Source organism: Mesorhizobium escarrei (assembly GCF_935825525.1).
Lineage (GTDB): Bacteria > Pseudomonadota > Alphaproteobacteria > Rhizobiales > Rhizobiaceae > Mesorhizobium > Mesorhizobium escarrei.
This window is the reverse complement of record NZ_CAKXZT010000121.1, coordinates 1-57,671: the sequence shown is the minus strand read 5'-3', so window position 1 is coordinate 57,671 and position 57,671 is coordinate 1. Positions and strand designations below refer to the sequence as shown.

Genomic DNA, 57,671 nt, shown 5'->3' with positions numbered 1-57,671 from the left:
GCCTGCGGAACTTTCGAGGGTTCGACTACCGTCTGATAGGCGATGGTGATCTTGAGGTCTTCGGCGGATGCCGGGCTGAGAAAGGCTACGCCGGCCAGTGCCGCGGACGACAGGAGAAGGATGCGTCGCGAAATGGTGGACATGAAGGGCTCCATAAAATGAGAAATCCGATGCCCTTCCATAGTCAGCTAATTCTATTGACCTTGTAGAGTTAAATCCTTCCAACCCTGCCGCAATCGTTAGAAAAAAGACTCCGGTGAAATGCGGCCAAAGCAGATATGGCGGTTGCACCTGACGTTTTGGCCGACTGGGGTGGCGAGCATCCTTCAGTATGCGAACCGCCGCGATAGACGTCACTATTCATCTGAGTCGTGTGGCGCCTGCGGCGGCACCGCGGGCCGGCAAGGGGCAGAACCGCAAAGGAGCCTGACCGCATTTGTGCAACAGTTGGCCCCGACAGCCGAAAGGTATCCCTCTATCAGTCACCATTTTCATTTCGACGAGAGAATTCGCTCGACGAACGAACTTGTATTAATAAGGTTTGAGGTGACACTTGGCCTATCGAAGGGGAGCGGCGATGGTTGGCTGATTGCTGGGTAAGGTGGCAGTCCTAAATCGACCGGTTTCGCGTCGAATAAGTGGATCTTGTCATAGCGCGCGGCAATCGCGCCTTGGCTATCGATCAGAAAGCACCGGTTGCTCAACTAAGCGATTCGCGTCGAAAAGTACCGTCACGCAACGAATATGAAGCATCTCATCTAGGGTCTGCGCCAGGGCCGTCACGTTCGCACGAGTTCTGTTTTCTTGCTCCATCAAGACCGCGAATTCATGCGTGCGGGGGCAGTGTCGCGCCGTCACGCCGGGTCCGCCCCCAGTCCAGCGCACGGTGGTAACGCAGGCTGAGCTGCGGGGCGAAGCTCATATAGAACGGCGCGTGATGCAGGGGCTCGACCTTAAGGGACAGATCCCTTTCCGGCACGCCAAGCGCCCATTCGGAGAGGATGCCGCCGAGCATCGACCCAGTAGGCACGCCGCGGCCCGACAGGCCGGTCAGCGCCACCACGCCCGGCGCCAGCCCGTAAAGTCGCGGAATTGTGCGTTGCTGCATGTCGAGCTCGCCAAACCAGAGGTACTTCCAGCGCAGTTCGGTACGGATCTGCGGGTGCAGCCATTTCAGGCGATCGGTCATCACCTGGCGCGTATAGTCGAGATCGCGGCCGCGCCGCCCCATCGGGAACATGGATGCCACGATGCGGCCTTCCGCATTGTACTTGTAGACGAAGATGTCGCCGCGCCCGTCATGGATCGAGGTATTGCGCGGCAGCACCGTGCGGCGCTCCTCCTGCGACAGCGGCTGCGTCGCTGCCACGAAAACGCGCATGATGCGGAAACTCTGGTCGAGCTTCGGCCAGCCGCCCACCGTATATGCGCCGGTCGCGAAGATCACCTTATCGGCCAGCACGCCGCCCTTGGCCGTGACGACGCGCCATTTGCCGGCCTCCGGCTTGACCTCGGTGACCGCTGAGCCGGTATGCAGGCGTCCGCCCTCCTGGATGACCGCGCGGGCCAGTCCACGCGCATAACCGAGGGGATTAAGATGGCCAGCCTCTTCATGCACCCAGCCGCCGTGAAAGCGTGCGCTGCCCGTGATCGCCTCCATTTCGGCGCGATCGACGAAGCGGGTCCGGGCCCCGACGGCGTTGTAGTCGTCCGCCTTGCGCCTGAGTGTCTCGACGGCCGATGGATAGGCGGCAGCCTGGACGAACCCGTTGCGCACCCATTCGCACTGTATCTGGTAGCGCTCGATCATGTCGGCGACACGATCGGCGGCCCGGGTCTGGCGCTGGATCAGCCGTTCGGCCCAGGGTTCGCCGATAAGCTTGCGCAATTGCGGCAGGCTGAAATGGATGAAGGTCGGCGTGCAGTGGCCGGCGTTGCGTCCGGAGCCGCCGAAACCGGCCTGCTCGGCTTCGAGGATCACAACCTTGACGCCGGCGCGGGCGAGTTCGAGCGCCGTGGTCATGCCGGTGTAGCCCGCGCCAACGACGCAGACATCGGCCTGAACCGTCTCGTCCAGCGGACGCGTCGATGGCGCTTCACCTGCCGTGGCGTACCAAAGCGTCGCATCGAAAGGCGAGAAATTCGCCACCTGCGTCCCCCTCAACTGAGATCGCTGCGGGCATCGAGCGCGTCGCGCAGGCCGTCACCGATGAAATTGAAGCTGGTGACCGCGAGCGTGATGGCGATGCCGGGAACGATCGCCAGCCACGGCGCACTGCCCAGATATTGTTGGGCGCCATTCAGCATGTTGCCCCAGCTCGGCAGCGGCGGCTGGATGCCGTAGCCAAGGAAGCTAACATAGGCTTCGAGCAGGATTGCCCGGGCCACCGTCAGCGTCGCGGCGACGATGATCGGGCCGATGGCGTTGGGCAATAATTCGCGGAACATGATCCAGCGGTTGGAGAGGCCGAGCATGCGGGCGGCAAGAATGAAGTCGCGTTCGCGCAACGAGCGCACTTCCGTCGAAACGATCCGCGCCACCTCCATCCAGGTCGTCACCGCGATGATGACGGTGATCATCAGCGGGTCGGGTCGGATGAAGGCCGCGAGTGCCAGCAGCAGGAAGATGCTCGGAAATGAGAGGAACGCGTCGGTGAAGCGCATCAGCGCGGCGTCGACGCGGCCGCCATAGTAGCCGGACAAGACGCCGATGACCGTGCCTATGACGATGCTGATGAGCATCGCGCAGAACCCCACCAGCAAGGAGATGCGCCCCGCATGGAACAGGCGGGCAGCCACATCGCGGCCAAGCGGGTCGGTCCCGAAGATGTGCCCGCCGGTCATTGGCGGCGCGAAGCGGGCACGCAGGTCGATGAAGAGCTGGTCATAGGGCAGCACGTAAGGCCCCAGCACGCAGGCGATGGTCAGCACCGCGATCATGACGACGCCGAACATCGCCAGCCGATGGCGGCGGAAGCGACGGGCGGTGCGGCTGCGCCACCAATTCTCGGGAGGCAGGTCGAGGTTGGCTGGGGCGACGGTGGACATTCTCGGGGTCCTCACGCCAGCCGGATGCGCGGGTCGACGAAGGCGCTGATGAGATCGGCCAGCAGATTGCCGATCAGCACCAGCACGGCCGAGAACATCAGCAGCCCCATTACGACCGGGTAGTCGTTGTAGCCGAGGCTGTCCAGAAACAGCCGGCCCATGCCGGGCCAGGTGAACACGGTCTCGGTGACAAGAGCCCCACCAAGCAGCGCCGGCACCTGCAGCCCCGCTAGCGTGATCATCGGCAGCAGGGCATTGCCCACAACATGCTTAAACAGCACGCGCCGCGCCGACAGGCCTTTGGCGCGCGCGGTCTTGATGAAATCCTGATTGACCACGTCCAGCGTCGCGGTGCGCATGTAGCGGCTCCAGATCGCGACATCGACCAGCGCGAGCACCGATGCCGGCAACACGAGGTGCCAGAGCACGTCGCCAACGGAACCGCTGCCGATCGTGTACATGTTGCCGGCCGGAAACCATCCGAGATTGAGCGAGAAGACATAGATGGCGATGAGGCCGAACCAGAAGGTCGGCACCGACAGCGCGATCATGGCGCCGACGGTCGCGGCGTAGTCGAAGATGGAATAGCGCCGGATCGCGCCCATGATGCCGATCCATACGCCGAGCGTCATGGCGATCGCCGTTGCACTGCCCATCAGCAGCAGCGTCGCCGGCAGATGATCGAGGATCACCGTCAGGACGGGTCGATTGTCTCGGAAGGACGCGCCCCAGTCGCCTTGCAGCAGATGCCACAGCCAGTCGACATATTGCACGATGATTGGACGGTTGAGCCCCATCTGCTCGGCGATGCGGTCGAGATCCTGCTTGCTGATGCCGGGCGTCAGGGCGAATTGCGACATCGGCCCGCCCGGGGCGAGCAGCAGTACGAAGTAGCCGATGATCGACACGAGGAACAGCAGCACCAGGCTTTGCCCGATCCGTCCGACGATATATCGCAGCATGGTGATCGCCCGATGTTGTTGCCAGGTCGGGCGCAGCCACCCAACCTGGCTTGGTTGGGGTCAGCCTTCCCAGTACCAGGTGCCGACATTCCAGGTGTCGATGCGGTTGTTGACGTTGGGGGTGAAGCCCATCAGTCCCTTCTTGCGGCCGCGCACCGTGGTGTACTGGAACAGAGGCAGCAGCGGCAGATCATTGCGCACCACTTCCTGCAGCTTCATGTAGGAGGCCTTGCGCTCGTCGGGCACCAGAGAGTTACCGCCTTCCTGCAGCAGCTTGTCGACCTCGGAGCTGTGGTATTGCCAAGTGTTCTGCCCAGCGCCCCCCGTCGCCACGCTCGATGTCGATGCGAAGTAATCTGAGGTGTCGGGATCGGGGCCGGTCAGGAAGTCGATGCCGACGATGACGCTGTCGAACTGCGACGTCATCCAGTAGTCGCCCCACATGACGGCCGGCGGCAGGTTCGATATGGTCATCTCGACGCCGATGTCCTTGAACGACTGCTGTATGAACTGCTGCGCCTGCTCACGGATGTGGTTGCCCGCCGTGGTCGAGCAGGTGAAGGCGAGCTTGACCCCATCCTTCGCCCGGACGCCGTCGCCTCCGGCGACCCAGCCGGCGCCATCCAGCACCGCTTTGGCCTTCTCCAGGCTGAACTCGTGCTTGGGCAGATCAGGATTGTAGTAGAACGACTGCTGCGGCATGTAGGTCTCGGTCGGCGTGGGCAGACCGTAATAGAGCGCGTCGATGATCGCCTGCTTGTCGATCGCGTGGTAGAGCGCCGCGCGCACCGCGGGATCCTTGAATTGCGGCCTGCCCATATTGAGGGTGAAGCTTTCAACGGTGCTGCCCGCGACGAGCTGGACCTCGCGATCGGCGAGGCCCTTGGCTTCTTCATAGTGGTCCGGAGTGATCCACTGCAGGCCGGTGATGTCGATGTCGCCGGACTTGAACTGCGTGTAGAGCACATTGAGGTCCGGGATGTACTTGATGATGACGCGCTCCAGATAGGGTCCCTCACCAAAGTAGTCTGCGTTGGCGAGGAGCTCGATGTGATCGCCGGCTACCCGCTTGCCCCATTTGAACGCGCCGGTACCGATCGGCGCATTGTTGAAGGGCGCGGTGTTCTTGTCAGCCGCCTCGCCAAGCGCATGCTTTGGAACGATGAAGGTCGATGCGAGGATCGAAGGATAGGGCGCGTAGGTCTTTTCCATCCGCCAGGTGATCTCGGACGGCGAGACGACCTTGATGTCACGCACGAGGTCGTGGCCGGCGCGGCGCCAGCTGCGGAAATCGGGCTCGACCATCAGGTCCAGCGTGAACTTGACGTCCTCGGCGGTGAACGGTTGCCCGTCGTGCCATTTGACGCCGTCGCGTAGCTTGATCTTCCAATTGAGGCCGTCGGCGGAAATACCGCCATTTTCGACAGTCGGCACCTCGGCCGCCAGGGCAGGCGTGAACTTGCCATCCGGGTCGACGTTGAACAGCGGATCGAAAACGGCGAAATGCACGCCCTCGTCGACTTCGATGTGCAGCAGGTGCGGATTGAACACCGTCGGCTCCTGCGAGAACCCGACGATGAGCTGGCCCGTCGGCTTGTCGGGTGCGGCCGCCAGCGCGGAGCCGCGACCGATGAGCGCCGGCACAGCGAGGCTGGCGCCGGTGGCGGCCATCAGGCCGAGTGCTTTGCGCCGGCTAATTTCCGGAAACAATGTGGTCTTGTCGGTGGCCATGTCATTCTCCTCTGTGGTTACGCGGTTGCGTTGCTCATTATCAATCCGCCCTTCTGCCGGAGCGGCCTGGTTCAACTAGAATCCGGTGATCAGCTCGATCTTCGATCCGTCGCTGAAGCGCGAAAAGCGGAAAGCGCCGGGGTCGACGATGGGCGTGCGGTTGGTAACGATGTCGGCCATGAGCCGGCCGGCAGCCGGGCCGATGCCGAAACCGTGACCGGAAAAGCCGGTTGCGATGTGGAAGCCTGGAGTGCTGTCGATTGCCGAGATCACCGGGACGGCGTCCGGGGTGACGTCGATGTAGCCCGCCCAGCGCTGCGCGATCTCAGCCTTTGCGAACGCCGGGAAAGCCTGGGTGAGTTCGACCAGCGCAGCATCGGAAAGTTTCTTGGACGGCTGGGGGTCGAGCACGCGGTTGTATTCGAAGGGGCTTGCCTCATCGAGCGACCAGCGGCTGGGGATCCGCGCTTCATCGAAGAAGCGGCCGCCGAGCCGAAACCGCAGCGAATGCCATTCGGCGCGCAGGGCGGGTATGAAGTCGGCGGCGAAGCGGAAACTCTTCGGCACGATGTCGACGACGTTCTCGTGCCCGGAAGCGATGGTATAGCCGCCATCCCTGCGCTTGCGAACCGCGAAGCTTTTCGCCCAGATCGCCTGATCCGGCCCGCCTTCGAGAGGCTTGGTGCGGATCACCGAATTCATCACCTTGAGCTGCGGCAAGCGCAGACCGTGATTGCCGGAGAACAGGCTCGACCAGGCCCCGCCGGCCAGCACCACCGCGGCGCAGGCGATCGGCCCGCGTTCCGTGACCACGCCTGAAACCTTGCCGGCGCTGGTCTCGATGCCACGCACCGCGCATTCGGTCAGCACCGTCGCTCCCTTGCGCCGTGCGGCCTCGGCTATCGCCGGAGCTGCCTTCTGCGGCTCGGCGCGCCCGTCGACCGGTGTATAGAGCGCGCCCTTGATGTCTAACCGCGAGTCGGGAAACATCGCCTTGAATTCGGCGCCGCTCAGCATGCGCGATTCCAGCTGGTACGGTTCGAGGTTGCGGTTCCAGCGCTCGTGTTCGGCAAAATCGCGATCCGTTTCGCAGGTGAAGATGATGCCGGCGCGCGTGTACCCGGTATCCGCTTCGACGCGCTTGTCGAGGTTGCTCCAAAGACGCAACGCTTCCGCCATCAGCGGCACCTCACGCGGATCGCGCCGCGAAATGCGCACCCATCCCCAATTGCGGCTCGACTGCTCGTGGCCGATGCCGCCCTTCTCGCACAGCGCTACGCTCAGGCCGCGCTCGGCGAGTTCCAGCGCGGTCGTAGTACCGATGATGCCACCGCCGATAACGACGACGTCGACCTTTTCGGGCAATTCGGCATCGCCATGAACGGGAACGACGTAAGGACCTGGCATGTCAGTAGAATTCTTCCAGTTGGCAATTCAGGGTGAACTCGGCGACGCTCGCTTCGTTGGGCAGATCGACGAGCATGGCGATGATGCGCGCGAGATCGGCCGGGTCGGTCATGTCGGCCGAGGCGCGCGCCTCGAGCGCGCGGGCCATATCGGTATCGACCAGGCCAGGACAGACCGCGGTGGCGCGGATGCCGACATCGAATCCCGCATGGCGGATGCCATGGGCAAGCGCAACGGCCGCGAATTTCGTCATCGAATAGAGGCCGGCGCCCGCGTGCTTGACCCGTTTGCCCGACAGCGAGCCGAGGATGATCACCCTGCCGCGCCCGCTCGCCGTGAGCGCGTTCCACGCCGCCTTGGCTAGCCGGCGCGGCGCTTTGCAATTGATCTCGAGAAGCCGGTCCAGTTCGTCGTCATCGGCCTCGATCACCGTACTGGTGCTGCAAATGCCTGCACTGGCGACAATGGCGTCGATCCGGCCGAAGCGTGCCGTCGCCGCCGTCACCCATCCGGTCTCGAGATCGCCGCCGGCAGCGTCATAGGCATGGATGTGGACCGAGGCGGGATCGGCCCATTCGGGCAGCCGGGGGTCGCGCATGCCGAGCGACAGGCGCCAGCCCTGCCGTGCCAACTCCCGAGCGGTCGCCGCGCCGATGCCGCGGCTCGCTCCGGAGACCAGCGCGACCCGGGTCCCTGTCACGGCAGGCCCACGATACGCCGATAGGCGCGCTTGAGGATGTCCATCAGCTGCTGCTGTTCCTCGGGGGAGATGAATTTGAAGAAGTCCCTGGACTGTTCCGTCACCAGCGGGCGGATTCGCGCGGCGAGCGCGGCGCCCTTCTCGGTGATGTAGAGTTCCTGCACGCGGCTGTCGGTCGAGGACTGCCGTCGCGTGATCAGGCCATGATCTTCCATCTGCTCCATCAGCCGGCCGGTGGCGGAGCGGTCGCGCAGGATCAGTTCGGCAATGATTGAGGGACGGATGCCGGGATGGCTGTCGACCAGCAGCAATGTGGTGATCTTGCCGGTGCCCTTGGCCACGTCGAGGCCTTCGAGCTTGTCATCGAGGTCGCGCGACACCGCGATGTTCATCGTGCGGATATAAAAGCTCAGCGTGTCCTCGAGCACGTCCAACGTGACTTCGGTGATCGACGTCGGCGGCGTTTTCGACCGTGCGTCCACGCGTACTCTCGCTCCGCTTCCACGGCTTCACCGATCGCGAAGCGCAACAGACGCTCCCCAACCCGGCGGAACCGGTCGTCAGGACATTTCCAAGTTAGAACCTAATCAAATGCCAGATAGTGGACATTTGCAACTATATTTCGCGGCGGGGCGGAAGATCCCATAGTCGGCTCCTTTTGCGATGCCGCTGGCCTCAGGCTGCTCTCTCCCAGTCCGCGCCAGGAATGGCCGCCACGAGCCGTTTGGTGTAGTCGTTCTGCGGATCGCGGAACACCTGTACCGGTGTACCGGTCTCGACCACGCGGCCCTTATACATGACCGCGATTTCGTCGCAGATCTGGCTAGCGACGCGCAGATCGTGGGTGATGAACATCATCGCCACATTGGTGTCGCGCTGGATCTCGGTGAGCAGCTGCACGATCTGCGCCTGGATGGAGACGTCGAGCGCCGAGACCGCCTCGTCGGCCACCAGCAGCAGCGGGTCGAACATCAGTGCGCGCGCGATGCCGATGCGCTGCCGCTGTCCGCCGGAAAATTCGTGCGGAAAGCGATCATAGGCGCCGCGGTCGAGCCGCACCGTCCCGAGGAGGCGCAGCGCCTTGCTGCGCGCCTCCGCCGCCGCCATGCCATGCGCGACTGGACCGACCGTCAAGATCCGACCCACGGTATGGCGCGGGTTGAGCGAGGCGAACGGATCTTGGAATATCATCTGGATCAACGGACGCAGCGGGCGGAACGCCGCAGCCGACATTGCCGCGATGTCGCGCCCGTCGAACATGATGCGTCCGCTGTCGGGTTCCGCGAGCTTGAGCAGGACCCTTCCCAGCGACGACTTTCCGGAGCCGGATTCGCCGACGATCCCCAGCGTCTGGCCTTTGCGGATCGAGAAGCTGACATCGTTGACCGCATGCACGATACGCGCCTTGGTGAAGAAGCTGCCCTGCCCGCCATAGATTTTGTTGAGCTTGTCGACCTCGATCACCATCGGCTGCGCCGCGTGTTTCTCGCGCTCTAGCGAGCGCACGCGCGGCACGGCCGCGATCAACCGTTGCGTATAGGGATGGCTGGGACGGTTGAGCACGTCGGCGGTCAGGCCCTGTTCGACCAGCTTGCCCTTCTCCATGACGACAACACGGTCGGCGATCTCGGAGACGACGCCGAAATCATGGGTGATGAACATCACGCTCATGCCCTTGCGGCGCTGGATCTTGCGGATCAACTCGAGGATCTGCGCCTGCGTCGTGACGTCCAACGCCGTTGTCGGCTCGTCGGCAATCAGCACATCGGGATCGAGCGCCAGCGCCATCGCGATCATCACGCGCTGTCGCTGTCCGCCGGAAAGACGGAATGGATACTGGTGTTGCATCAGCGGCGGTTCGGGCAGGCCGACCTCTTCCAGCAATTCCAGCACCCGGAGCGCGCGGCTGTCGCGGTCGCCGACATTGTGCGCGCGCATGACCTCGACAATCTGGGCGCCGACCGTCATCAAAGGATTGAGCGCGGAGAGCGGGTCCTGGAAGATGATCGATACCGCGCGGCCGCGAAGCCCGCGCAGCGTCGTTTCGGTGGCGCCGGTGATCTCCTGGCCCTTGAACAGGATTTTGCCCGACGTGACGCGGATGGTCGAGGGCAATAGTCCCATCACCGCGTTCGCCGTCACCGACTTGCCGGAACCGGATTCGCCGATAATGCAAAGAATCTCGCCAGCGTGCAGTTTAAACGATACGTCTTCGACCGCGAACGCTCGCTCCATGTTGCTCGGCAGGCTCACCGTCAATCGTTCGACCGCCAGCAGAGGCTCGCCGCCGCGTTCGGCACCCTTCGTGCTGTTCGCCATGTCGGCACTCCCTTCGCACCAGGTTTGCGGCTGCAAGTAAACGACGTCAGCACGAGCGTAGCGGAGATAGTGGATAACGACAACTATCTCGGTTGTGCTCGGACGCAAAGAGGAGTTGGCCGCCATTCGACGGCTTGGACGACTCTCCGACTTGGCCAAACCTGCTCGGCGCCACGCTGTCGACGCTTGGCGCTTCTACGTCGGCTGCGCGAGCCTGCGTGGACTGCACCGAAGACCGAGGTACGGCCTGGCAATCATAACCACCGCAACACTTGATTTCATCTGTGGATCAATCTTGTCTTGGTACCAATCATGGGCGTTAGCGTATGTGGCGGCGGCGATGCACATTGCTGTGAAAATGAACCTTCGCATGGCATTCCTCAAGTATTCAGCATGCGCTGCTCACGACGGCTATGCTCATTGAGTCAAGCGCGACGATCTGATTACTCATCTGGAATCAAGGGTCCGACCATTTCGTTTGTCCTGGCCGGTTAGGGCGGCGCGAACGCAGGACGCCTGGAGCCTTGTCTAGACTTTGCCGACCTGCTTATGGCCTCGCGAGTGGCCTTAGTGTCGGGCTTGGAATGGCGATCGCGGGTTAGGTCCTGATGCGGCAACATGCTTAAGATGAAAATTCCCAAGGCCGCGACTGCAACGGCGAGCAAGATCGCGGCTAGGCGCATTCGCTTCGCCAAGTCCGTCGACGACGCCGGGACGCTGTTGCAGCGTCATAGGCGCTGTAAAGGTGCCGGCCTTCCTCCCATAGCGCTCGCTGTTCGGATAAGCCTTCTTGGGCTTTGCTCTTGGGCGGAGAAAACTCATTCGGCTCGCACTCGCGTCATCGTGTATTAGGATCAGCTTGTATTTCACCTGAAGCGGGATCATCATGCAAGCCGTTACGTGGCGTTAAGGAGCAGAGCATCATGGAATTCGCAAGCTGCTATGACCAGAGCGGGACCATTCGTGCGTGGTCGATCTTCCTTACAGTCACGGCGGTTTTCATAGTTTTGGCCGCAGGCGCCGCTGTACGGTCGATTGCGATGTCAGTCGCCAGTTCTGTCGAACAGCTTCAGACCGCGTAGAGCCCCGCGCGAGCCGGACTCTCGCCCGCAATAGAAGCATTCTCTCCTCGGGAGAGAGGGGCGTGGGCAAAGGCCACTGTTCTCAAGGCGCCGATCAGGCTAACCGGTGGCGAAAGGGCCGGCAGAAGAGTGCCGTCACGGCTTCTGCCGCGCCCGCACTTGGGACTACTCTTCCTCGGCGTGGGCACGCTTGCCGCATAATCACTCAATTCGTGATGGAACGCACAGCCCAGGCAAACTGGACGCCACGGCGGACAATGAGGTTCACGGATATGCCGGCGAACATCCGCAAAGGAGCGGCCAACATCGTCGGCCGAAGAGCGTCCGAAAGGGTCCGTGATAAACTAGCGTAGCGCCCTCCCCTCGCCTAGGCCTGCAAAGCCCTCATCGTAGATTCGGCGGCATCAAGCTGGAGCTAGCGGTTGCGCCTTTTAGGGACAATCACACCGATTCTCTAGAGCGGACGCCCAAAACTGACCTCCCGAAGCTCAAGCCGCAACTTGTCGGCCGGTTTCTGAGACGTTTGGAAATGTGCTCTCTACGACTGGATTGTCAACACTTGACAGTTTACACTAGCGGATGCAGTGTTAACTTCGATGCTTCCGGACGGGTGTGGAGACCGTCGATCGGCATGCGTCAGCTCAACGAACGATTGGGAACGGGAGGAGTGCATGAGAGGATTTTTTGTCATTGCGGGCGCCTTGGCGGTCGGCATTGCCGCGTTCGCGCCGCCGGCAACGGCGCAGGATTATCCGAAGGACACGGTGACGCTGGTTACGCACTCCAGCGTCGGCGGCGGTAGCGACGTTTTCCTGCGCGAACTGTCGAAATATCTTGGTCCGGCTTTGGGCGCCAATGTCATCGTCGAGAACGTCACCGGCGGTTCGGGCGCCAACGCCATGGCGCGGCTTGCCTCGGCGCCTCCGGACGGGTCGATCTTCTACGCCACGACGCCGACCTTCATCTATACCTCGCTGCTGAGCAATCCCGAAGCGACCTACAAGGATCTCGAGCCGCTGGTGAACGTCTTCACCGATCCCGAGGTGATCTATACCGCCGAGGGAAGCCCGTACAAGACGTTGCAGGACGTCATCGACCACGCCAAGACGGCGCAAGGGACATGGGGCGCGGCCAATCCCGCATCGCTGGAGCGCCAGCTTCTGGAGCGCCTGAAGAAGGCGGCCGGCGTAAACGCCGCGGTCGTCACGCATGAAGGCGGCGGCGACATGATGATCAACGTGCTCAACGGCACACTCGATATTGGCGTCGGCGAGGTCCAGGAAGTGAAATCGCAGCTCGAGGCCAAGCAGATCCGCATCCTGGCGACGTTCAGCGCCGAGAAGCTCGACACCCTGCCCGACGTTCCCACCGTCAAATCGCTCGGCTACGACATAGTCGCGCGAAAATTCCGCGGGCTCGCGGGTCCCAAGGGCCTGCCGGCCGATGTCATCGCCGCCTGGGAGAAGGCGATCCCCGCAGTTCTCGCCAACCCCGAATACAAAGCAGTCTATACGGCAGCCGATCTTCGGCCTGACTTTATTCCCCATGCCGAATATGGCCCGTTCATCGAATCCTTCGTGGCGGAGACCGAGGCCTTCCTGAAGGAAACAGGCGTGATCCAGTAGGGTCGGCATGCAAAACTGGTTCCCGCGGGCCAAGGTCCGCGGGCCTGCTTTTTTTCCGGATTTGCGGAGTTCTTAGATGACGCGTGAACTGATGGGCGGGCTTCTCGCCATCCTGCTCGGCGGCGGCTATTTCGCCATGGCCTTGCAGATCCGGGCGAGCGCACTCGCCGATACCGTCGGACCGGCCGGACTGCCGAAAGTCCTCGCGCTGTTGATGATTTTCCTTGGGCTCGTCCTCTCGGCGCAGGCCCTTCTGTCGGGGCGTAGGAAATCCCGACCGGCGGCAGAACCAGCGTCGGCGGCGGATGCGGATGCAGACGCAGACCCGGGCGACGAAATCCAAGGCGGGCTTGCCGGACTGGCCCGTGCGGGTGGACTGCTCGCGATCGGCATCGGCTATCTGCTGATTGTTCGGACGGTCGGATACGTTCCCGCCATCGCGGCCCTCATCGTCGCCGCGACGCTCTACGGCGGTGCGGCGCTGTCGTGGCGAGTGTTTGCCATCGGGATTGCGGGAGCGGTCTTGTACTATACGCTCTTCGTCCTCATGCTCGGCATTCCGCTGCCGGCCGGCCACCTCATTTCGCTGTTCTAGGGGCCTGCCGCCATGGACGTCCTTATGCAATCAGCCGAAATACTGGTCACGACGCCGGCGATCCTGATGGCCTGCATCGGCGTCGCCTGGGGCATTCTCGGCGGCGCCCTTCCGGGAATCTCGCCCTCGATCACCATGGCGCTATTGCTGCCCTTCACCTACACGCTGGAACCGACATCGGCACTCATCCTTCTCGCGTCGAGCTATGTCGGCGCCGAATATGGCGGCTCTATCCCGGCCATCCTCATCCGCACGCCCGGCACCAACGCCGCGGCCGCGACCGTGATCGACGGCTACGAGATGAACCGCCAGGGCAAGGCCGGGCTGGCGCTCGGCATCTCGCTCTATTCCGGCGTGATCGGCAGCCTGTTCGGGCTTTTGATGCTGGTCGTGCTCAGCGAACCCTTGTCGCGCGTCGCGCTGTCGTTTCGTCCGCCATCCTATTTCGCGCTCGGCATACTCGGCCTCAGCGTCATCGTCACGCTGTCGGGCGGCTCGCTGGTCAAGGCGATGATCGCCGGCATCTTCGGCCTCATGGTCGCAACGGTCGGCACGGATCCGGTCACCGGAGGAAACCGCTTCACTTTCGGCACGGCCGACCTCCTCGGCGGGATTGAACCAGTCCTGATCATGGTCGGCCTCTTTGCGGTCAGCGAACTCCTCGTCCAGGCAACGCAGAAGGACACGACGATCCGCGTCGAGAGCACAGCCAGGATCGAGTTCCCCGGCTGGAAACTCGCGCGGCGGCTTCTGCCGGCGCAGATGATCGGCAATGTGGTCGGCACCTTCGAGGGCGTCATGCCAGGCGCCGGCGGCACGGTCGCCTCGTTCATCGCCTACAACGAGGCGAAACGCTGGTCGCGTCACAAGGACGAATTCGGCAAGGGTTCGCCGGAAGGCATCGCCGCGCCGGAAACCGCCAACAACACCGTGTCGGCGACGGCGATCATTCCGCTGCTTGCTTTCGGTATTCCGGGCTCGAACTCGACCGCGGTCCTTCTCGGCGGCTTCCTGATACACGGCATCACCGTCGGCCCGATGATCTTCGTGAAATCCGCGGATGTCGTCCACGGGCTCTATGGCGGCCTCTTCGTCGCCTCGATCGCGCAGCTCATCATCGGCATCATGATGATGGCGCCGTGCATCTGGCTGGTGAACCGCCCGCGCGCCTATCTCAACGCCTTCATCTTCGCGCTGATCTTCTCGGGCGTCTTCTCGATCCACCAGAGCCTGTTCGATCTCAGCCTGGTGCTTGGCGCCGGCGTTGTCGGCTTCTTCATGCGCATGCTGAAGATTCCCTTCCTGCCAACGGTGCTCGGCCTAGTGCTCGGCTATCTCGTCGAAAGCAACTACCGCCGCGCGCTGGTGATTTCGGGGGGCGACCATTCGATCTTCCTGACCGATCCGATCTCGCTCGGCCTTCTCGTCGTCGCGGCGCTGTTCATCGCCGGCTCGCTCGGAAGAACCCTCCTCGAAACAATGAAATCCCGGCGGACCGCCTTGAATTGAAGGGGCAGCCCGACTTGAATCGACTGGAGAACGGCATGAACGATGCGACGCTTTCGGAGCGGCTGGCAGAATGGGGGGCGGCGCTGCGCCCGCGCGACATCCCGGACAGCATGGCCGCTAAGGCCGAGGCCATTCTGGTCGATGTCGTCGGCCTGTGCCTGGCGGCCCGCAACACCGACTATATCGGCAGTATTCTCACTGCCGCCGAACCTGGCCGTCATGTCGCGATCGGCCATGCGGCGCGGCTGACGGCGGCGGACGCCGCCCTCGTCAACGGCACGGCGGCGCATGGCGAGGATTTTGACGATACGTTCGAGGGCGGCCCGGTGCATTCCGGCGCGGTCGTCGTGCCGGCGGTCCTCGCTGTCGCCGAGCGCGAAAGCCTTTCCGGCGAGCGCGTCATGCTCGGTATCTCGGCAGGCACGGAGCTCCTGTGCCGGCTGGGCCTAGTCGCGCCGAAGGCCATCCACAAGGCCGGCTTCCACCCGACGGCCGTTCTGGGATCGCTTGCCGCCGCGTTTGCCGTCGGCGTGGCGATCGGCGCGGACGCCAAGGCGTTGAAGGAGACGCTGGGGATCGCCGGTTCCACCGCTTCGGGCATCATCGAATATCTCGGCGACGGCAGTTCCACTAAGCGCATGCATGCCGGCTGGGCGGCGCAGTCCGGTATGCGCGCAGCATTGATGGGCTTCGCCGGTTTTGTTGGCCCGCGCGCGGTTCTGGAGGGCGAGCACGGTTTCTTCAGGGCATTCGCGCCTTCGGTGACGCCTATGTTCGACAGGCTGTTCGACGATCTCGGGCGGCGCTGGATCGCCGAGACGATCAGCTTCAAGCCCTATCCCTGCGGCACGATGGTCCAGCCCTATATCGACTGCGCCCGCCGGCTGCGCGACGAAGGCGTCCCGGGGGACGAGATCGTCGCGATCCACTGCGCGACCTCCGACGGCTATGTCCATCGCCTGTGGGAGCCGCTCGAAATGAAGCGCAATCCGCCGACGGATTATGCGGCGAAATTCAGCATCCCCTTCGGCGTCGCGCTCGGGCTGGAGCGCGGCCATGCCGGGCTCGCCGATTTTTCCGACGCGTCGATCAGGGACGAGGCGCTGCTGCGGCTAAGCCGGCTGGTCACCTACGAGATCGACCCGGACGATCCATACCCGGCTCGCTTCACCGGCCATGTCAGGGTGGAGACCCGGGACGGTCGGGTTTTTGAAGCGAGCCAGGATCATATGCGCGGCGGCGTGGATGCGCCTTTGACGCGCGACGAGGTCGATCAAAAATTCCTGGCCAATGCCAGATATGGCGGGATCGAAAATCCCGAGAAATTGCTCGCGCTGTGCGGCGAGCTCCTGAAGGGCGATGCCGCCGCCTCGGTGATCGTCGGTCTAGCGGCGGACAAGGAGAGACCGAGATGAACATGCGTGAACTCGACGGCCGCGTCGCCCTCGTCACCGGCGCGTCGCGCAATATCGGGCGGGCGATCGCCGAAGCGCTCGGCACCGGCGGCGCCAGCGTGCTGGTCCATGCGCACCGCGACCGTGACGGCGCCGAGGAGACGGCGCGCCGCGTCGAGGCCGCCGGTGGAAAGGCAGCGGTCGCGCTCGGCGACCTCGTCGATCCGGTCGTGCCCGCGCTGATCGTCGAGAGCGCGATTTCGGCCTTCGGCAAGCTCGACATCCTCGTCGCCAATGCCGCGATACGGCCGGAAGGCACGATCGACAGCCTGACCTACGAGGATTGGCGCGGCGTCATGGCGCTCTGCCTCGACAGCGTCTTCCTGCTCGGCAAGGCGGCGCTGACGCCGCTGCGCGACAGCGACCAGGCGGCGATCGTGATGATCGGCGGGCTGACGGGACATAGCGGAGCGAAAGATCGCGTCCATGTCATCACTGCGAAAGCCGGGCTTGCCGGGCTGACCAAGGCGCTCGCCCACGATCTCGGCGAGGACGGGATCACGGTCAACTGCGTGGCGCCCGGGCTTATCGAAACCAGGCGCACCGGCGAGGAGCCGAAGCATTATGCCAGCCGCACCAACGTGCTTGGGCGGCGCGGCACGCCGGAAGAAGTCGCGGCGATGGTGCGGACGCTGTGCGGGCCGACGACGCGCTATGTCACGGGACAGACGGTTCACGTGAATGGTGGCGCGCTGATGGTCTGATCGGGTGGCGCGTGTTCGGCCCTGGCTGCTGACGGCGGCGACGCTTGGCGCGGCGGTCGCCGGCGCGCTGCTGTTTCGCTGGTTGCATCTGCCACTGGCGGCGATCCTCGGCTCGCTGTGCGGCTCGACGATCATCGCCAATCTCTTCGGCGAAATGGGTGGCGGGCGCAAGCTCAGGCGCGGCGGCCAGCTCTTCGTCGGCGCTTCGGTCGGGGCCGTCCTCACGCCCGATGTTCTCGCCGAGCTTACGCAGCTTTTTCCGCTGATGTTCGGCGTTGCCGTCGCTTCCAATCTCTTCGGCCTCTTGCTCGCGTTTCCGGTGGCGAAGATTGCCGGGGTCGACCGGCTGACGGCGGTGCTCGCCTCGCTTCCGGCGGGCATGGCGGAGATGGCAACGCTGGCGCATGATCTCAAAGCCGACGAACAGGCCGTCGCGATTATCCACACGCTCCGCGTGGTGCTGGTGCTGCTGCTCATTCCGCTTTGGCTCGGCTTGGTGGCGAAAGCCAGCGCTCCGCCGCAGCCGCTCTACGGCATGGATGGATTTGGCGAGATCCTCGTGCTTGTCATCGCCGCGGCGATCGTTGCCGCGGTGGCGACGCGCCTCGGCGTCCTCAACGCCTGGATCATCGCGCCGATGCTCTCAAGCCTCGTGGTCGTGGCGGCGGGGCATCCGCTGCCTCCCGTGCCGCCAATCGTCTTTCTCGCCGCGCAAATCACCATTGGCGCCTCGCTCGGCCTGCGTTTCCGGGTCGACCGGCTTGCCCGGTTCCCGAGAGTGGCGCTGGCGGGCTGCTTTTCGGGATTGCTGCTGATCGGCGCGGCCTTCCTGGTGCTTGCGCCGATCGTCGAGCTGTCAGGGCAGCTCGATCATCTGTCGGCAATCCTTGCCGTCGCCCCCGGCGGGCTCGGCGAGATGATCGCCTCGGCAGGCGCGCTCGGCCTGCTCGCGGCCACCGTCGCCGGCTTTCAATTGTCGCGCTCGGTCCTCACCAATCTCCTGGCGCCGCCGCTCATACGCTGGCTCATCGGCAGGCGCGGAAACAGCAAACAGTAATCTGTTGACAATCTGCAATTTGCCTCATACGGTTTCTCAAGAAGCTAAAACGGCGGGACGGCGCAGACCGAAATCCGCGAAACACCCGGGAGGTGGAATGTCGTTCCTGGAATTGGACGGCCTGACGAAGAGCTACGGCTCCCAGACGGTCGTCAAAGGCGTGAATCTGTCGGTCGACAAGGGCAAGCTCGTCTGCCTGCTTGGGCCTTCGGGCTGCGGCAAGACGACGACGCTGCGGCTGGTCGCGGGCTTCGTGCCGGCCAATGCCGGAGAGATCCGCGTCGGCGGACAGACGATGTCGTCGGCGCAGTCGACAGTGCCGCCGGAAGGCCGGAACATGTCGATGATCTTCCAGAGCTACGCGCTCTGGCCGCACATGACGGTGTTCCAAAACGTCGCATACGGCCTGAAGCTGCGCAACCTGCCACAGGCCGAGATTGCATCGCGCGCCCGCACCATTCTCGCCGCGACCCGGCTTCTGCCGCTCGAAAGCCGCTATCCCGGCGAACTGTCCGGCGGGCAGCAGCAGCGCGTGTCGCTGGCCCGCGCTCTCGTCATAAAACCCGAGATACTGCTGCTCGACGAGCCGCTGTCGAACCTCGACGCCAATCTCCGCGAAGAGATGCGTTTCGAGATCCGCAGGCTTCACGACGAGTTCCGCTACACCACGGTCTATGTGACGCACGACCAGGTCGAGGCCATGACGACCGCCGACATCATCGTTGTCATGAATGACGGGCGCATCGAACAGGCCGGATCGCCGGAGGACATATACGAGCGGCCGGAGACCGAGTTCGTCGCCCGCTTCATCGGCGGCACCAACATACTGACGGGAACGCGGGGCGACGGCGATGTTGTCGTTCATGAGGGCGGTCTCGTCCTTCGCTGCGGCAGCGGCAGCGTCGCCAGTTCGGGGAACACGGCGGTCTCGATCCGCCACCATGATATCCAACTCTCGCCGACCAGGCCGGCTGGCGCCGACACCAACGTGGCGGCCGGAACGGTCACGCGGCAGATCTATCTCGGCTCGCACCGGGACTATCTCGTCTTACTCACTGGCGGAGAAACGGTGCGTACGGTCGCCCCGGTCAACGTCGCGATCCCGGTTGGCCAACAAGTATGGCTGCAATTTCCGCCAGAGAGTTGCCGGGCGCTCGCGCAATAGGAGGAAGCAAAGCATGTGGACGAAAATATTTTCCGCCGGGCTGCTGGCTGCGGGGATGACGGCCTCATCCGCCGCCATGGCCGAAGCGCCGGCTCCATACCAGATAACACCGGAACTCGAGGCGGCTGCCAAGGCGGAAGGCAAGGTCGTTTTCTACACGGCGACCGACGTCACGGTCGCCGAGAAGCTCGCCGAACTTTTCAAGACCAAGTACCCCGAGATCGCCGTCCAGGTCGAGCGCGCCGGATCGGAGCGCGTGTTCCAGCGCATCGGCCAGGAGTATTCGACCGGCATCTACAGCGTCGACGTTATCGAGACCTCCGACGCCGTCCACTTCCAGTATTTCAAGCGTGAGGGCTGGCTGGAACCGATGGTGCCGCAGGAAGTGGCCGACAAATGGCCGGCCGACGAGCGTGACCCGGACGGCAATTTCGCCGCCTACCGGGCGCACCTTTCCGTCATGGCTTACAGGACCGATCTGATAAACGAAGCGGAAGCGCCGAAAACGTGGAAGGATCTTCTCGACCCGCGCTTCAAGGACAAGATGGTCAAGGCGCATCCGGGCTATAGCGGCACCGTGATGACCGCCACCTTCGTGCTCAGCGAACTGCTCGGCTGGGACTATTTCGAAAAGCTCGGCGCCCAGAACGTCATGCAGGTCCAGTCCTCCACCGAGCCGCCGAAGAAGCTCGCCCAAGGCGAGCGCGCTCTCGAGGTCGACGGCAACGAATACAATATTTTCCGCCTGCTGGACGAGGGCGTGCCGGTCAAGATCGTCTATCCGGCCGAAGGCACGCCGCTCGCGGTCGGCAACGCCGCCGTCCTCAAGCAGGCGCCCAATCCGAATGCCGCGAAACTGTTTTACGCCTTCCTGTTCTCGCTCGAGGCGCAGCAGCTCAACAGCGATTTCGGCGGCCTGAGGTCGTTCCATCCGGACGTCAAGGAAAAGGCAGGCCGCACGCCGCTATCGCAGATCAAGCTGCTGCATTCCGATCCCGCGAAGCTCGAGCCGGTGATCCAGACGATCAAGTCGAACTACGAACAGTATTTCGGGACGTAAGACATCATGACCAGCTACGCTTGGGCTCAAGGTCGGCTTCGCGGCATCGACCTTTCATGGCCGACCTTCGCACTCCTGACCCTGGTCCTGAGCGTCCTGGTGCTCCTGCCATTGTTCTGGCTCGTCTATTACAGCTTCCGCAACGATGCCGGCGGCGGGGCGACCCTCGACAATTTCATCGCGCTCGTCGCCGACCCCACGCTGCTCAGGGCCTATGGCCTTGCCATCGGCATGGCGCTCGGCGTCGGCGCCCTCGCGTGCGTGATCGCGACGCCCATGGCCTGGCTCGTCTCCAGAACGGACCTTCCGGGGCGGCGCATCATCCGCGTCCTGGTGACCGCCTCCTTCGTCACGCCGCCCTTCCTCGGGGCGATCGCCTACGAGATCATCGCGGCGCCCAACAGCGGCATCGTCAACATCCTCTACCGCAAGCTGTTCGGCCTCGATTCCTCGCAGTATCTCGTCAACATCTACACCTTCACTGGCCTTATCTTCGCCATTGCCTGCTTCACCTTTCCCTATGTCTTCACGCTCGTCGCCAATGCGCTCGACAAGGTGCCGTCCGATCTCGAGGACGCGTCTGCCATACTCGGCGGCAAGTCGATGACGACCTTGCGCAAGGTGACGATCCCGCTGGTGCTGCCGGCGATGCTCGCCGGCACGCTGATCGCCATTCTCCAGGCGTTGACCATGTTCGGCTCGCCGGCGATCCTCGCTCTGCCGGCCGGATTCCACGTCATCACCACGAAAATCTGGAGCTTGTTCCAGTTTCCCCCGAGGCTTGGCCTCGCTGCGGCCGCTGCCCTGCCGCTCCTGGTCATTACGGTCATTCTGCTGCGCGCGCAAAAATCGATCCTCGGCCGCAAGGGTTATACGGTTCTTGGCGGCAAGAGCGGCACGCCCCGCGTCACCCAGCTCGGTCCATGGAAGTGGCTCGCCGTCGCTTTCGTCGTCACGGTGCTTTGCCTGACCGTGTTCTTTCCCTACGCCGCAATTTTGAAGACCGCCTTCACCGGCACAGTCGGCGACGCGATCAGCTTCGACACGCTGACGCTGCGCCACTGGAAATTCGTGCTGTTCGAATTCTCCGCGACGCAGCTTGCGCTGCGCAACACCTTTCTCCTCGGCTTCATGACCGCGACGGTGGTCACCGCAATCGCGCTCGTCGTCTCCTACCTCGTCATTCGCCGTTCCGTTTCGGGCTCAGGCTTCCTCGGCGTGCTGGCGACGGCGCCAGTCGCCATCCCCGGCATCGTGCTCGGCGTCGGGCTGTTTCTCAGCTACGCCAATCCGACGTTCCAGCTTTACGGCACGATCTGGATCCTGCTCATCGCCTTCATGACCATCGAGCTCCCCGCCGGATACCAGCAGATGTCCTCGGCCTTCTCCGGCGTCCATCCGGAACTGGAAGAGGCCGGCCGCATCATGGGCGCGTCGAGGCTGAGAACGCTGTGGGACATCACCGCACCGCTGCTGCGCACCAGCGTCGTCGCGGCGTGGTGCTTCGTCTTTGTCGGCACGATCCGCGAACTCTCCGCGACGATCCTGCTCACCACGGCCAACACCAAGCTGGTGTCGGTGATTATCTACGACCTCAACGAGAGCGGCGATCTCGGCGCGATCTGCGTGCTTGGCATCATCCTGCTGGCGGCGTCCTTCGCGGTCGTTTTCATCGCCAACCGGGTCCCGGTGCTCGGCGGCTCGCAGATGAACGCCCGTGGTTAGGAGCCTGGCCGAGGCGGCAAGGCGGTACGGGATGCCGGTTGGCGGCCAGCATCGCCAACCGCCACAATTGCTGCTAAACGGGGCCGGGGAGGCAGACCGGTCCGAAGTGGCCATGCCGGCATCCCTTTTCGTTGGAACCTTGTGATGGCTCACTCATGTCCGATCTGTTGAATCAGCCGAACCTCTCCGCGATCGACTTCCTTCGCACGCGATCGCTTGCCAATGTGGTGCAGGCCGAGATCGAGCGGATGATCATCGACGGCGAGCTGAAGCCGAACGAGCGGGTGAACGAGAACGCGCTGTCGCAGCGCCTCGGCGTCAGCCGCGGACCCATTCGCGAAGCATGCAGCGCGCTGTCGGCGATGGGGCTGATCGAGATCATTCCCAATCGCGGCTTTTTCATCCGCGCCCTTTCCAACGACGAAGCCCAGGACCTGTCGGAAGCCCGCGCCGGCGTCTTCGGCTGCATGGCGATGATGCTCGCCGAGCGCGTCACCGACCCCCAGATCGCCATCCTGCGCGCGCTGCTCCAGCGCATGGATGAGATCGTCAAGCTCGGCGACGTCCATGTTTACTATCCGGTCAATCTGGAATTCCACAAGCAGATCGCGCAAATGGCCGGCAACAAGCGGCTGGAACTGATCTATCAGAGTTTTGTGCGCGAGCTTCACATCCAGCGCTACCGCGCACTCGCCAGCCGCGACGTCCTGCATATCTCGAATGCCGAACACCGCGAGATCGTCGACGCGCTGGAGGCGCGCGAGCCCGTCCGGGCTCTGATCGCCGCGCGCACCCACATCCTCAACGGCATCGTGCGCACTCGCAAGGCCGGCCAACCTGGTGAGACGGCAGCCGCCGCGTCCAAAACACAGCGCAAGCCGCGCGTGGCCGGGCAAACCACCGAGAAGTGACGATGTGATCATCGCCTTGTGGGCAGTCGCTTTTTGCCCTGATAAACTGTTGACAATTGACAGTTGACGCTTCAGGGTCGGCCGGAAATTCTTTCGCAAGAAAAAGCCGTGATCGAACGAGGATTGACATGAACCAGAACAAAGCACTCGATGTCCCGCTAACGAAATACGTCGCCGATTTCATCGTCGGGGCGACGGTCGACGACCTCTCCGCCGAAGTCGTCGAACTTGGCAAGAAATCGATCCTCGACGGTTTTGGCCTGGCGCTGTCCGGCTCGGTCGCCAAGAGCGGCGAGCTGGTGCGCAGGCATCTCGACGATCTCGGTCTCGCCGAGGGTACCGCGACGGTCATCGGCGGCGGACGCAAGGTCGCGCCCCGCTTTGCCGCATTCGCCAACGGTGTCGGCATCCATGCCGACGATTACGACGACACGCAGCTCGCCGTCGCCAAGGACCGCGTCTATGGCCTGCTGACGCATCCGACCGCTCCGGCGTTGCCCGCAGCGTTGGCGATTTCCGAACTGGTCAAGGCGTCGGGCCGGGATTTCATGCTGGCCTACCATCTCGGCGTCGAGGTCGAGTGCAAGATCGCCGAGGCGATCGCGCCGCGCCACTACCAGACCGGGTTCCATGCGACGGCGACCTGCGGCACCTTCGCGGCGGCGGCGGCGAGCGCCAAGCTGATGGGCTTCGATGTCGCGACGACCCAGCGCGCCCTTTCGATCGCTGGCAGCCAGTCGGCGGGCCTGCGCGAGAATTTCGGCACCATGACCAAGCCGTTCCATGCCGGCCGCTCGTCGGAGAGCGGCGTCGCGGCGGCGCAGTTCGCTTCCTATGGCTGGACCGCCGCCGGAAGCATTCTCGAAGCGCCGCGCGGCTTCTTCGCCGCCGCCGGCGGCGGCTACGACCAGAGCGCCATCTTCGGCAAGCTCGGCGCGCCGTGGACCTTTGCCAGCCCCGGCGTCTCGATCAAGCCGCATCCGTCGGGCTCGCTGACCCATCCCGGCATGACCGAGATGCTGCGCCTGATCCGGAAGCACGGCATCCGCGCAAATGACGTGAAGCGCGTCCGCGTCGGCACCAACTCCAACATGCCGAACGCGCTGATCCACCACCGGCCGAAGGACGAGCTCCAGGCGAAATTCTCGATGGAATTCTGTATGGCGATCCTGCTTCTCGACGGCCGCGCCGGCCTTAACGAGTTCACCGACACCGCCGTCGAGCGCGAGGACGTTAAGGCGATGATCGAGAAGGTCGATTTCGTGGTCGACGACGAGGCGGAGGCCGCCGGCTATCATTTGATGACGACGCTGATCGACATCGAACTCGCCGACGGCCGCAAGATCTCCGGACGCGCCGATTTCGGCAAGGGCAGCCCGGCCTTCCCGATGAGCTATGACGAGGTCGCCGACAAATTCCGCGAGAACGCGGAATTCGCCGGCATGGCGCAGAGCAAGGCGAACGAGATCGTAGAACTGGTGCGTGGCCTGGAACGCTTGGCCTCGCTCGACAGCTTAACCGCCCGCCTGATCTCCGCCGCCTGAACCGGCGAACGGAGCAGCGATGCCGGGCGAGATACTTCGTCGCTTCGGCCAGCGGTCTGCCGCGACCCTCTTCGAAACCCTTCGCGCCGTTTGAACGGCGCCCGCGACTGAATCCCTGCCCAATCGAAAGACAGTAAGACGATGAACGACACCGGGATCACCAAACGACTGGCCGACTGGGCCGTGGATCTCCGCGCCGACGAGATTCCCGCCGATGTTCGCGCCGAAGGTGTCAGGACCTTCGTCAACTGGCTCGGCTGCGCCGTTGGTGGCGCACGTCACGAGACCGTCGATCGCGCGCTCGACGCGATGCGGATGTTTTCCGGCCCCGAGCGGGCGCAGGTGATCGGCCGCACCGAGCGGCTCGACGAACTCCACGCCGCGCTAGTCAACGGCATTTCCTCGCATGTGCTCGACTACGACGACACCCATCTGAAGACGATAATCCATCCCGCCGGCCCAGTCGCATCGGCAATCCTTGCGGTGGCGGAAAGCCTGGCGATCAGCGGCCGCGACTTCCTGACGGCGCTGATCGTCGGCGTCGAGGTCGAGTGCCGCATCGGCAACTGCGTCTATCCCGACCACTACGATCGCGGCTGGCACATCACCGGCACGGCGGGCGTGTTCGGCGCTGCCGCAGCGACTGGCAAGCTCATCGGCCTGACGCGCCAGCAGATGGTCTGGGCTTTCGGCATCGCGGCGACGCAGTCGTCGGGCTTGCGCGAAATGTTCGGCACGATGTGCAAGAGTTTTCATCCCGGCCGCGCCGCGCAGAACGGCGCCATGGCGGCCTTCCTCGCCAAGGCGAATTTCGACAGTTCGGACCGCGCCATCGAAGCGCCGCGCGGCTTTGCCAACGTGCTTTCCACCAAGCAGGACTATTCCGAGATCATCGGTGGCCTCGGGACGCGCTGGGAGGCCGGCCTCAACACCTACAAGCCCTATGCCTGCGGCATCGTCATCCATCCCACTATCGACGGCTGCCAGCAGTTGCGCGAAAGACTGGGTGACAGGGTTTCCGCGATCGTTGCCGTCGAATTGCGCACGCATCCGCTGGTGCTGGAACTCACCGGCAAGAGGACGCCGAAGACCGGGCTGGAGGGTAAGTTCAGCGTCTTTCATGCCGCCGCGACGGCGCTCCTGCGCAGCGACGGCTCGCCGACGGCGTTCACCGACGGGGCCGTGCGCGATCCCGCCATCATGGCGCTGCGCGACAAGGTGACGGCGACGAGCGACACGAGCGTTGACGAAGACGCGGTGCACATCGCCGTCACGCTCGAGGACGGAGAACGGATCAGCCTCCATGTCCCGCATGCGATCGGCAGCCTGGAACGGCCGCTCTCCAACGTGGCGATCGGCGAAAAATTCATCAGCCAGTCGATCCCGGTGATCGGCGAGAAGGCCGCCCGCGACCTCCTCGCCAGGGGCTGGGCGCTCGAAACGGCGGTGGACGTCGCGCAGATTGCACGCGCCGGCGCGGCCCGCGTCTGAAAGGACACTACCATGCAAAGCCATCTCGTTATCGGGATCCTGAACGGCGACGATATCGGCCACGAGATCGTGCCGGCGGCGGTCGAGGTGACCCGCGCCGCCGCCGCAAAGACGGGCCTGCGCATCGACTGGCGGCCCATGCCGATCGGCCGCACCGCGCTCGACACGCATGGCTCGACCTTGCCGGACGGCACGATGGAGGCGCTGTCGAAGATGGACGGCTTCATCCTCGGCCCGATCGGCCATCAGGCCTACCCAAAAGTTCCCGGCGCGATCAATCCGCATCCGATCATGCGCAAGCGCTTCGACCTCTTCGCCAATATCCGTCCGACGCGCTCCTATCCCGGCCTCGGCGCGATCCATGACGGCGTCGATTTGGTCATCGTGCGCGAGAACAATGAGGGCTTTCAGCCCGACCGCAACGTCGTCGCCGGTTCAGGCGAGTTCCGACCGACGGAGGATGTGACGATCTCGGTCCGCGTCATCACCCGCGCCGGGTCGTCGCGCGTCGCTCGCGCCGCCTTCGAGATCGCGCGGCAGCGCAAGAAGCGCCTGACAGTGGTCCACAAGAACACCGTCTTCAAGCTCGGCTGCGGCATGTTCGTCGAGGAATGCTACCGAATCGCCAAGGAATTCCCGGATGTGACGGTGGACGAAGTGATCGTCGACACGATGGCGATGCGGCTCATTCGCGATCCGCAGAGTTTTGATGTTGTCGTCACCACAAACATGTTCGGCGACATCCTGACCGACGAGGCGGCGGGCCTCGTCGGCGGCCTCGGCATGGCGCCAGGCCTGTGCATCGGAGAAGGCAATCTGGCGATGGCGCAGGCGACGCACGGCTCGGCTCCCGACATCGCTGGCAAGGGCATCGCCAATCCGTTCGCGATGATCGAATCTGCCCGCATGATGATCGAGTGGCTCGGCCACAACCGTAAGATAGCGGAGGCCGTTGAGGCGTCGGCGATCATGGAAGCCGCCATCACCGCCGCACTCGCCGATCCCGCCACCCGCACCCGCGACATCAGGGGAATCGCCGGCACCGCCGAAATGACCCGCGGCATCCTCGCCGCGATCGAATCCGGCGTTTCTGCCGCTTGAAGCCGGGCGATCCGTCAGCCGGCTAACGAGCTGGGTTCGTGCCCGTTGAAAAATTGCCAGAACGCCTCGTAGATGATGTCCGGCCGCTGCTCGGCCGGATAGTGGCCGGTCGGCACGGCCCAGCCGCGAAGGTCCGGGGCCCAGGGCTCCCACGCTTCGAGCGGGGCGAAATGCCGGCCGCAATGGCTGTTCGAACCCCAGAGAACGAGCACCGGACACGCAATCGTCCGCTTGCCGAAATCCGCCGTGTCCATTGCCAGGTCGACGCCGACGGTGGCGCGATAATCCTCGCAGACGGCGTGGATCTGCTCGGGCGTCGTGCAGCGCTTGTATTCGGCCATCGCCTGCGGGCTGAAGATTTCCAGCCCGACGCCCTTCTTGTTCAGCTTGTAGTCGATGTAATAGTCGAGGTCCGCCGTCAGCAGCTTTTCCGGGAACGGCGCTTTCTGGGCCATGAAGAACCAGTGATAGGCTTCGAGCCCCCAGCCGAGCGTGACGCTGGTCAGCGCATGATGGGTCGGCACTATGTCGAGAGCGGCCATGCGCTCGATCCGCCCGGGAAAATCCAGCGCCATGCGGAACGCCACCCGCGCGCCGCGATCATGCCCGGCGACCTGAAACCGGTCGAAACCGAAATGCGCCATGACGGCGACATTGTCCTTGCCCATCGCCCGGAACGAATAGGCGGAATGATCCTCGCCGCCATCGGGCTTGGAACTGTCGCCGTAGCCGCGAAGGTCGGGCGCAACGACGGTGAAGCTTTCGGCGAGCGTCGGGGCGATCTTGTGCCAGCTTACATGGGTCAGCGGATTGCCGTGCAGCAGCAGGAGCGGCGGCCCTTTTCCAGCGATCGCGACGTTGATCTCGGTGCCGCCCGTACGGACGCGCTCGTAACGGAATCCCCGCATAAGGCCGGGATGGCTCTCGGGGAGCGGGGGCATTCCGGATATTTGCTGGTTCGCTTGCAACGAGATTGCATTTCTCCCTGGCTATGACATCGGAACAGGTGCGCCGGCCGAAGCGTCGCACCCATTCGGAAAAATTGTCAACAGTTTATAATTGACAATTCTTGACGTTTTCGGCATCACGAAATCGTTGCTGTGGTTTGGCGTTACCAGCGGAGGACGGGAATCGATGCGAAGCTACAGGATCGCGGCTATTCCAGGCGACGGAATCGGCAAGGAGGTGGTTGCGGCTGGCCTTCGCGTACTGGCCGTCTGCGCCGCGCGCGACGGGGGTTTCGATCTCAAGGTCCAGCATTTCGACTGGGGCTCGGACTACTACAAGGCCAACGGCACTATGATGCCCGAGGACGGGACCGAGCAACTGAAGGCCTTCAACGCGATCTATTTCGGCGCCGTGGGTGCGCCCGACGTGCCCGATCATCTGACGCTGTGGGGGCTGCGCCTTGCGATCTGCCAGCCCTTCGACCAGTACGCCAATGTCCGCCCGACGCGTATCCTGCCCGGCATCGAAAGCCCGCTCCGAGGCGTCACGCCGAGCGATCTCGACTGGGTCATCGTCCGGGAGAATTCCGAAGGCGAATATGCCGGCCAGGGCGGCCGCTCGCATCGCGGCCTGCCCGAGGAGGTCGCAACTGAAGTCTCGATCTTCACCCGCGCCGGCGTGACGCGCATCATGCGTTTCGCCTTCGAGATGGCGCGGTCGCGGCCGCGGAAACTGCTGACCGTGGTCACCAAGTCCAACGCTCAGCGTCACGGCATGGTGCTCTGGGACGATATCGCCCGCGAGGTCGCGGCCGATTTCCCCGATGTCGCCTGGGACAAGATGCTGGTCGACGCGATGACGGTCCGAATGACGCTCAATCCGCGCTCGCTCGACACGATCGTCGCGACCAATCTCCACGCCGATATCCTCTCGGACCTTGCTGCGGCGCTCGCCGGCTCGATCGGCATTGCGCCGACGGCCAATCTCAATCCCGAGAGAAATTTTCCGTCGATGTTCGAGCCGATCCACGGCTCGGCCTTCGACATTACCGGCAAAGGCATCGCCAATCCGGTCGGTACCTTCTGGTCGGCGGTGATGATGCTGGAGCATCTCGGCGAGCCCGCCGCCGCGGCGCGCCTGATGCGCGCCATCGAGCGCGTCACCGCGGATGCGTCACTGCACACGCCCGACCTCGGCGGCACGGCCACGACAGCCAGGGTCACAGAAGCGGTCTGCGCAGCGCTCCTCGGCGACAACGAGTAGAAGGGAAGCCAGAGATGACGAGCAACCGCCTGAACATCGCTGTCATCCCCGGCGACGGCATCGGCAAGGAAGTCGTACCCGAGGGCCTTCGCGTCCTAGAAGCCGCCGCCGAAAAATTCGACATCGGCCTTGCGTTCGATCACTTCGACTTCGCTTCCTGCGATTATTACGCCGAACACGGGCGAATGATGCCCGAGGACTGGAAGGCGAGGATCGGCGGGCACGATGCGATCTTCTTCGGCGCCGTCGGCTGGCCGGAAACGGTACCCGACCATGTTTCGCTGTGGGGTTCGCTTCTGCAGTTCCGGCGCGAGTTCGACCAATATGTCAATCTCCGCCCGGTGCGGCTCATGCCCGGTGTGCGCTCGCCGCTCGCCGGCCGCGAACCCGGCGACATCGATTTCTTCGTCGTGCGCGAAAACACCGAGGGCGAATATTCGTCGATCGGCGGTAAGATGTATCCGGGCACCGATCGCGAGATCGTGCTGCAGGAGACGGTGATGAGCCGCGTCGGCATCGACCGCATCCTGCGCTTCGCCTTCGGCCTCGCCCGGAGCCGCGGCAAAAAGCACCTGACGTCGGCGACGAAGTCGAACGGTATCTCGATCACCATGCCCTATTGGGATGAACGGGTGGAGGCGATGGCGAAATCCTATCCGGATGTCCGCTGGGACAAGTACCACATCGACATTCTCTGCGCGCTTTTCGTGCTGAACCCCGACCGCTTCGACGTCGTCGTCGCCTCCAATCTCTTCGGCGACATCCTGTCCGATCTTGGCCCCGCCTGCACCGGAACCATCGGCATCGCGCCGTCCGGCAACATCAATCCCGAGCGGAACTTTCCGTCTTTGTTTGAGCCGGTCCATGGCTCGGCCCCGGACATCGCCGGCAAGGGCATTGCCAATCCCGTTGGTCAGATATGGGCGGGTGCGATGATGATCGACCATCTCGGCCACGCCGATGCGGCTGCGGCGATCGTCTCGGCAATCGAGGCAGTGCTTGCCGATCCGGCGCTTCGCACCGGCGATCTCGGCGGCAGCGCCGATACCGTCACCTGCGGCAAGGCGATCGCCGAGGCGCTGCTCGCCGCATCCACGACTTCGCGGAGAATATCATGAGCCTCCCCATCATCGCTGTCACAACCGGCGACTGCACCGGCATCGGCCCCGAACAAACTGCCCGTATCCTTCATGACCGCAGGATGGCCGAAACCGCCCGGCTCGTGGTCGTCGGCGACGCCCGGGTTCTCGATCTCGGCATGCGCCAGGCCGGCGTCTCCTTCGAGTATCGGCGCTATTCCAGCCCCGCTTCGGTCGACTGGTCGGACGCAGCGATCCCTCTTATCGACCTCGGAAACACCGATCCGGCGCCTTACGCGCCCGGCGTCGCAAGTGCGGCGTCCGGCCGCCTCACCGGTGAGACGCTGTCGCGCGCGATCGATTTCGCCAAGGTCGGCGAGGTCGACGCAATCACCTTCGCGCCGCTGAACAAGCGCGCAATGTATGATGGCGGCTGGAAATTTCCCGACGAGCACAAGATGTTCGCCCACCTGCTTGGCCATCGCGGCTATTTCAGCGAGATGAACATGCTGGACAAACAGTGGATGTCGCGCGTCACCTCGCATGTCTCGCTGCGCCAAGCGGTCGAACAGATCAACCGCCCGGCGATCGAGGCGGCGATCGAACTGGCGACCACGATGATGAAGAAGGCGGGCATCGCCGCGCCTCGGCTCGCCGTCGCCGCGCTCAACCCGCATGGCGGCGAGGGCGGCCTGTTCGGCATGGAGGAGATTGAGATCATCCGCCCGGCCGTCGCGGCAATGGCGGCCAGGGGCTTCGCCTGCGAAGGTCCCTTTCCATCGGACACGGTCTATCTGAAAGCCTTCGCCGGCGACTATGACGGCGTGCTCGCAATGTATCACGACCAGGGCCAGATCGCGACGAAGATGCGCGGCTTCAACCGGGGAGTCACTGTCACGGCGGGCCTCGACACCGTCTTCACGACGCCTGCGCACGGAACGGCCTTCGACATTGTCGGCAAGGGTGTCGCCAACACCGGCGCCTTCGAAAACGCCATCGCGTTGGCCAGCCGGCTCTCGGCGTCCTGTAAGAGCGCAGACGTGGTGCTGAGTAACGCATGAGCCGATCAGCTACCGGCCTCCAGAGGAAAACAGCGGTCGTGATGGATTTTCGCTGATGGCAGTTCTGCGGGCACGAGGTGGTCAGCCGTTGTGTGTTGCGTGTCGGTTATGGCTGCGGTGACCGCCAGAAACTTTTCAACCCTCGAATCAAGTAGCTGATCTGATGGGTGCCTAACCGCGAAAATGCCTCCAGAGGACGCGACGCTCCGCTACCCTGCGAGCGCCGAGTCGAGGCCAGGAGTGATAGGACAGGTCACGAGTGCTGGTCCCAGCCAAATGTTCGTTTCCCGGCGGCGTATTTGGCTTATAAAAGGCGGCTTAGGGCGAGCCAAAACATCGGGCCTGCTGATTGAATTCCGCAATCGTCATCCTCTGTACCGCAGCCGACCGACCGCTTCAGGCCCCAATCGAGACGTTCGATACGTCGATCCCGGGCGTCAGCTTCCTCTGCCGCTACTTGCCCGTTCCAGAACACAAGCCCCGCCGCTTCTCCGCCAGCGTACCTAATCCTGCTCCGGCTCTCGTCAGCATCTTGTGCCCTGAAGAGCCGTTTGTATCGTGCCATCAAGCTGCTTTGGGAACGGCCGCGCGATAGCGTCCGTAACCTACCTTCACGAGCAACCCTTCCTCGCATATGCGGGCGAGGTAGCAACGAGGAACGCCGATGTCGGTCAGGTCTTTTGCCCGGACTTCACCCTTCTCAAGAGCGAACCGGACGGCGCGTTCCTTCAATGTCGGCTTCGGACCACCGGCAAGCCGGATCCCGCTCGGCGCGATCACGATCCCGCTTCCGAATCCTGATAGTGGGCTGTGGCGTAGTTTCGAAGGGAATCGGCAGCACGTAGTTCGCGGTTTCGTTCAGCCCGGGGAGCCACCGCCTTTTCGACGCCAGGGCGCGATATTGCACGCCAGCGTGCGATTCTTCCATGCGCTTCGATCCGCTTCGCTTCTGCTGGAATGGCTGGCAAACAGCAGAGAAGCCTATCGAAGTCAGAGGCAAGTTAGCGTAGCGCCCTGCCCTCGCCTAGGCCTGCAAGGCGCTCATCGCAGATTCGGCGGCGGCATCGTGAAAAGACATGCACACGACGGGTTGCGCCCCCAGATCGGTCATAGGCTTGCCGTCGAATGCGGAGCTTCAACTGGCCCCGTTGTCGAACGGAACGCCTCCAAAACGTCGATGAACGCGCAATCCTGGCGGAGCCGGTGGCCGGGAGTGGCAGGCTCTCCTGTCGCCCCAACGATCCATGAAATCTTTTGGCGGTGAAGCGCCGGATGGATCGGTGGGTGGCCGACCCTGGCATCGCCCGGTAACGTTGGTTCTGCTCCTTGAGGTGCGCAGCCGTGAAGCGCTGAATCTCAGCGGCCGCCAGCTCCAAAACGTCGACTCGCTTACTTCGGCGGTACTAAATTTGGTTTGCGTCGCGCCCGCATCGCCGTGACGGCCACGGGTCTCTCGGTGATGCCAAAACATGAATGTCTATAAAAATTGTAGACATTGTTGACTTCCTGCTCTCCGGAGTTATACTGATCAGGTGAATGCCTGAACGCCTACCACCCATTCGTGCTTGCATGAGCAGGAGGTGATGATGACGCAGACATTTCTAGGACTGGCTGCAGTGGATGTCTGGAGCCGACTCCGGATGTTCTTTTCGCGAGGCCGCGAAGCGGCGGCTGATACGTTCGCGCCGAGAGAAGACGTCCGACAAGGGGAAGAGCTTTTACGCCTGCCAGAGCGTGACGAGAGCTTCTACCTCTGCATGTACGGCCATTGGTAGGCCTTCTCCACTTTCGTTGATTTCAAGATCAGGACGGGCTGTTCGGCGGCAAGTTCCAGCGTTGTGAATCTCATGAGTTCGCTTGCGTTCGTTAGCAAATCACCGGAGGAATTGATGATGCGCTTGCTTCCCGCACTGCACGAAGGCCACGCACCGGTCTATCTGCATCAGGCTTTTTCGGACGCTCTCGACGCCTTCGACGATTGGGAACATGGCATGGGTGAGCCGCTGGTCGAATTCGAGGGCCTGTCGATCCCCATCAGCGCAGTTTTCGGGCGTATGCGAAGCTGTTCAGATCTGCTTCCGATTCGCATTCTGGAGGATGTCGCCGCGGTTGTCCCCGAAAGGCTTCTTGCCTCTGGCGAAGGACCATTGGCCTATGCTGACGCCGCGCGCGTGTTGCGGGCGCTTTGTGTCGAGCGTCTTCGGAATGCTGAGATCCCGCGGTGATGACGGTTGCCTACCGCGGAAGATGGAATTTAGCCGCCCCTGCGGTACCGACCAGGTCGATTGCAATCATAGGCGGCGGTGCAAGCGGAGTGCTGATGGCGGCGCATCTCCTGCGAAGCGGTAACGCCGGCCTTGAGATCACCATCATAGAAAAGCGGGCTTCACTCGGGCGAGGTCTCGCCTATTCGACCGACCTCCCGGAGCACGTTCTCAACGTCCGGGCGGCCAACATGAGCGCCTTTGCCGATGATCCCGACCATTTCGCGCGCTGGCTGAAGGCACGCAACATTCCCATCGATGATCCGACCACGTATTTTGCTCCACGTCGGCTCTATGGCGAACATCTTGGAGAGTTGCTGACCGAGCCTCGGCAGAAGGGTGGTCCGCGCTTGCGGATCGTCGATGAGGAATGCGTCGAGCTGTTTCAGCGCAACGGTTATCTAGAGCTGCGCCTCGCCAACGGATCCAGCATCGTCGCGCAGCAATGCATCCTGGCCACAGGTCACGACGTACAGCGAACCGCGGCGGGTCGCTGCTTGCACCCTCGAAAGAGCAGCAATCCGCCTTGCCCGGACCGGCCGATCGCGTCCTGATCCTTGGCACCGGTCTCAGCATGGTCGATACCTGCCTCTCGCTGCTGCTTCGAGGACATATCGGCGAGATTGTCGCCGTTTCACGCAGAGGCCTGCTCCCGGCGGTGCACAAAAAGACCAGCCCCATCGTAGTTCAAGACATACCGCTCAACCAGAGTCTGCCGGAGTTCGTCCGCTGGTTCCGGGACCTCGTGCGTTCGACCGTGGCTCGCGGTGGCGGCTGGCGTGACGTCGTGGATGGCTTGCGCCCACACAATCAGGCGATCTGGCGGGCCTGGCCGGATGCTTCGAGACGACAGTTCTTCAGGCATCTGAAGGCGTGGCGGGACATCCACCGGCATCGAATGGCGCCCGAGGTAAGCGGGCGGCTCTCCAAGGCGACCGCAAATGGTCAGTCGTCGACAATCTTCGGGGTCCACTTCGGCTTCTGCCGACGCGGGGCTCGCTTGCGCGGCGGCAGTCTCCCACTTCGGTCCCCATAGAAATCGAAGTAGTCGACGTCGCCGCCGTCTGGCTCAGGAAAGGGATGTATCTTAGCGGACATGCCGCCATTTTCGATCTAAACGTGAGTTTCTTCAATGGGATAGCCTGCCTTCTTAACTTCGGAAGCCGGATACTGCATCGAACTAGCGACGGCAGCGGCGCCCACCTGGACGGCTACCGCGTAGTCCAGATACGTGCACTCTTCGGTCCAATCGCATTCTGGCGTAGTATTCGAGGCGGCGGTTGGCAGCTTGGGTGGTCCTCGACAAAGGCGGCCCTCACCCCGCCTTGTAGATTCTGGGCGTTCTGGTTATATTACCGGTTATACCCCCGGAGGCCCCTATGAGCAAGAGTCCTCAACGACGCGCTATCGACAACTATCGTGTCCGCCTGACTGAACGCGGGATGGTGCGTTTCGAGGTGATCGGCCGCGACACCGACCGTGAACTGATTCGCTCGGTTGCCCGGCGCTTGGCCGAGGGGGGCGCTGACGCCGACCGGCTCCGCAACGCCGTTAGCCAGACGATCTCGGGTGAGCGAGCAAAGAAGGGCGGCATCCTCAAGGCATTGCTCGCATCGCCGCTGATCGGCTCCGAACTCGACCTTACCCGTCCCCACGAGGAAGGACGTAAGGTCGACATTTGATGCGCTATCTTCTCGACACCAACATCATCAGCAATTTCACGAAACCTGCCCCTTCGCCGTCTCTCGTCGCCTGGATGGCTCACATGGAAGACCCTGGCTGGCAAAGCTGGCCTTTCGAAGGAAATCCGAGATCGGTTGCAGAACCATACGCTCCAAGATGTCAGTTCCAAGAGCTATGACCGATGGAACTACATGCCTGAAAAACGGGCAGCCATGGCCAAATGGGATAAGTTCGTCCGCGAATTGTTGGCGAAAAAGAAGCGCAAGACCCTACTGGAGGAAGCCGCGTGAGTGTTCGATAGCAGCCCTCATGCTGTCTCGCGTTCGGCCGGCTCGGGTCAGCCAACTCATCAGCTGGAGCGCCCCTCCAAATTTTCTCGATTAGAGGATTGTCGATCCCGAGGCCCTACTAATGGATGCTTGGGATTATCGAACAGGAAAGGCGGAGGTTCATCGTCGCGACAGAAAATCTGGGGGTCAGGAGTTCGAATCTCGTCGGGCGCGCCGTTCCAATTGATTTCCCTGCACTTTTTTGGCACATCAGGCGAGTCGGTCCCGGCTTGATTTTTGGAATTCAGCCGGTTTTTCAGCCGGTTTTGGAACGACGGCGGCAATCGGCGCCAAAATCGCACTATGGACTAAGCTCTATATTTGGAACGGCACAGTCTGTGTGGAGCGACAGCCGATTCGCTGGCGGGACTACCCTGCCGGCTCAAGCGTTTGCGTTCGGTCGGCGCGGGTTCTCCGGCCTTCGCGCTGTCCTGGTCTGCGGCGATGACTGCCAGTTCGTCCCCCAATGCGGAGATCAAGGCCGCCACGCGGCTGCGCACCCGTGGAGGAAGCTGCATCAGTCCCTCAATCAGACGCCGGCCTTCCGCGCTGGCAATAAAATCGATGCGCTTGTCGACCGGCAGAGGCGGAGCCTCGCCGATGGTCTCGTTGCCCGGCAGGCCTTCGAAAAAGCGGCTAACAGGAACGCCAAGCGACCGTGCGATCTCGTAGAGCATGGACGCGCTCACACGGTTTCTCGCGTTCTCGTATTTCTGGAGCTGCTGGAAGCTGATGCCTATGGATCGTGCAAGCTGAGCTTGCGATACGTCCGACTGGACGCGAACGATCGCAATCTGCCTGCCGACATTCATGGCGCTGCTCAAGGCTGCCCTTCACGCGAAGGATTGAGTCGCCACACAACAGGAGCTTCGCGACAACCTCAGACCGTTCGGCCACTTGCTCCGAGCCAATCAGCCGTCCGCGACTTTCGCGCCAGCTGGTCTGATGGCCGACTTGCCTGCGTTCCTCAGAGCGTCGCCATCCGCGAATTCGGCATGGTCGCTCCGTAGGCTTGTCGCAGCGTCCGTTTCTCCTCCAGCGCAACGATGACGCTTATGGCAAAATCCGTCTTGTACATGACGGCGAGCCGTGTCAGCCCGCCTGGTGTGAAGACGTTGATCTCCAGAAGTTTGTCGCCCACTATGTCAAGGCCAACCAGAAACATACCGTCGCTGATCAACTTGGGGCGCACCATCTCGGCAATGCCCAACATCGTGCCCGTTACCTTAACCTTGCGGGCTGTTCCGGCGGCATGGATATTGGACCGGACGTCGCCCTTGGCCGGAACTCGGCGAAAGGCTGCGTAGCTGCCGTCGCGCGTCAGCGGCAGGCCGTTCATCAGGAAAAGACGTACGTCACCCGCCTTAGCCTCCGGAATATATGCCTGCGCAATGAGATAACCGTCACCGCTGGCTGCCTCGAAAATCTGGTTAAGGTTGGAATCGGTAGGCGTCGCAATATGAAAGACGTTCTTGCCACCCGACCCTTGGAGTGGTTTGACGATGCAGCCCTTCGAGTGTTTGTCGATGAACGCGCGGATCTCCGTGATACTGCGCGATATCAGGGTCGCCGGCCTAACCGCCTCGGGAAAAGACTGAAGGTAGAGCTTGTTCTGTGCCTGCCCTAGACTGTCCGGATCGTTGACGACAATCACGCCGCATTCCGCTGCTAGCCGCCCGAACATAACGCCTGCATTGGCAGCCCATGGACGATCGGTGGCGTCCAGCGACGGGTCGTTGCGCAGAAACAAGATATCAATATCGCTTATCGCGACGGTCTTTTTCTGCCTCGCGGCATCCTTCAGGGCAGCATGCAGCTTGTCGGACGTCTTGTAGGGAGAATCCGGCAGAACCACTACGCTGGCAGCCAGATCGTTATCCGGACGCAGTATGAAGTCGCCTGGTTCAACATAGACAACAGAATGGCCGCGCTGGACTGCAGCCAGCGCCAGCGCTGTCGTCGTGTAGCCAGGCGTCTCGCTCTCAATCGAATTGACGAAGAATGCAATGCGCATTGAGGAGGCTCCGGTCAAGTTTCAACCATATCGATCGGATCGATCCCCGCCATCGCTTTCTTGAGGCGCGGACGCGCTGCGTCGGAAGAGAGAAACGCAGGTTCGAGACGTGGCGCTCGCAGCAGGCCACGCGCGTGGAGTTCCTGGATCGCGCCGAAATGTGCGGCGGAGATCTTGCCGGTCCAGAAGGGGGTGAGACTGCCGCCGTTCTTCAGATGATCGAGAATTTGCCCCAGGCCGCGCAGATAGATAGCGTCTTTTGCAAGCCCACCGCCTCGATAGACACGCAGAACGACGTTGAAGGCGCTGCGATGGTCGAGACCGAACTCCCTTTGGAGAATGCGGAAGGCTTCCTCGAAGGTTGCGCAGTCAAGCATCGCCTGACATGCGATGACCCTGGCCGCGATCAGCCTCAAGCGCGCTGCGGTCATGCCGCCGACAAGATATTCCGCCAGCACGGCCAGCCCCTCCTGCATCCCCTCGTAGCCGGCGAGTCCGTTTCGGAAGATGGCGAGCCCCTGAGCATCACCGTTGAAATAGGTCAGCAGATGAACACCGATCTCGTGACTAAGCAGTGCAGTCAGACGCTCCGATGGAAGTCTAGTATCGCGCGAAACCAGCAGTCGGTTTCGAGAGACTAGGAGGCCCGCCGGCAGGTCGCCGCGGATTTCCACGGAAGCATTGAATTCGGGGTAGGCCGCCCGGTATTTGGCGATCATCTCTCGCGCGGCCGCGGCAATGGCGTCAGCACCGAGACCCTCCTGCCGGGCCGCCGAAGCAACTGGCGGCGCCTTTTCGAGAATGGTGCGTGCCCTTGCCGCAAGGCTTGGCTCAACGCCGCCATAGAGTGCTCGTCCGAGTTCGACGAAGCGGGGCGTTTCGCGTGCCGCAAGCATCGCCAACTGGAGATCGAGTTCCTGCTGCTTTTCGGAGAGCAGTTTGGTCAGCAGCGGATCTTCCAGATAATCGAGCGAGATCGAATAGAGCTTCCGCTTCTGGGCGGCGACCTCAAACTCGAGCGGCCTGTAGAGCAGTGCGGGCACACGCTCGAAGACACCGGCCTGGAATTCCAGCCAGGCTGGTTCGGCATTGATCGGTGTGACGGCAAGCAGAAAATCGAAGGTCGATGCAACGTTGTCGATCGCCCGATCAGCGCGGACGACTGCGTCGATATAGGCGCGGCGCCCCAGTGAACGGTGGGTTGCCGGGTGTTCCAGCTTTGATGCCTTCAGGAAGGCACTGACGGCCTGAAGCGCGGAATCGACCATGTTGGCGACGACGAGGTCTTGGAGCTCAGGGTAGACGCGCTTGGTGCCCGGCACCCGGTAGATCGGTGCGAAGCGTACCGTCAGGCACGCCGCATCACCGAGTTCATTCCAGAGCCGTGCTTCAGCGCGTGCCGTGGGGTTGAGTTCGTCCACCCGCGGCGTGCGGTATTTTGCTTCGCGTGCGGACGCAGCGGTGGCGAAGCTCTTGAGTGCAGCCTTCTCCGCCGCCGTGTTGCCGCAGGCCAGCGCAATCTCGAAAGGCGGCAGGAACGGTACATCCTCCGTCAGGAACCGGTCTTCCGCCAACTCGCCGATGTCCAGCACGAGGAACGCGCCGCAGTGATCGCGCATCATTCGCGCCACCAGCCGCGCGACCTCGCCGGCGAGGCCAATGTCTACTGCAATTAGATAGGACGCGTTGGCGGAGACGGCATGGAATGCCGCGTCCTGGTGCGACCCAACATGGACACATAGAAAGGGCAGCGGCCGATCCAAGTGCAAACGGTTGCCGTTGCCAAACTCGCGGCGGATCGGCTTGCCGTGCTGAAAAAGCGCGCCCAAGTCCGATTCGATATGCGCCAACGGAGGCGCGGGCTCAACGAGCTTGGGCTTCATTGCATGCCCCGCAGTGCCGACTCCAGGACCGGTATCGTTGAAGCCAGCATGGCGCGCAGCCGTTCGATTGCTCCCCAGTCGGGCTCGCCGCTCCATTCGTCCATGAAAATCTTCTTGAACTCTACCGCGATGGCACACCCGGTTTCTGGAAAGTTGGCATGAACGAAACGAGTCTGTTCGCCCTTGCCCTGGAAGGAAACATTCTCGCGCACGTCGAGCGGTCCGCCGTTGAAATGATGGCCGCGGAGCGTCTCGATGAAAGCGTCGACTACAGGCGCCCAGCGCTGGCGGTCCATAGAAGATGTACCAATGTTGATGTCCGGCGCGACTTCGCGAGACGTAGGCATAGCCTCCGGCCCGTCGCGCCGGTGATTATAGCTATGGACGTCGACAAGAACGAACCTGCCATAACGCTTCTCGATGTTGGCGAGGACATGGTTCAGCTCACTGTAGAAGGCGTCGTGAAACGAGAGAGACTCCTCTACGATTTCCTCGGCCGGCTGCCCTTGCCAGACTTCCAGCCCCCAGCACTGGTCGGGCGACCGGTAGACCGCAGCCTCACGCGCGCGATTCAGATCTACTTGGAAGCGAGATCGATGAACGATGATTTGGGTAGGAAAATCCGCGATAAAGCGCTCGGTGAACGGGTCCTCTTCTCGAAGCCGGTCAGGATCAGAGAGACGCATGAAGGATCGACAAGACCTGCCCACGTCGGTGCCGCTGTGGATTGCTGTACCTACGATAGGAGACTCTCCGAGCCTGACGGTCCAGCCTGCCGATGATCCGCCCGCGTCGTTGTTGGAAGCCGTCTTGTTCATAGTCCATCGAAATGCGCGGAGAAAGCGGACGGTTCCGTTTCATCGAACAAGCGTTCGTTAGTTCCGCCCTGAATCAGCAGGCGGCGCCGTCTACTTGCGACCAGTCGCCAGTCGCTTCAGTGCGCCTACCCCCTCGGAACTGGCGGTGCGCGCGGACTTTTTGTGTTGGTGGTCTGGCGCGGGTCAATCGGCGGCTGCATCAAGTGGTATGTGATCCTATGTGCCGAAAGCTGATAGTCCGCTGACCGGGCGCGACCTGTCGTTGGGCGGTCGCGAAGGAAAGAGTAGTGAAGCGGACTCAGGTTTCGTGTCCCTTTGGGACGTCGTCCCAAGATACCTTGTGTCGAACTGGTCCCAGAGGCCAAGGCGAAGACCATCATCGAGCCAATGGTCGAGCCGTAGGCTCACAAGGGCGGCTCCAAAGCTCAAACCATCGAAAGACCCCTACGAAGGTCAGTGGTAGTAGATCCCGCCGTCGACGTTGAGCGACTGTCCGGTGACGAAAGCCGACAGGTCCGAAGCGAAGAACAGCACCGGCCCGACGACGTCCTCCGGCGCGCCGAGACGCTTTAGCGCCGACATCTTCCCAATGGTGGATGGCCGCCTCGCTGCCGAGATTGTTCTTGCCCATTTCGGTCAGGATGATGCCGGGGCAGATGGCGTTGACGGTGACGCCGTCCATGCCGACTTCCTGCGCCAGAACCCGCGTCAGCGTGATCACTGTCGCTTTCGTTGCCGCGTAATGGCCTTGCGTCGGCACGCCTTGCCGCCCGGCGATGGAAGCGATGTTGATGACCCGGCCCGATCGCTTGGCGCGCATATGCGGCAGCACGGCCTGGCACATCATCAGCACACCCTTGGCATTGACATTGAAATGCGCGTCCCAGCTGGCCTCGTCGAGGTCCTGGAGCAGGCTCGGCTTCAGGATGCCGGCATTGTTGACCAGAACGTCGATGCTGCCGGCCGCCTCGAGCAGCGCGTCGACCGTTGCCTCGATGTCGTGCTTCTTGCTGACATCCATCGTGTAAACATAGGCCTTGCGGCCCGCCAGCTCGATCTCGCCTCTGGTCACGTCGAGCTCGGCGGCCTGCGATCGGAGATCGGTGACTGCGACATCGAAGCCGGCCTCGGCAAGCCCCTTGGCGAGCGACCTGCCCGAGTGCCGTCTTGCCCTTCGCTTCGGGAAGAGTGGTCATGCCGCTTGCACCTTTGAAGTCTTGACCGGCAGCGAATTCATCGCCGCGATCGTGTCGTCGAATGAAACGAGTTTGCCGTCGGAGCCAAGGCCCATCGCCACCTTGGCGGCGACGGCTGTCGCGAAGCGCGCCGACTGCTTGAGATCCCAGCCCTTGACGATGCCGACGATGATGCCGGCGGTGAAGGAATCGCCGCAGCCGGTGGTGTCGAAGACTTCGACGTCGAAGGCCGGCAGATGGAAATCCTCGCCATGCTGCGGCGAGACATGGACGCCGTCGGCGCCAAGCGTAAGGATGCAGTTCTTCACGCCCCTCGCCTTGAAGAAGGCGGCGACGCGCGCCGGATCGCGGTCATGCGCCATCTCGCCGGCCTCGTCGATGCTCGGCACGAAATAGTCGATATAGGGCAGGCACGGCTCGACCAGCCGCCACGTTTCGGGTGTCGCCTGGATAAGGTCGAAGGTGGTGGTGCGGCCAAGCTCCTTGGCGCGCTTCAACAGCTTGACCGTCGGCTCACCATCAAAACGCTTCAACAGGCCGGTGCCGCCGACATGAACGACTGTCGCATCCAAGGCAGCGTCGAGATCGGCATCAGCGACTTCGAACAAAGTGGCTGTTCCCGGCACATGCAATGCCGGCCGCTCGCCATTGGCCCGCACTGGCAGGATGGTGGAGGAGGTCTGGACGCTGCCGTCGCGGCGCACGAGGCCGCACTCCAGCCCACACTTCCTGAGCTTGGCGAGGAACCAGTCGCCCATATCGTCGGTCCCGAGCGTGGTGACGGCCCTGGTCTTCAGCCCGAGGATGGCGCAGTCCATGCCGGTCGCACCGGCCGTTCCGGCAACCGTCATGCGGATCTCCTCGATATAGTCGGCGCGGCCGCCTTCCGGGATGCGCGACACCGGCCGTCCCAGGATGTCGAGGACGTAGAAGCCGATCGAACTGACGTCGAATCGTGGCATGGTTGGCTGACCTTTCGAACTCAATGGGTGGCGCGGCGCAGGCCGAAGCTCACGGCCAGCACCAGGAAGACCAGCACGCCGATGCCGACTTGCTGCCAGTAGAAATTCCAGCCGACGAGCAGCAGCCCGTTCTTGACGATGGCGAGCAAGAGGACACCGAGCAGCGTGCCGATCACCGAGGGCTTGCGTTCGCGGCTGAGCGTCGTGCCAATGAAGGTGGCGCCGATCGCGTCGAGCAGGAAGGCGTTGCCGGACAGCGGCACGTAGGACTTCACCGTCGCCGACAGCAGGATGCCGGTGACGCCGGCGAGCAGCGCGCACAGCACATGCACCATCGACAGTTCGCGCGGCACGCGGATGCCGGAATACCAGGCGACGCCCGGCTGTGCGCCCATCGCCTGCACGTAGCGGCCGAAGACGGAGCGGTGCAGCAGGACGTGGACCGCGATGGCCAAGATGACCAGCACGATCACCGGTGTCGGCACGCCGAACAAGGCGGTGCGGGCAATGGCTTTGAACTGGTCGCTGGCATAGCCGCTGGTGAGGTAGATCGGCTGGCCGCCGCTGGTGGCAAGCTGCTGCGTGCTTTGGCCGATGAACAGCACGCCAAGCGTCGCCAGGAACGGGCTGATGTTGAGCCTGGTGATGAGGATCGCGTTGAGGATGCCGACGATGAGCGCTGCACCGAGCCCGCCACCGACGCCGACCACGCCGCTGTAGCCGGCGGCGAGCAGCATGACGAAGACCATGCTGGCCATGTCGACGGACACGCCGACCGAAAGATCGATGCCGCCGGACGAGATGACGATGGTGAGGCCAAGCGCCACGATCGCCAGCATGACGACGTTGTTGACCAGCACGTTGAACAGGTTCGCCGGCGTCAGGAAGGTCGGGCTCGCCACGGCGAAGAAAATGACGATCGCGGCAAAAGCGATGAGCACGCTGTATTTGGCGAGGAATGCGCGCAGGCTCACCTTGGCGGTGTTGGGGTTGGCAGAGACGCTCATCGTGAACTCTCCGAGCCGCGGGCAAAGGATGTGATGGCCACCACCAGCAGGATCAGCGCGCCCTGCACGCCGTTGACCCAGTAGCTGGAAACGTTGAGCAGCTGGAAGCCGTTGGCGAGCAGGCCGATAAACAGCACGCTGAGCAGAGTGCCGCCCATGGTCGGCACGAAGCGGCGGGAAAAGACCGTGCCGAGCAAGGCCGCCGCCAGCACCGACAGAAGCAGTTCGCCGGAACCGGGCGTGCTGGCCGAGAGCCGCGACACGGTGAGGATGCTCGCCACCGCCGCGCAGAAGCCGCTCAGCACATAGGTGAAGGAAACATAGAACGGAACGCTGAGGCCGGCCGCGCGTGCAGCTTCCGGGTGGCCGCCGACCGCGTAGAGCCGCAACCCGAACGCCGTGCCATGGATAATGGCGATGATGGTCGCGGAGAAGACGATCAGCGCCCAGGCGAGCGCGGAGATGCCGAGGAAGCTCCCAGAGACCAGGAAGGCGAGCAGCGGGGAGGATGCGCCGACAACCGTGTTCTGGGTGAGCGTGAGTTCCATGCCGGCCGCGACGTTGAGCACGGCAAGCGTCGCCAGCAGCGGCAGGATGCCGAGACCGACCACGGCAAGGGCGTTCAGTGCGCCAACCGCCATGCCGACGGTGATGGCCGCGAGCACCGACAGGAAGTCGCCATACCCCATCGACAGCAGCGTTGCGTAGACGGCGGCGCACAGGCCCATATTGGCGGCGATCGACAGGTCGATACCGCCCTCGGTGACATCGGAGCCGCCGCCGATGATGACGGAAGTCATGCCATAGGCGAGCACGCCCAGGATCGCCGACTGCTCGACGACGTTGATGAGGTTGAAGGTCGAGGTGAAGCCCGGCGCGAAGACGACGAAATAGGCCATGATCGCGGCAAAGGCGGCAATCGCACCGAGCCGCACGACGAGGGTGGCGAAGCGCCGGCCAGCACTTTTGCCGGTGGCACGGGCTTCGTCGGACGCGCCGGCTTCGGCGTGGAGAATTGTCGCGCTCATGCCGCCACCCCGTCAGCGTTCGAGCGGGCGCCTGAAGAGGCCGCGAGCAGTGCGTCGCTGTTGATCGACGGGCCGGAGAAGGTGCCGGCAAGCCGGCCGCGATAGACGACCAGCACCCGGTCGCAGACGCCGACCAGTTCGAGCAGGTCGGACGACAGAAGCAGGATCGCCGCGCCCTCGCCCGCCAGCCGGTTCAACAGATTGTAGATCTCGACCTTGGCGCCGACGTCGACGGCTACCGTCGGCTCGTCCAGAACATAGACACGCGACTGGCAGCTCAGCCATTTGGCGATCGCCACCTTTTGCTGGTTGCCGCCGGAGAGCTCGCGCACCAAGGCGTCGCGATGCGGCGTCTTGATCGACAGCTCCTTGATCAGGCCGTCGACCGCCTGGTTCTCGCTGCCGCGACTGACCAGACCGCTCTTCGAATAGCGGCGCAGGCTGGCGAGTGAAATATTCTCGCGTACCGACAGGCCGAGCGCCACGCCATGCGCGCGGCGATCCTCGGGCAGCATGGCGATGCCGTCGCGCACCGCCTTGACCGGCGTCGACAGCGCGAGCTGCTTGCCCTCGACCTTGATGGAACCGCCATCGGCGGTCTTGAGGCCGAACAGGCACTGCACGATTTCCTTGGCGCCGGATCCGAGCAGGCCGGTGAGGCCGACGATCTCGCCGGCGCGAACGTTGAAGCCAATGTTTTCGAAACCGCCACCGAGGCGCAGATTGGTGACTTCGAGCACCGGCGCGCCTGGTGTAACCGAACGCTTGGGAAACATCTCGCCAACATCGCGGGCGATCATCATCGAGATGATCTCATCGATCGATGTCTCGCGCGGGTCGACCGTGCCGACATCGGTGCCGTTGCGCATCACCGTGACGCGGTCGCAGAGCTTCTCGATCTCCTGCATGTAGTGGGAAATGAAGACCACGGCGATGCCGTCGTCGCGCAGCCGGCGCAGCACGTCGAACAGGCTGTCCGCCTCGCGCTTGACTAGCGCCGCCGTTGGCTCGTCGAGTACCAGCACGGACGCTTTCTGCGCCAGCGCCCGTGTGATCTGCACCACCTTCTGCTGTGCCGTGGTCAGGTCCTTGACCAAAGTTCCCGCCGGCAATTCCATGCCGAAGAACCGCTGCAACAAATCGGCTGCCTTGCGCTCCATGGCGCGGCGGTTGACGAACGGCCTGAACCCGATTTCGTGGCCGAGGAACACCGCCTCGCCGACGGTTGCGGTCGGCACGAGCAGCCTGTCCTGGTGGATGAAATGCACGCCGAGCTTCTCGACCGATGCCGGCGAAAGCGAGGGAACGGTCTCGCCATTGATGACGATGGTGCCGCTGTCCGGCCGGATGATGCCGGCCAGCACCTTGATGATCGTCGACTTGCCCGCGCCGTTCTGGCCGACGAGGCCGAGGATCGAGCCGCGCTCAATCTCAAGGCTCGCGTTCTCCAGTGCACGCACCGGACCGAACCGCTTCGATATATCGCTCATTGATACAGCAATTTCACGCTTTGCTGCCTGCATGGCCGTCAATCCTGGTTGATGGTGGCGGGCAGCCGTAAAGGTCTGGCTGCCCGCCAATACGCTCAGCCTATTTAACGCCACCCTTTTCAGCCGCGTCGAGGAACGGTTTTCCCTTTTCGGCGGCATTTACCTTGTTGATCAGCACCGCAGGCACGAAAGTGAAGGGCGCCACCTTCTGGCCGGCAAGATATCTGGCGGTATTGTCAACCGATGTCTTGCCGATCTCATAGGGCTGCTGCGCTGCCACGGCGCCGGCCGACGATTTCGGATCCATCACCATCTTGATGACTTCGGGGCTGCCGTCGATGCCATAGGTCTTGACCTCATTGCGGCCGGCGGCCTCGACAGCTTGCGTGGCGCCGATCTGCGGCACGTCCCAGCAGGCCCATACCGCGCCGATCGAGCCCTTCTCGGGTGACTTGGTCAGCATGTCGGTCACGTTGGAATAGGCGCTCTGGACCGTGTTCGGAATGACGTCGCGCAGCTCCGGCTCGACGATCTTCACATCCGGGAACGAGGTCAGCACATATTTCAACTGGTCGTAGCGGATCTTGCAGACCGGCACGCTGTAGAAGCCATTGAAGACCAGCACATTGCCCTTGCCGCCCATGTCGGCGACCATCTGCAGGGCGATCTCGGCGCCGATATTGTAGTTATTCGAGGTGGTGTTGTTGATGGCGTGCGGCGTGGCTGTGTCAACGGTGAACAGCGGGATGCCGGCATCGCGGATCTTCTGCAGCCACGGGTTCAGCACTTCGAGGTTGCCGAGCTGCTCGATGATGGCATCGGGCTTCTGGGCGATCAGCGTTTGCAGCTGCGCGATCTGCTGCTGGTCCTTGCGGCCGGCGTCGAGCGCGATGACTTCGCCGCCCAGCTCCTTCACACGGTCCTGGATGCCGCGAAACGCCATCAGGTCCCAATAATGGTCGGTGCCGATGGCGGATACGCCGATGCGCTTGCCCTTGAGCGACAGCTCCTCGGCGGTAGCGCCTGAAACGACGGCGACGCCGCAAGCTGCCGCCAACCCCAAAGCGAGCGCCTTCACCATCCCCTTCATTGTTCTGGTCATTGTCGATTTCCTCCCTTGTTGATCGCTTCAGGGCCATCCTGAAGGATTTCTCCCGGCCGTCGCTCAGGCGGCCTCCTCCTTGTCGCGAAGGCCGTAGCTGGCCATGCGCTTGATGACGTTTTCGATCTCCTCCTCGGACAGGATCGGCGGTTCGCCGAGCTGCAGGCAGCCGTGATACTGGCGCGCCAGCGTTTCCACCTCGACCGCCAGCCACATCGCCTGGCTGAGGTTGGAGCCGACCGCGATCATGCCGTGCTGTGCGAGCAGGCAGGCCTTGCGGTCGCGCAGCGCCTCCACCGCATACGCCGAGAGCTCTGCCGTGCCGAAGGTGGCGTAAGGGGCGCAGCGAATATCGCTGCCGCCGGCGACCGCGACCATGTAGTGGATCGCCGGTATCTTCCTGCCCATGATGGCGATGGTCGTGCAGTAGGTCGGATGCGCGTGGACAACCGCGTTGACCTCGGGCCGCGCCTTCATGATGTCGAGATGGAAACGCCATTCGCTCGACGGCGGCAGGCGCCCATCAACCTCGCCGTCCCATGCCATGAAAACGATGTCCTCGGGCACCAGCGTCTCGTAAGGCGTGCTGGTCGGCGAGATCAGCATGCCCTCGCCATGGCGCCGGCTGACATTGCCCGACGTGCCCTGGTTGATGCCCAGCGCGTTCATCTCGAGGCAGGCGTCGATGATTGCCTGGCGTGCCTCTAGGTCCGAAACGGTCATGCGATAATTCCAATCCTTGCTCGGCCCTCACCAGGCCGTGTAGCCGCCATCGATCGACAGGATCGCGCCGGTGACGTAGCTCGACGCCGGCGAGGCGAGAAACAGGATCGCCGAAGCGATCTCCCGCGGCTCGCCGAGCCGGCCCATAGGCGTCATGTCGATCCAGGTGTTAAAGAGTTCTGGCCGCTCGCGCATTTTCAGCGTCATCTCGGTGCCGACATAGCCCGGCGCCAAAGCATTGACGCGAACGCCCGATTTCGCCCACTCGACGGCGAGCGCCTTGGTCATCATGTGCACGGCGCCTTTGCTCACCATGTAGGAGGGCGCGGTCTGCGGACGGTTGATGATCAGGCCCGACATCGAGCCGAGATTGACGATCGAGCCCTTCTTGCGGGCGACCATGGAGCGGCCGAAGGCGCGCGAGGCCCAGTAGACGCCGTTGACGTTGACATCCATCACCTGGCGCCATTCCTCGTCTGATGTGTCGAGCGCGGTGTTGAGGCGGGCGATGCCGGCGCTGTTGACCAATATGTCGACCTGGCCGAGGTCGCTGACGATCTTGGCGGCCATTGCCTCGACGGCACGCGGATCGGTGACGTCGAGCGCACGGCCATCGACGCTTGCGACACCGGCGGCCGTGAGCGCCTCGGCGGCTGCATCCAGGCCGCTCGCATTCACGTCGAGCAGGACGATGCGCGCGCCGCAGGTGCCGAGCGCCTTGGCGGCCTCCAGACCGATGCCGCTGGCGCCGCCAGTGACGACGGCAACCTCGCCCGTCAGGTCGAATTGCGACCGGTAGTCCATGCAAATCCTCCATCAGGGCCAAGCTTGAGCGCGGGCGAAATCTTCCTCTCGCCGCCAAGGCGGCGTCGCAAGCCGATCGATCATGATAATGCCTTAGGGGTCAGGCTCCTCCCGACCCATTGCAAGGACGTTACAGAAGCTTCCCGGGTCCGTCAATCTGGTTATAACCAGAAAACGGGATCTTTTTTGACTGATAAACTCAGGTGCGATCGACACCGTTTACCGTCGCCGACGGCTGCTCGACCGCCATATGGATGCGGGCGACGGAGGAGTTGTAGAAGGCCTCGTAATATTCGAGCGCCGCACCGTCCGAATCATAGGCGATCGACTCGATTTCGATCAGCGGCGTGTTGGCGGCAACGCCCATCTGCTCCGCCTCTTCCTTGGTGGGCAATGCCGCCCGCAACCAACGGTCCGCGCGCTCCACCGTCAGGCCGAACACTGCGCGGATGGTGCCGAAGATCGACTGGTTTTCCGACAGGATGTTTTCGAGACCGGGGACCCGGTGCCCCGGCAGGCTGATGCGTGTCATGGTGATCGGCGAGCCGTCGGTCATGTAGACGCGGCTGATGCGAACCACGCTGCCATTGGCGGGAATGCCGAAGACCTTGGACTCCTTCTCGCTCGGCGGGCAGCGGTAGATTTCCAGCGTGCGTGTCGAGACCTTGTGGCCCTTCGCCGTCAGGTCGTCGAACACACCGAGATTGGCGGTCATGAAGTCGACATGCTCGCGCGGCGCGGCGACGAACATACCCTTGCGCGGCATCTTGATGATGCGCCCTTCGCTGGACAGCGAACCGATCGCGGCGCGCACGACCGGGCGCGAGACGCCGAAGAAGTCGCACAGCGCCTGCTCCGACGGTATGCGCGAATTGGCGGCCAGCAGGCCGGTGTTGATGGCTTCCTCAACCTGGTTGCGCAATTGGACCCAGAGCGGCGCTGCTTCGTCGCGATTGAGCTCGACCTTGGAGCCGATCGAGCGGAACGCCTCGGCGGCTCCGGCATCTTCCTGGTCGTAGCGAGGACGCCCGCGCTTTCTGGTCGTTTGTTCCATTCAGCCCGCCGCAAATCATTGCCGCGACTCAAAGCGGCAGCGTCCTTCCCTAGCGGAGGCCGCCGGCCATATTCACGCTCTCCGGCAAGTTTCGCAACCACAGCATGGCCATAGCCCCGAGAAACGGGCCGGGAACGAGCAGCAGGAAGGCCCAGCGCCAGCCGCCGATGAGGTCGGCAAAGCGCGGGGTCAGCCAGATGGCCAGCACCGTCAGCGCGAAGCCGGCGCCGAGCTGCACCGACAGCGCCGTGCCGACGAAGCGACGGTCGGCGAGCTCGGTGACGGCAGCTGAAAACTGCGCGGAATCGCCGATCACCGAAATGCCCCAGACGATGGCAACCAGCATGAACAGCCAGAGCGGCCCGGTGAACAGGAAGCCCATGAGAAGTGCGCAGCTTCCCGAGACGATCATCATGCCGGCTGTGGTCGCTGTTCGGCCGATGCGGTCCGACAGATAGCCTCCGAGAAGGCAGCCGAGGATGCCGGACGCAACGACGAAGAAGGTCGACAGCGACGCAGCTGCCGCCGTTCCGACGGCCTGCGCCTCGAAAGCGGCACGCGTATAGGCAAGCAGCCACGCCCACATGGCATAGAGTTCCCACATGTGGCCGAGATAGCCGAGATTGGCGAGCAGCAGCGGCTTTTCGCGAAACACCTGGCCGATGCGTGACGGCTCGAACACCGCCTTGCCGAATGGATAGGGCCCTTCCCTGGCAAACAGCAGGAACAGCAGCGCGCCGATCACCGTCGCCAGGCTGGCGGCGGCAACCACCGGCCGCCAGTCGAGCGCGCTCAAGGCGGCGCGGAAGAGATGCGGCAGTGCCGAGCCAATCGTCAGCGCGCCGATGATCGCGCCGAGAGCCAGCCCTCTGTCGCGCGTGAACCAGGTTGCGACCAGCTTCAGCGCGGGCGGATAGACGCCGGCAAGCGCGGCGCCGGTGACGATGCGCGCGACAATGGCGCCGCCTGGGCCGGGATGAAACAGCAGGCTTGCATTGGCGAGCGCGGCAACCAGTGCGGCGGCGGCCATCAGACGGCTGAGCCGCACCAGGTCGGGAAGGTTGACCAGGCTCGCCGCCAGCGCGCCGATCACGAAACCGACCTGGACGCCGTTGGTCAGCCAGGCCTCGGCCCCGGCGGTGAGCGACAGCTCCTGCTTCAACTCGGGCAGGATGGCGGTTGCCGAAAACCAGGTGGTCAGCGACAGAACGACAGCCAGACAAAGCAGCGACAGCACACGCCAGCGTTCGCTGTCGGCCGCCACGCCAGGACGGCTGTCGTCCATCGCGATCATGCGCCTTGCAGCGGAACGGTGAACACCGTGGCCGTGCCAGTGAGACAAAGCTCGCCCTGGCCGTTGCGCACTGATGTCTCGATCTTGCAGATCGGTTTGTCGGGGCGCACCTCCTTGACCTCGACGCGTCCGGTGATCTCCTCGTCAACGCCGACCGCCTTGACGAACTTCCAGGCGACTTCGAGGAACACGGTTCCAGGTCCCGGCAGGTCCTCGGCGACCAGCGCATTGAGGATTCCTGACGTGACGCCGCCCTGGACGATCAGCTTGCCGAACACCGATCTCTCGGCCAGCGCGCGGTCATAGTGCAGCGGATTGCGGTCGCCGGTGATGTCGGTGAAGGCTTCGATGTCGCTGGCGCGCGTGCGGCGCGTGCGCTCGGCGAAGGCGCCGACTTGCGGGCGGCCCTTCACCACGCCTGCCCAGCCGTCTTTTGTCTCTGTGCTCATTGCGGCTTCTCCTCTGTTGCGGTTTCGACTGATTTGAAGGCTGGCAGGACGCGACCGCCGATCGCCGTCGGTGCGAGCATCAGCGCGTCTCCTACGTGCGGTGGCCGAGCACCAGGCAGGATGAAGCTCAGCATGGTCGGGCCTTCGGCCAGTTCGACCAGGCCGACCACGTAAGGTGCCGCCGGCAGCCAGCCGGGATGGCCCGGCTTGTGCACTTGTGAGAAGGATTTCAGCCTGCCCCTCCCGGATGCATCCCGCCACGCAAGGCGCGTGCTCCAGCAATGCGGGCAGATCGACCGCGGGTAGAACACGGCCTTGTCGCAGTCCTCGCAGTGCTGGATCTTCAGCCGTCCTTGCGCCGCCGCATCCCAGAATGGCTGGGTCAACGCAGTGATCGTCGGAGCCGGGGTCTTCAAGGCGTTGAGATCGACGGACATCAGGCGGCTCCCAGCACGAGCGCGGTCGCCTCGCTCATCGTCGCGCCATTGCCGGTGACCAGCGCGAGGTCGGCCCTGCCGATCTGGCGTTCGCCCGCCTCGCCGCGCAATTGACGCACCGCTTCGACGACATGCGTCATGCCGCCGGCAAGGTCGGGCTGGCCGAAGCCGAGCTGCCCGCCATGGGTGTTCAACGGCTTGTCGCCGTTGTGAGAAAGGTCGTGGTCGCGCAGCCACGCGCCGAACTGGCCGGGCGCGCAGAGGCCGGCATCCTCGATCGTCGTGGCGACCATGATCGTGTAGCAGTCGTAGAGCGACAGGAGATCCATCTCGTCGGCCTGGGTGCCGGACTGCGCGAAGGCCCGCGCCATGGCGCTCTTCAGCGGACCGGAGGTGAGGCTGGGCGCCTGGCTGACCGCGCGATGCGTGACCTTCTCGCCGGCCCCGAGCAGATGCACGGATCTTTTGGGCAGCGAGCGCGCGCGTTCGGCCGAGGTGACGATAACAGCCTCGCCGCCGGCGACCGGCATGACGATTTCATAGAGATGCAGCGGCGAGACGATCATCGGCGAGGCCAACACCATCTCCACATCTGCCGGCTTGCCGAAGAAGATGGCGTCGGGGTTGAGCTGTGCGTTGGCCCGCGCCGCCGCGGCAATCAGCGCGAAATCCCGCGCGGTTGAACCATACTCCGCCATATGCGCCCGCATCAGCAGCGCGTAGGAGATGTTGGCGCCCGAGGCGCCGAACGGCACGTCGAACTCGCGGATCGGGTTGCGGTTGGGCGAGCGCGGCGCTGCCTCCTCGCGGTTGTTGGCGAGCACGCACAGCATTGTCTCGCACATGCCGGCCTCGATTGCCGCCGCCGCACGCCAGACCATGCCGGCGCCGGACGCGCCACCGAGGTCGACGACATTGGCCACGGTCGGCGCCAGCCCGAGATACTCAGCGATGGTCGCCGGGACATGCTGCGGCGTCTCGCCGACCTGGGGCCCGACCAGCAGCCCGTCGATCGCAGCCGGCTCCAACCCGGCATCGAATACGGCCAGACGCGAGACCTCGGCGATCATTTCCAGCGTCGTCACACCGCTGCTCAGACGCTGCGGCTTCAATTCGCCGATGCCGACGATCACTCCCTTGGCCCGGCTCATGCCGCCTTGCTCCTGTCGAGCGCGCGGTATTCCTCGAGGCACGCGGGATTGGCAAGCGAAGCGATATTTTTCACCGGCTTGCCCTCAAGTGTCGTTCGCGCCGCGCCTTCGACCCTCTTGCCGTTGAGCGTGTAGGGAATAGCCTGCACGAGATGAATGCGATGCGGCACATGCCGCGGCGATGCGCCTTCGCGGATGGCGCGGCGGATCTGCGCGGCGAACTCAGGCGTCAGCTCAAAACCGTCATTCAGCTTGACGCAAAGCACGATCTCCTCGTCGCCTTCGACCGGCGCGCCGAACACCAGGCAATCCTCGATCTCGGCGAAGCTCTCGCAGGCGGCATAGATTTCGGCCGTGCCGATGCGCACGCCACCGGGCTTCAGCGTCGTGTCCGATCGGCCATGGATGATCCCTGACCCATGCGCAGTCATCTCGGCGACATCGCCATGCGTCCAGATTTCACGCCGCGCCGCAAAATAAGTAGCGTGGTAGCGCGCGTCGCCGTCCTTGCCGCAGAAGGTCAGAGGCATGGACGGGAAAGGTTCGGTGCAGACGAGGTCGCCCTGCCGGCCGATGACCGGAGCATTGCGCTCGTCCATGACAGCCACCGCGAGGCCCAGCCCTTTGACGGTCAATTCGCCACGGCGAACGGCATGGATCGGCGAACCGAGCAGGAAACAGCCGATGATCTCGGTGCCGCCCGAGATCGAGGCAAAGATCATTTCCGGCTTCACATGCTCATAGACCCAGTCGAACTGGCTGGGAGAGACCGGCGCGCCGGCCGAGAGCAGGGAGCGCAGTGAAGACAGGTCGTGAAGCCGTCCCGGCGCGTAGCCTTCGGCGGCCAGCGTCGCCAGATATTTCGGGCTGGTGCCGAAATGGGTGACGCGTGCACGCTGCGCCATTTTCCAGAGCGGACTGGGGTCGAGGCCATCAGCTGTCTTCAGGATCGGCGCGCCGTCATAGAGCACAACCGCCGCGCCGCAGGCGAGGCCCGAGAGCAGCCAATGGTACATCATCCAGGCCGTATTGGTGTACCAGCTCATCACGTCGCCGGGGCGAACGTCGCCATGCAGCAGATGCTCCTTCAGGTGTTGGAGCAGCACGCCGCCCGTGCGATGGACGATTGCCTTCGGCGCACCAGTGGTGCCCGAGGTGTAGAGCACATAGGCCGGATGATCGAAGGGCATGCGTTCGAAGGCCAACGGAGCGTCTGCGCCGAAATCCTCGAAAGCGACAGCAGCCGGCATGGCGGGTTTATCGTCACCTGTCAGCACCAGCGTGGTCACAGTCGGCATCGCCGCGACGATCTCGGCCAACCGATCCGCAATGTCGTGCTCCTTGCCCGCATAGCGGTAGCAGGGTGCTGCGAACAGCACCTTGACGCCGATCTGGCCGAGGCGGTCGACGATCGCCGCGGCGCCGAAATCGGGTGAGCAGGACGACCAGATGGCGCCGATCGACAGCGCCGCCAAAAGCGCCACGAGACCTTCGACACGGTTGGGCAGGATGCCGCCGACGCTGTCGCCCCTGACCACGCCCGCCGCCCGCAGGCCTTGCGCGGTGCTGGCGACGAGCCGGCGCAGTTCGCCAAGGGTTAAGGTGCGGAAGTGGCCGCCCTCGTCGGCCTCGATGACCGCGATCTGACCATCGTCGCCACGCAGCAGGTTTTCCGCGAGATTGAGCGATGCATCCGGGAAGAACCGGCTCTGCGTCATCGGCGCCTGATCGTCGCGCAGGAGAGCAATCGCGCCGGGATCGCCGATCACGCCGCCAAAATCCCACACCGCCCGCCAGAACGCGCCGGGGTCACTGACCGACCAGCGATGCAGCGTCTCGTAGTCGCGCGGGTCGAAGCCGTTGGTCAGGCAAAAGCGCGCAAGATTGGACGATTGGAACGCGGCTGGCGCCGGCGTCCACAGCACGGATGGCATGGATTTCCTCCCGGCATGCAGGCCGGCGCGAGGCCGTCATCTTGTCTGCATGTTGCTTTCATATTATTGGTTATAACCAGAATGTCAAGCGACGAACACAGCCTGTGCGCCGCGCAAATGGAGGACCGGAAATTGAAGGATGCGGTGTATATCGTCGCGGCCAAACGCACGCCGATCGGCAAGCTGAACGGCGCGCTCGCCAGTCTCTCGGCGGCGGAACTGGGCGGGCAACTCATTCAGGCTATGCTTGCCGAAACCGGGCTTGCGCCTGATGCCGTCAGCGAGGTGATCATGGGCCAGGTGCTGACCGGCGGCGCCGGGCAGAACCCGGCAAGGCAGGCATCGCTCAAGGCTGGCCTGCCGGTCGGCGTGCCGGCGATGATCGTGAACAAGGTGTGCGGTGCCGGCCAGAAGGCTATCCATCTTGCGGCGCAGGCCATTCGCTGCGGTGACGCCGACTGTGTGATCGCCGGCGGGCAGGACTCGATGACATCGGCGCCGCATTTCATGTCGGGCGTTCGCGGCGGCGTGCGCATGGGCGACCGAAGCGTCAAGGATTCGATGATCACCGACGGGCTGTGGGACGCCTTCCATCAGGTCCATATGGGCGTCACGGTCGAGTCCCTAGCGCAGCGCTACCAGATCACGCGTGGTGAGCAGGACTGCTTCGCGCTGCGCTCGCAGGAGAAAGCCGACGCTGCCATTCGATCGGCAAGGTTCGACGACGAGATTGTCCCTGTCTCGATCAAGACCGGGCAAAGCGATGTCGTCGTTGATCGCGACGAGCATCCAAACCCCTCGACCACCCTCGAAGGACTTGCCCGGCTGAAGCCGGTTTTCGACCCGGCGGGGACAATCACGGCCGGCAACTCCTCCGGCCTCAATGATGGTGCTGCCGCCGTGCTGGTAATGTCGGAAACGCGGATGAACGAGCTCGGGCTAAAGCCCCTCGCACGCATCGCGTCCTATGCTTCGGCGGGGGTCGAGCCGATGGACATGGGGCTGGGGCCTGTCGCGGCCTCACGCCTTGCGCTGGCGAAGGCCGGCTGGCAGCCATCCGAGCTCGACGTCATGGAGATCAATGAGGCCTTCGCCGCGCAGGCCATCGCGGTCAATCGTGAGATGGGCTGGAACGAGGAGATCATCAACATCAGCGGCGGCGCCATCGCGCTCGGCCATCCGCTGGCCGGATCAGGCTGCCGCATCGTGGTGACGCTGCTCCACGAGATGACGAGGCGCAAGACCCGCAAGGGCTTGGCCTCGCTCTGCATCGGCGGCGGCCAGGGCGTGGCGATCTGCTTGGAGCGATGAGGCTGAACCTCTGCGCAGTTTTACCCTGAGAGAACTGGGCATGGTCTTGGCCACGCCGCCCACTGATGTCATGATCCGACGAACGGCAGCTTTGGGTCAATGGCAAAGCTCAACTCTACGACCGACTTGCGGCGCAAAGCTGCTATTCCCAGAGCGTTGCGCCAAGACCTGTCTGCCGTTGAAGCGCGGGCAGCCGACGAGAACGCAGTGACGCTCGATGCAACGCGTCCGATCGCCGACATTGTCGCCGATGCCGTTAGCCTGTTCGAGGCGAATTCATAAGCAGGGTCGCCGGCGCGGGTCTCGCCTCAGGGTGCGAGATTAGATCTGCGACATCAGTTCCGCCGGAAAATAGTCATTGTCGGCATCGCGCATGGCGGCGAGGCTGCGATTGTCCAGCACCTCGCCTGTTGGGCGACCGCGAAAGAAAGAGTCGTGAAAGGGTCAGACGTTGTGATGGGGCGACCCCGGCACAAGACGCCGTTGAGCTCCACACTGCACGCTTATGCGACTTTGACCCTATATTGATCAGCGATCTTGCCCCTGGACATCCATTCCGAAACGGCACAACGCGCCACTTGCGGACACTGGGCGGCGATGCACCGTACGTCTTGATCGGGCCTGCCGACCCATGTCTGCCATAGCAAGCGACTTTGTCTCGGGCCGAGAGCGGACCGGCAAGCCTTGTCATCGTGACCTATGGCTCCCATATCGGGGCACTGGATCCAAGCCGCCGTTCGATCTGATCAGATGGATGACCTAGCCCATCTAGCAGAAGCACGCCTGCGTTCTCGCGACGTTGTCGTGTCGGGGACATGCCAATGTGCGGGCATACGACGTCCGTTTCTGTTCGTAAGGAGCCCGCGAGAGTTCGCAGCCTTCGATCCGGAACGATGGGGACCTTCGTCTATCCTCAGGGCTCGGTTGATCACGCCGTTACCGCCCGGTTGCGGGCAACGATTTCGTCGTGCGTCAGCTTACGGCCCTAAAGAGCATCGCGTGCGCACGGCGTTGTCATGCCCCAAGCTTCCATCAAATTCACTATAGCAATAATCGAGCGCAATAGCGCAACTTGCGCCGTCTGCTCATTGCAGGACCACGCGGGGCAGAGCCAGCCTCGTTAGTGGCCGCTCAATAGAGATTCCGGCCGTATATTGTGGATTTCTTGGCGAAAGTGACCTGCCACCGGATTTTCAT

At 63.4% G+C, this 57,671-nt stretch carries 49 protein-coding genes and 3 pseudogenes (1 of these 52 running past the window's edge); 23 read left to right on the top strand and 29 right to left on the bottom strand.

The window, feature by feature from the left end; all coding sequences use genetic code 11:
- From tauA to NMG80_RS12940, 9 genes are all read right to left on the bottom strand, one after another.
- Positions 1-143 carry the beginning of a taurine ABC transporter substrate-binding protein gene (tauA, locus tag NMG80_RS12980; RefSeq protein WP_254018465.1) on the bottom strand. It extends 871 nt beyond the left edge of the window, so the window shows 143 of its 1,014 coding nt (coding positions 1-143); the start codon lies at positions 141-143; its stop codon lies off the left edge, out of view.
- Positions 144-826: 683 nt separating this feature from the next.
- The gene (locus tag NMG80_RS12975; RefSeq protein WP_254018464.1) at positions 827-2,149 is read right to left on the bottom strand and encodes an NAD(P)/FAD-dependent oxidoreductase; all 1,323 of its coding nucleotides are present in this window, start codon (positions 2,147-2,149) and stop codon (positions 827-829) included.
- An 11-nt stretch (positions 2,150-2,160) separates the two neighbouring features.
- Complete coding sequence (locus NMG80_RS12970; protein WP_254018463.1) at positions 2,161-3,048, bottom strand: ABC transporter permease; 888 nt, start codon at positions 3,046-3,048, stop codon at positions 2,161-2,163.
- Between the two features lie 11 nt (positions 3,049-3,059).
- Positions 3,060-4,010, bottom strand: a complete 951-nt coding sequence (locus tag NMG80_RS12965) for an ABC transporter permease (protein WP_254018462.1) — start codon at positions 4,008-4,010, stop codon at positions 3,060-3,062.
- 60 nt (positions 4,011-4,070) lie between these two features.
- Entirely contained in the window at positions 4,071-5,741 is a 1,671-nt protein-coding gene (locus NMG80_RS12960; protein WP_254018461.1) for a peptide ABC transporter substrate-binding protein, read from the bottom strand.
- A 75-nt stretch (positions 5,742-5,816) separates the two neighbouring features.
- On the bottom strand, positions 5,817-7,148 hold the full coding sequence (locus NMG80_RS12955; protein WP_254018460.1) for an NAD(P)/FAD-dependent oxidoreductase: 1,332 nt from the start codon (positions 7,146-7,148) through the stop codon (positions 5,817-5,819).
- A 1-nt stretch (position 7,149) separates the two neighbouring features.
- The gene (locus tag NMG80_RS12950; RefSeq protein WP_254018459.1) at positions 7,150-7,848 is read right to left on the bottom strand and encodes an SDR family NAD(P)-dependent oxidoreductase; all 699 of its coding nucleotides are present in this window, start codon (positions 7,846-7,848) and stop codon (positions 7,150-7,152) included.
- A complete protein-coding gene (locus tag NMG80_RS12945; RefSeq protein WP_254018458.1) occupies positions 7,845-8,330 on the bottom strand; it encodes a MarR family winged helix-turn-helix transcriptional regulator in 486 nt (161 codons plus the stop codon). The genes NMG80_RS12950 and NMG80_RS12945 overlap by 4 nt, the downstream gene beginning before the upstream one ends.
- Before the next feature lie 193 nt (positions 8,331-8,523).
- Complete coding sequence (locus NMG80_RS12940) at positions 8,524-10,167, bottom strand: ABC transporter ATP-binding protein (protein ID WP_254018457.1); 1,644 nt, start codon at positions 10,165-10,167, stop codon at positions 8,524-8,526.
- A 1,753-nt stretch (positions 10,168-11,920) separates the two neighbouring features.
- Here NMG80_RS12940 and NMG80_RS12935 point away from each other — a divergent pair.
- The 13 genes from NMG80_RS12935 (at position 11,921) to NMG80_RS12875 (ending at position 27,190) form a co-directional block, all read left to right on the top strand.
- Positions 11,921-12,874: a Bug family tripartite tricarboxylate transporter substrate binding protein gene (locus NMG80_RS12935; protein WP_254018456.1), complete on the top strand. Its 954-nt coding sequence runs from the start codon at positions 11,921-11,923 to the stop codon at positions 12,872-12,874.
- A gap of 76 nt (positions 12,875-12,950) precedes the next feature.
- Complete coding sequence (locus NMG80_RS12930; protein WP_254018455.1) at positions 12,951-13,469, top strand: tripartite tricarboxylate transporter TctB family protein; 519 nt, start codon at positions 12,951-12,953, stop codon at positions 13,467-13,469.
- 24 nt (positions 13,470-13,493) lie between these two features.
- Positions 13,494-14,978, top strand: a complete 1,485-nt coding sequence (locus NMG80_RS12925; RefSeq protein WP_254018454.1) for a tripartite tricarboxylate transporter permease — start codon at positions 13,494-13,496, stop codon at positions 14,976-14,978.
- Positions 14,979-15,013: 35 nt separating this feature from the next.
- Positions 15,014-16,393, top strand: coding sequence for an MmgE/PrpD family protein (locus NMG80_RS12920; protein WP_254018453.1), 1,380 nt, complete (start codon positions 15,014-15,016; stop codon positions 16,391-16,393).
- Complete coding sequence (locus tag NMG80_RS12915) at positions 16,390-17,136, top strand: SDR family NAD(P)-dependent oxidoreductase (RefSeq protein WP_254018452.1); 747 nt, start codon at positions 16,390-16,392, stop codon at positions 17,134-17,136. The genes NMG80_RS12920 and NMG80_RS12915 overlap by 4 nt, the downstream gene beginning before the upstream one ends.
- Positions 17,137-17,140: 4 nt before the next feature.
- Positions 17,141-18,193: an AbrB family transcriptional regulator gene (locus tag NMG80_RS12910; protein ID WP_254018451.1), complete on the top strand. Its 1,053-nt coding sequence runs from the start codon at positions 17,141-17,143 to the stop codon at positions 18,191-18,193.
- A 97-nt stretch (positions 18,194-18,290) separates the two neighbouring features.
- Positions 18,291-19,358 carry an ABC transporter ATP-binding protein gene (locus tag NMG80_RS12905; RefSeq protein ID WP_254018450.1) on the top strand — a complete coding sequence of 356 codons (1,068 nt, stop codon included), beginning with the start codon at positions 18,291-18,293 and terminating at the stop codon, positions 19,356-19,358.
- Positions 19,359-19,371: 13 nt separating this feature from the next.
- Positions 19,372-20,418, top strand: coding sequence for an extracellular solute-binding protein (locus tag NMG80_RS12900; RefSeq protein WP_254018449.1), 1,047 nt, complete (start codon positions 19,372-19,374; stop codon positions 20,416-20,418).
- Positions 20,419-20,424: 6 nt separating this feature from the next.
- Entirely contained in the window at positions 20,425-22,143 is a 1,719-nt protein-coding gene (locus NMG80_RS12895; protein ID WP_254018448.1) for an ABC transporter permease, read from the top strand.
- A 155-nt stretch (positions 22,144-22,298) separates the two neighbouring features.
- Complete coding sequence (locus NMG80_RS12890; RefSeq protein ID WP_254018447.1) at positions 22,299-23,054, top strand: FCD domain-containing protein; 756 nt, start codon at positions 22,299-22,301, stop codon at positions 23,052-23,054.
- Positions 23,055-23,182: 128 nt separating this feature from the next.
- Positions 23,183-24,598, top strand: a complete 1,416-nt coding sequence (locus NMG80_RS12885; RefSeq protein WP_254018446.1) for an MmgE/PrpD family protein — start codon at positions 23,183-23,185, stop codon at positions 24,596-24,598.
- A gap of 141 nt (positions 24,599-24,739) precedes the next feature.
- The gene (locus NMG80_RS12880; protein WP_254018445.1) at positions 24,740-26,089 is read left to right on the top strand and encodes an MmgE/PrpD family protein; all 1,350 of its coding nucleotides are present in this window, start codon (positions 24,740-24,742) and stop codon (positions 26,087-26,089) included.
- Positions 26,090-26,101: 12 nt separating this feature from the next.
- Positions 26,102-27,190, top strand: coding sequence for an isocitrate/isopropylmalate dehydrogenase family protein (locus NMG80_RS12875; RefSeq protein WP_254018444.1), 1,089 nt, complete (start codon positions 26,102-26,104; stop codon positions 27,188-27,190).
- A gap of 14 nt (positions 27,191-27,204) precedes the next feature.
- On the opposite strand, the gene NMG80_RS12870 is transcribed toward NMG80_RS12875, so the two are convergent.
- The gene (locus tag NMG80_RS12870) at positions 27,205-28,131 is read right to left on the bottom strand and encodes an alpha/beta fold hydrolase (RefSeq protein ID WP_254018443.1); all 927 of its coding nucleotides are present in this window, start codon (positions 28,129-28,131) and stop codon (positions 27,205-27,207) included.
- 193 nt (positions 28,132-28,324) lie between these two features.
- Between NMG80_RS12870 and NMG80_RS12865 the strand changes: the two genes are divergently transcribed.
- The 3 genes from NMG80_RS12865 to NMG80_RS12855 are packed head-to-tail and all read left to right on the top strand — an operon-like array spanning position 28,325 to position 31,541.
- Positions 28,325-29,401, top strand: coding sequence for a tartrate dehydrogenase (locus tag NMG80_RS12865; RefSeq protein WP_254018442.1), 1,077 nt, complete (start codon positions 28,325-28,327; stop codon positions 29,399-29,401).
- A gap of 14 nt (positions 29,402-29,415) precedes the next feature.
- Entirely contained in the window at positions 29,416-30,519 is a 1,104-nt protein-coding gene (locus tag NMG80_RS12860) for a tartrate dehydrogenase (protein ID WP_254018441.1), read from the top strand.
- Complete coding sequence (locus NMG80_RS12855; RefSeq protein ID WP_254018440.1) at positions 30,516-31,541, top strand: PdxA family dehydrogenase; 1,026 nt, start codon at positions 30,516-30,518, stop codon at positions 31,539-31,541. Before NMG80_RS12860 ends, NMG80_RS12855 begins: the two co-directional genes overlap by 4 nt.
- A 564-nt stretch (positions 31,542-32,105) precedes the next feature.
- Here the strand turns inward: NMG80_RS12855 and NMG80_RS12850 are convergent.
- Positions 32,106-32,321: a type IV toxin-antitoxin system AbiEi family antitoxin domain-containing protein gene (locus NMG80_RS12850; protein WP_254018439.1), complete on the bottom strand. Its 216-nt coding sequence runs from the start codon at positions 32,319-32,321 to the stop codon at positions 32,106-32,108.
- Positions 32,322-33,430: 1,109 nt separating this feature from the next.
- Between NMG80_RS12850 and NMG80_RS12845 the strand changes: the two genes are divergently transcribed.
- The 5 genes and pseudogenes from NMG80_RS12845 to NMG80_RS12825 form a co-directional block, all read left to right on the top strand.
- Positions 33,431-33,766: a BRA0787 family protein gene (locus NMG80_RS12845; RefSeq protein ID WP_254018438.1), complete on the top strand. Its 336-nt coding sequence runs from the start codon at positions 33,431-33,433 to the stop codon at positions 33,764-33,766.
- Positions 33,766-34,359: an FAD/NAD(P)-binding protein gene (locus NMG80_RS12840; RefSeq protein ID WP_301943353.1), complete on the top strand. Its 594-nt coding sequence runs from the start codon at positions 33,766-33,768 to the stop codon at positions 34,357-34,359. Before NMG80_RS12845 ends, NMG80_RS12840 begins: the two co-directional genes overlap by 1 nt.
- An 825-nt stretch (positions 34,360-35,184) precedes the next feature.
- Positions 35,185-35,487, top strand: a complete 303-nt coding sequence (locus NMG80_RS12835; protein WP_254018436.1) for a hypothetical protein — start codon at positions 35,185-35,187, stop codon at positions 35,485-35,487.
- Positions 35,487-35,579, top strand: a pseudogene (locus NMG80_RS12830) (VapC toxin family PIN domain ribonuclease); the annotation flags it as partial. The gene NMG80_RS12835 and the pseudogene NMG80_RS12830, both read left to right, overlap by 1 nt.
- Positions 35,569-35,778 (top strand): annotated as a pseudogene (locus NMG80_RS12825) (site-specific integrase); the annotation flags it as partial. The pseudogenes NMG80_RS12830 and NMG80_RS12825, both read left to right, overlap by 11 nt.
- A gap of 347 nt (positions 35,779-36,125) precedes the next feature.
- On the opposite strand, the gene NMG80_RS12820 reads toward NMG80_RS12825, so the two are convergent.
- From NMG80_RS12820 to NMG80_RS12735, 18 genes and pseudogenes are all read right to left on the bottom strand, one after another.
- Entirely contained in the window at positions 36,126-36,641 is a 516-nt protein-coding gene (locus NMG80_RS12820; protein ID WP_436798605.1) for a helix-turn-helix domain-containing protein, read from the bottom strand.
- Positions 36,642-36,784: 143 nt separating this feature from the next.
- Positions 36,785-37,831 (bottom strand): glutathione synthetase, encoded by a 1,047-nt coding sequence (locus NMG80_RS12815; protein ID WP_254018600.1) that lies wholly within the window; start codon positions 37,829-37,831, stop codon positions 36,785-36,787.
- A gap of 14 nt (positions 37,832-37,845) precedes the next feature.
- Entirely contained in the window at positions 37,846-39,714 is a 1,869-nt protein-coding gene (locus tag NMG80_RS12810) for a flavohemoglobin expression-modulating QEGLA motif protein (protein ID WP_254018434.1), read from the bottom strand.
- Positions 39,711-40,532, bottom strand: a complete 822-nt coding sequence (locus NMG80_RS12805; RefSeq protein ID WP_254018433.1) for an N-formylglutamate amidohydrolase — start codon at positions 40,530-40,532, stop codon at positions 39,711-39,713. The genes NMG80_RS12810 and NMG80_RS12805 overlap by 4 nt, the downstream gene beginning before the upstream one ends.
- A 376-nt stretch (positions 40,533-40,908) precedes the next feature.
- Positions 40,909-41,628: pseudogene (locus NMG80_RS12800) on the bottom strand (SDR family NAD(P)-dependent oxidoreductase); the annotation flags it as partial.
- A gap of 96 nt (positions 41,629-41,724) precedes the next feature.
- A complete protein-coding gene (locus tag NMG80_RS12795) occupies positions 41,725-42,690 on the bottom strand; it encodes a carbohydrate kinase family protein (RefSeq protein WP_254018432.1) in 966 nt (321 codons plus the stop codon).
- Positions 42,691-42,710: 20 nt separating this feature from the next.
- Positions 42,711-43,697, bottom strand: a complete 987-nt coding sequence (locus NMG80_RS12790; RefSeq protein WP_254018431.1) for an ABC transporter permease — start codon at positions 43,695-43,697, stop codon at positions 42,711-42,713.
- Complete coding sequence (locus tag NMG80_RS12785; RefSeq protein WP_254018430.1) at positions 43,694-44,725, bottom strand: ABC transporter permease; 1,032 nt, start codon at positions 44,723-44,725, stop codon at positions 43,694-43,696. The genes NMG80_RS12790 and NMG80_RS12785 overlap by 4 nt, the downstream gene beginning before the upstream one ends.
- Positions 44,722-46,215 carry a sugar ABC transporter ATP-binding protein gene (locus tag NMG80_RS12780; protein WP_254018429.1) on the bottom strand — a complete coding sequence of 498 codons (1,494 nt, stop codon included), beginning with the start codon at positions 46,213-46,215 and terminating at the stop codon, positions 44,722-44,724. The genes NMG80_RS12785 and NMG80_RS12780 overlap by 4 nt, the downstream gene beginning before the upstream one ends.
- 100 nt (positions 46,216-46,315) lie before the next feature.
- On the bottom strand, positions 46,316-47,317 hold the full coding sequence (locus tag NMG80_RS12775; RefSeq protein ID WP_254018428.1) for a sugar ABC transporter substrate-binding protein: 1,002 nt from the start codon (positions 47,315-47,317) through the stop codon (positions 46,316-46,318).
- 63 nt (positions 47,318-47,380) lie between these two features.
- Positions 47,381-48,040 (bottom strand): L-fuculose-phosphate aldolase, encoded by a 660-nt coding sequence (locus NMG80_RS12770; RefSeq protein ID WP_254018427.1) that lies wholly within the window; start codon positions 48,038-48,040, stop codon positions 47,381-47,383.
- 27 nt (positions 48,041-48,067) lie between these two features.
- Positions 48,068-48,844 carry an SDR family NAD(P)-dependent oxidoreductase gene (locus tag NMG80_RS12765; protein ID WP_254018426.1) on the bottom strand — a complete coding sequence of 259 codons (777 nt, stop codon included), beginning with the start codon at positions 48,842-48,844 and terminating at the stop codon, positions 48,068-48,070.
- 199 nt (positions 48,845-49,043) lie between these two features.
- A complete protein-coding gene (locus NMG80_RS12760; protein ID WP_254018425.1) occupies positions 49,044-49,898 on the bottom strand; it encodes a GntR family transcriptional regulator in 855 nt (284 codons plus the stop codon).
- Between the two features lie 49 nt (positions 49,899-49,947).
- A complete protein-coding gene (locus NMG80_RS12755) occupies positions 49,948-51,183 on the bottom strand; it encodes an MFS transporter (protein WP_436798604.1) in 1,236 nt (411 codons plus the stop codon).
- A gap of 5 nt (positions 51,184-51,188) precedes the next feature.
- Positions 51,189-51,641: a MaoC family dehydratase gene (locus NMG80_RS12750; protein WP_064983614.1), complete on the bottom strand. Its 453-nt coding sequence runs from the start codon at positions 51,639-51,641 to the stop codon at positions 51,189-51,191.
- Positions 51,638-52,078 carry a Zn-ribbon domain-containing OB-fold protein gene (locus tag NMG80_RS12745; RefSeq protein WP_254018423.1) on the bottom strand — a complete coding sequence of 147 codons (441 nt, stop codon included), beginning with the start codon at positions 52,076-52,078 and terminating at the stop codon, positions 51,638-51,640. Before NMG80_RS12745 ends, NMG80_RS12750 begins: the two co-directional genes overlap by 4 nt.
- The gene (locus tag NMG80_RS12740) at positions 52,078-53,229 is read right to left on the bottom strand and encodes a thiolase family protein (protein WP_254018422.1); all 1,152 of its coding nucleotides are present in this window, start codon (positions 53,227-53,229) and stop codon (positions 52,078-52,080) included. Before NMG80_RS12740 ends, NMG80_RS12745 begins: the two co-directional genes overlap by 1 nt.
- Positions 53,226-55,163: an acetoacetate--CoA ligase gene (locus tag NMG80_RS12735; protein ID WP_254018421.1), complete on the bottom strand. Its 1,938-nt coding sequence runs from the start codon at positions 55,161-55,163 to the stop codon at positions 53,226-53,228. Before NMG80_RS12735 ends, NMG80_RS12740 begins: the two co-directional genes overlap by 4 nt.
- Positions 55,164-55,295: 132 nt before the next feature.
- Here NMG80_RS12735 and NMG80_RS12730 point away from each other — a divergent pair, with 132 nt between their 5' ends.
- A complete protein-coding gene (locus NMG80_RS12730; RefSeq protein WP_254018420.1) occupies positions 55,296-56,474 on the top strand; it encodes an acetyl-CoA C-acetyltransferase in 1,179 nt (392 codons plus the stop codon).
- 99 nt (positions 56,475-56,573) lie between these two features.
- Positions 56,574-56,756 (top strand): hypothetical protein, encoded by a 183-nt coding sequence (locus NMG80_RS12725; protein ID WP_254018419.1) that lies wholly within the window; start codon positions 56,574-56,576, stop codon positions 56,754-56,756.
- The last annotated feature ends 915 nt before the right edge of the window (positions 56,757-57,671 follow it).

Bases quoted from the DNA above. Each gene is read 5' to 3' on its own strand.
- NMG80_RS12750 (WP_064983614.1), bottom strand. From the start codon at position 51,641: ATGAGCACAGAGACAAAAGACGGCTGGGCAGGCGTGGTGAAGGGCCGC.
- NMG80_RS12845 (WP_254018438.1), top strand. From the start codon at position 33,431: ATGATGCGCTTGCTTCCCGCACTGCACGAAGGCCACGCACCGGTCTAT.
- NMG80_RS12765 (WP_254018426.1), bottom strand. From the start codon at position 48,844: ATGGACTACCGGTCGCAATTCGACCTGACGGGCGAGGTTGCCGTCGTC.
- NMG80_RS12895 (WP_254018448.1), top strand. From the start codon at position 20,425: ATGACCAGCTACGCTTGGGCTCAAGGTCGGCTTCGCGGCATCGACCTT.
- NMG80_RS12790 (WP_254018431.1), bottom strand. From the start codon at position 43,697: ATGAGCGTCTCTGCCAACCCCAACACCGCCAAGGTGAGCCTGCGCGCA.
- NMG80_RS12900 (WP_254018449.1), top strand. From the start codon at position 19,372: ATGTGGACGAAAATATTTTCCGCCGGGCTGCTGGCTGCGGGGATGACG.
- NMG80_RS12925 (WP_254018454.1), top strand. From the start codon at position 13,494: ATGCAATCAGCCGAAATACTGGTCACGACGCCGGCGATCCTGATGGCC.
- NMG80_RS12755 (WP_436798604.1), bottom strand. From the start codon at position 51,183: ATGGACGACAGCCGTCCTGGCGTGGCGGCCGACAGCGAACGCTGGCGT.
- NMG80_RS12960 (WP_254018461.1), bottom strand. From the start codon at position 5,741: ATGGCCACCGACAAGACCACATTGTTTCCGGAAATTAGCCGGCGCAAA.
- NMG80_RS12795 (WP_254018432.1), bottom strand. From the start codon at position 42,690: ATGCCACGATTCGACGTCAGTTCGATCGGCTTCTACGTCCTCGACATC.
- NMG80_RS12775 (WP_254018428.1), bottom strand. From the start codon at position 47,317: ATGACCAGAACAATGAAGGGGATGGTGAAGGCGCTCGCTTTGGGGTTG.
- NMG80_RS12735 (WP_254018421.1), bottom strand. From the start codon at position 55,163: ATGCCATCCGTGCTGTGGACGCCGGCGCCAGCCGCGTTCCAATCGTCC.
- NMG80_RS12915 (WP_254018452.1), top strand. From the start codon at position 16,390: ATGAACATGCGTGAACTCGACGGCCGCGTCGCCCTCGTCACCGGCGCG.
- NMG80_RS12865 (WP_254018442.1), top strand. From the start codon at position 28,325: ATGCGAAGCTACAGGATCGCGGCTATTCCAGGCGACGGAATCGGCAAG.
- NMG80_RS12810 (WP_254018434.1), bottom strand. From the start codon at position 39,714: ATGAAGCCCAAGCTCGTTGAGCCCGCGCCTCCGTTGGCGCATATCGAA.
- NMG80_RS12905 (WP_254018450.1), top strand. From the start codon at position 18,291: ATGTCGTTCCTGGAATTGGACGGCCTGACGAAGAGCTACGGCTCCCAG.
- NMG80_RS12870 (WP_254018443.1), bottom strand. From the start codon at position 28,131: ATGCCCCCGCTCCCCGAGAGCCATCCCGGCCTTATGCGGGGATTCCGT.
- NMG80_RS12930 (WP_254018455.1), top strand. From the start codon at position 12,951: ATGACGCGTGAACTGATGGGCGGGCTTCTCGCCATCCTGCTCGGCGGC.
- NMG80_RS12970 (WP_254018463.1), bottom strand. From the start codon at position 3,048: ATGTCCACCGTCGCCCCAGCCAACCTCGACCTGCCTCCCGAGAATTGG.
- NMG80_RS12860 (WP_254018441.1), top strand. From the start codon at position 29,416: ATGACGAGCAACCGCCTGAACATCGCTGTCATCCCCGGCGACGGCATC.
- NMG80_RS12890 (WP_254018447.1), top strand. From the start codon at position 22,299: ATGTCCGATCTGTTGAATCAGCCGAACCTCTCCGCGATCGACTTCCTT.
- NMG80_RS12805 (WP_254018433.1), bottom strand. From the start codon at position 40,532: ATGAACAAGACGGCTTCCAACAACGACGCGGGCGGATCATCGGCAGGC.
- NMG80_RS12875 (WP_254018444.1), top strand. From the start codon at position 26,102: ATGCAAAGCCATCTCGTTATCGGGATCCTGAACGGCGACGATATCGGC.
- NMG80_RS12780 (WP_254018429.1), bottom strand. From the start codon at position 46,215: ATGAGCGATATATCGAAGCGGTTCGGTCCGGTGCGTGCACTGGAGAAC.
- NMG80_RS12965 (WP_254018462.1), bottom strand. From the start codon at position 4,010: ATGCTGCGATATATCGTCGGACGGATCGGGCAAAGCCTGGTGCTGCTG.
- NMG80_RS12760 (WP_254018425.1), bottom strand. From the start codon at position 49,898: ATGGAACAAACGACCAGAAAGCGCGGGCGTCCTCGCTACGACCAGGAA.
- NMG80_RS12785 (WP_254018430.1), bottom strand. From the start codon at position 44,725: ATGAGCGCGACAATTCTCCACGCCGAAGCCGGCGCGTCCGACGAAGCC.
- NMG80_RS12770 (WP_254018427.1), bottom strand. From the start codon at position 48,040: ATGACCGTTTCGGACCTAGAGGCACGCCAGGCAATCATCGACGCCTGC.
- NMG80_RS12880 (WP_254018445.1), top strand. From the start codon at position 24,740: ATGAACGACACCGGGATCACCAAACGACTGGCCGACTGGGCCGTGGAT.
- NMG80_RS12940 (WP_254018457.1), bottom strand. From the start codon at position 10,167: ATGGCGAACAGCACGAAGGGTGCCGAACGCGGCGGCGAGCCTCTGCTG.
- NMG80_RS12745 (WP_254018423.1), bottom strand. From the start codon at position 52,078: ATGTCCGTCGATCTCAACGCCTTGAAGACCCCGGCTCCGACGATCACT.
- NMG80_RS12885 (WP_254018446.1), top strand. From the start codon at position 23,183: ATGAACCAGAACAAAGCACTCGATGTCCCGCTAACGAAATACGTCGCC.
- NMG80_RS12725 (WP_254018419.1), top strand. From the start codon at position 56,574: ATGGCAAAGCTCAACTCTACGACCGACTTGCGGCGCAAAGCTGCTATT.
- NMG80_RS12855 (WP_254018440.1), top strand. From the start codon at position 30,516: ATGAGCCTCCCCATCATCGCTGTCACAACCGGCGACTGCACCGGCATC.
- NMG80_RS12740 (WP_254018422.1), bottom strand. From the start codon at position 53,229: ATGAGCCGGGCCAAGGGAGTGATCGTCGGCATCGGCGAATTGAAGCCG.
- NMG80_RS12935 (WP_254018456.1), top strand. From the start codon at position 11,921: ATGAGAGGATTTTTTGTCATTGCGGGCGCCTTGGCGGTCGGCATTGCC.
- NMG80_RS12815 (WP_254018600.1), bottom strand. From the start codon at position 37,831: ATGCGCATTGCATTCTTCGTCAATTCGATTGAGAGCGAGACGCCTGGC.
- NMG80_RS12920 (WP_254018453.1), top strand. From the start codon at position 15,014: ATGAACGATGCGACGCTTTCGGAGCGGCTGGCAGAATGGGGGGCGGCG.
- NMG80_RS12835 (WP_254018436.1), top strand. From the start codon at position 35,185: ATGAGCAAGAGTCCTCAACGACGCGCTATCGACAACTATCGTGTCCGC.
- NMG80_RS12840 (WP_301943353.1), top strand. From the start codon at position 33,766: ATGACGGTTGCCTACCGCGGAAGATGGAATTTAGCCGCCCCTGCGGTA.
- NMG80_RS12955 (WP_254018460.1), bottom strand. From the start codon at position 7,148: ATGCCAGGTCCTTACGTCGTTCCCGTTCATGGCGATGCCGAATTGCCC.